This is a genomic window from Pseudomonas onubensis (genome assembly GCF_965653655.1).
Lineage (GTDB): Bacteria > Pseudomonadota > Gammaproteobacteria > Pseudomonadales > Pseudomonadaceae > Aquipseudomonas.
Genome location: NZ_CBFHAZ010000029.1, coordinates 1 through 56,523 on the forward strand (window position 1 = coordinate 1; position 56,523 = coordinate 56,523).

The following is a 56,523-nucleotide window of genomic DNA, read 5'->3' on the forward strand; positions in this document are numbered from 1 at the left end:
CGAATGCGGTGGGTCAGTTACAGATTAATTGACTGACACACCGCATTCGCGAGCAAGCCCGCTCCCACACTTAGACTGCGTTGCATCTTCTAGATAGGTTTTTGCTTCAACCACCCTGGTCGGCTTTCAGGTCGCCCCCGCCGTAAGGGCGGAAGGCTAAGCCCCCGTTACCGCAGCAACGGATATGTACTCAGCAGCCCACCAACCCACAAAAAATCCGCAGACACCTCAAAAAGGCACCTTCCCCAAAATCATGTCGCGATACATCACAAAATCCCCCAGCAAACTGTAGAAGGGATGTTGAAACGTCGCCGGCCGGTTCTTTTCGAAGAAGAAGTGCCCGATCCAGGCAAAGGTGTAGCCGGCGACCGGCAGGGCCAGCAGCAGGCCCACGGAGCCACGGCCGATGGCATAGGCCAGAATCCCAATCACCAGGGTGGTGCCGATAAAGTGCAGGCGCCGACAGGTGCTGTTGGCATGCTCACTCAGGTAGTAAGGGTAAAACTCAGCGAAGCTGTTGAATTGTTTGACGTTTTCCACAGTGATCGGCCCTTGGCTGGTGATGCCGCCCAACAGATGTTCGGCGGGGAGCTTATTTGAGTCTAGAGTGATCAGTGGTAACAGCCAGTGACAATAGATGCCACTTTAGTATCCTTGGCTTCCTGGCTGCCGTTTAAGCCTGCTTTTTTCAAGAAGACGCCATGAGCGAACGAACAACTTCTGCAAGCTGGGCAATGGGCATCGTCAAGGCATTGGAAATGGACGGCCTAGATTGCCGCGTCTTGTTCAAACAACTGGGCCTGGACTACGCCGCCCTCAGCGACCCCGACGCACGTTTTGCGCAAGACTCCATGACCCGGCTGTGGCAGCGCGCGGTAGAGCTGTCAGGCAACCCCGCAATCGGCCTGAACATGGGCAAGGTCGTGCGCCCGGCGTCGTTTCATGTGGCCGGTTACGCGCTGATGTCCAGCAACACCCTGGCCGAAGGTTTTATGCGCCTGGTGCGTTACCAACGCATCATCGCCGAAAGCGCCGACCTGAGCTTTCGCCTGTTACCTGAAGGCTATGCGCTGATTCTGACAGTGCATGGCGACCACCTGCCGCCGACCCGCCAAAGCGCCGAAGCCTCGTTGGCCAGTGCCCTGGCCTTGTGCGGCTGGCTGACCGGCCGCACCCTGCAGCCGCGCAAGGTGGTGCTGCAAGGCGATCAACCGGCCGACCTGGCGCCTTATAAGCAGGCCTTCCACGCGCCGATGGAGTTCAATGGGCCCTACGATGCGCTGATTTTCGAGCAGGCCGACATGGATGCGCCGCTGCCGACTGCCAACGAGGCCATGGCGCTGCTGCATGATCGGTTTGCCGGCGAATACCTGGCGCGGTTTTCCGAGAGCCGCGTGACCCACAAGGCGCGTCAGGTGCTGTGCCGATTGCTGCCCCAAGGCGAGCCCAAGCGCGAAGTGGTGGCGCAAACCCTGCACTTGTCCCAGCGCACATTGCAGCGGCGTTTGCAGGAGGAGGGCACCAGTTTCCAGACGTTGCTCGACGACACGCGCCGCGAACTTGCCGAACAATACCTGGCGCAGCCGAGCATGACCTTACTGGAAATCGCCTACCTGTTGGGCTTTGCCGACCCGAGTAATTTCTTCCGCGCGTTTCGCCGCTGGTTCGATGCCACGCCCGGTGAATACCGAGCGCGGTTATTGCAAACCTCGACGGTCAGTGGCGCCAAAACGCCGGAATGCACAGCACAAACACTGTAATAATCTCCAGTCGCCCCAGCAGCATGCCGAACGACAAGATCCACTTGGCCGCATCCGGCAGGCTGGCGAAGTTACCGGCCGGGCCGATGGTTTCGCCAAGGCCCGGGCCGACGCCGGACACAGTGCTGGCAGCGCCGGTCAGCGCGGTCATCCAGTCCAGCCCCAGCAACGACAGGGCCAGTGCGATGGCGCAGATGGTGATAGCGAAGAAAAACGAAAAGGTCAGGATCGAACGCACGATTTCTTCGTCGAGGCGATGGCCGTTGTACTTCTGCTTGATCACCGCGCGCGGGTGGATCAACTGGTTCAAGTTGGCCTTGAGCAGGATATAGGCGACCTGGAAGCGGAAGATCTTGATCCCGCCCGCCGTCGAGCCCGAACAGCCGCCAATAAAACCCAGGTAAAAGAACAGCATCAGCGAGAAGTTACCCCACAGGCTGTAGTCCCCCAGCGCAAAGCCGGTGGTGGTCACCACCGAGGTAACGTTCAGCGCTACATGGCGCAGGGCATCCAGCCAGTGCAGGTTGGTCGTCCACCAGTACCAGGTGCCGAGAACCAGCCACGTCACGACCAGCAAACCGAGCAAGCCTTGCACTTGCTGATCCTTGATCAGCGCCCGGCGGTTGCCGCGCAAGGTGGCCACATACAGGGTGAACGGCAAGCTGCCGAGGATCATCACCACCACCGCTACCCAGTGCACCGCCGGTTGTTTCCAGTGGGCCAGGGATTCATCCGAGGTGGAGAACCCGCCGGTGGAAATCGCTGACATCGCATGGTTGATCGCATCAAACAAGCCCATGCCGGCCCACCAGAACGCCAGGCTGCCCAGGATGGTGATGCCCACATAAGCGGCCACGATCAGGCGCGCCACCATGTGCGAGCGCGGCATGACTTTTTCTGAGCGGTCCGAGGATTCGGTCTGGAACAGGCGCATGCCACCAATGCGCAGCAGCGGCAGGATCGCCACCGCCATACCGATAAAGCCGATGCCGCCCAGCCAGTGCAGCAGCGAGCGCCACATCAGGATGCCGGGGGACATGCTGTCCAGCCCGCTCAGCACCGTGGAGCCGGTGGCAGTGATGCCCGACATGCTTTCAAAGAACGAGTCGGTGTAGCTGATGTGCTGGGTGAGCAGAAACGGCAGCGCAGCGAAGATGCACACCACCAGCCAACTCGTCACTGTAAGGAGGTACATATCCCGGGGCCGCAGGTGCACGTGTTCAGGGCGGCCCGGGATGACCAGCGCCAGGCCGGCCAGGAAGGTGATCATGCTGGCCCACAGGAACGAGGGCAGGTCGCTGGTGCGTTCGAAGATCACCAGGGTGGCCATCGGGACGACCATGGCGATCGCGAGTGTGATCAGGAAGATGCCGATGATGAAACCGATGATGCGTAAGGTCGGCAACGCCATGAAGAAAACTCGGGTTTGAGAGAGTGGCGCCATTCTACCTGCGGTGCAGGTCTTGTAAACCGGGGCGTCCGAGGCGATGCAGTTCCACTGTGGGAGCTGGCTTGCCTGCGATGGCGGCCTGTCATCCAGCCGCTTTGTTGCTGACCCACCGCTATCGCAGGCGAGCCAGCTCCCATAGAGGTTTTGAAAACGGGCGCGCGCGCACAAAAAAGGCGACCCGAAGGTCGCCTTATTCAGCGCAGGATCAATCAGAACTCGTGGTCAGCGTTATCCGGGTTCAAATCACTGATGCCCAGCTTGCCCGCAGCGGTTTCAATCGCGCCGGTCTGCTTGACCAGTGCCGCAATCGCGTCACGCACGATCTGGTTGCCCTTGTCGTTACCGGCAGCAATCAGCTGGTCGTAGTGCTCACCGGCGTTGGCCTGGTCAACCATGACCTGGATCTTCGCTTCGGTGGACGCCAGGTCGGCCTTGAGCGCCGAGTCGGCGGCCGGGTCGGCCTTGGCCACCAGCGACGACAGGCTGGCGCCGGTCATCTTGGTGCCGTCGGTGCGGGTGTATTCGCCCAGGTAGACGTTGCGGATGCCCTTGGCGTCGTAGAAGTGCGAGTTGTGGGTGTTGTCGCTGAAGCAATCCTGTTCGTCTTCCGGCGAGTTGGCTTCCAGGGAAACCTTCATGCGCTCACCGGCCAGTTCGCCCAAGGACAGGCTGCCCATGCCGAACAACATTTTACGCAGGCCGTCGGTGGCAGGTTCTGCCTCCAGGGTGGCGCGGTAGTTGTCGTCGACCTTGGGTTTCCAGTTGCCGACCATTTCTTCCAGGTCGCTGACCAGCAGCTGAGTCACGGCGCGCAGGTAAGTGCGACGGCGCTCGTTGTTGCCGCCGGTGGCACCGTCGCCGGTCATGTAGTCGGATGCCGGGCGGTTGCCTGCACCTGGGCCGGTGCCGTTGAGGTCCTGGCCCCAGAGCAGGAATTCGATGGCGTGGTAGCCGGTGGCGACGTTGGCTTCGGAACCGCCCAGCTCATTGAGGCTGGCGAGTTTTTCCGGGGTGATTTCCTTGACGTCGACCTTGTCTTCGCCCACCTGGATCTCGGTGTTGGCGATGATGTTGGCATTCGCGCCTGGGTTACCCAGCGCGTGCTCGTAGGATTTGTCTACGTAGTCGATCAGGCCTTCGTCCAGGGGCCAGGCGTTCACCTGGCCTTCCCAGTCGTCGATGATGGTGTTGCCGAAACGGAACACTTCGCTCTGCAGGTACGGCACACGGGCGGCGACCCAGGCGGTGCGGGCGGCTTTGAGGGTGTCGTCGCTCGGGTTGGCGAGGAAGGTGTCGATTGCGGTTTGCAGGGTCTTCGCGGTGGATTCGGCGTCGCTGTACACCGCGAACACCATGTCGGCGTAATGCGCGACAACGGCCTTGGCGGCGGCCTCGTCGACCTGGCCGGCAGGCGTGGCAGCCGCTGGAGCGGTGGTGCTGGCAGCCGGGGTCGGCGCTTGAGGCGCGGCAGCCTTGTCTTTACCTTCGCCGCAACCGGCGAGAGAAATGGCAATGGCCAGCAGACTGGCGGTGGCCAGGGGCATACGAATCATGGCGAACATCCTGCTTCGGTTGTTGATAGGGCGCGCGGGGGAGCGCAAAAACTGCGACATAATGCGAAAGATTTGCATTTTGTGTAAAGGTTTATGCGAGGGAAATATTTGGTATCGATTTGTCGGTTCAGAGAATCGCCGCGTTGTTACGCTCGGCTTGTTTTAAAAACGCCGCCAGCTCACGGGCCTGCAGCGGTTTGCTGTAGTGGTAACCCTGGCCCTCATGGCAACCTTCGGAAATGATATAGGCCTCCTGCTCGGCGGTTTCCACGCCTTCGGCAATCACCTGCATGCCCAGGCTTTTGCCCAATTGGATGATGGCGCGCACGATGGTTGCGTCGTCATCGTCATCCAGCAGGTCCTGAACGAAGCTCTTGTCGATCTTGATTTTGTCCAGCGGCAGGCTTTTGAGGTAGCTCAGGGATGAATAGCCGGTACCGAAGTCATCAATCGCGATCAATGCACCGGAACGGCGCAGGCTCAGCAAGTGCTGGGCGGCGGTGCTGATGTCTTCCATCAGGCCGGTCTCGGTCACTTCCAGCTCCAGGCTGCGCGGCGGCAGGCGGTAGATCTGCATCAGGTTGTTGACCACTCGCGGCAGTTCGGTGTGGTGCAACTGCACGGTGGACAGGTTGACCGCCATACGCAGTTCGGTGAAACCCATGTCATGCCACTCGCGCAACTGCCGGCAAGCCTGGTCCAGCACCCATTCGCCAATCGGGATAATGGTGCCGTTCTGTTCCGCCAGCGGGATGAACAGGTCCGGCGGCACCAGGCCGTGTTCCGGGTGCTGCCAGCGAATCAGCGCCTCTACGCCCACCACGCGGTGGTCGCGGTAGCTGATCTGCGGCTGGTAGACCAAGTGGAACTGGTCGCGGCTCAGGGCATCGCGCAGGTCTTTTTCGAGTTCGCGGCGGCGGCGCATTTCGCTGTCGACGCTGGCGATATAGAACTGATAGCGGTTGCGCGAGCGGCTCTTGGCCAGGGTCATGGTCTGTTCGGCTTTTTGCAGCAGCTTCTCGGTGCTGTCGCCGTCTTCCGGGAACAGGGTGATGCCGATGGTGGCACGCAGGCGGATCTGGTCCTGGTCGAGGGCGAATTCGGCTTCCAGGTCATCGAGGATGCTTTGCGCCAGTTCGGCGGCCTCGTAAGGCTGGTCGATATCGGCCTGCACCAGTGCAAACTGGTCGCCGCCCAAGCGGGCGAGGGCGCCGAGGCGGCCGCTGTGGGCGCGCAGGCGGTCCGCCAGGGCCAGCAACAATTTGTCGCCAGCCTGATAGGTGAACTGTTCGTTGACGCTTTTGAAGTCGTCCAGCCCTACGCACAGCACCGCCACCCGGCGCTGCCGACGGCCGGCGTCGGTGAGGATCTTGTCCAGTTGCTCCTGCAGCTTCTGACGGTTCGGCAGGCCGGTAAGAAAGTCGTACTGGGCCATGCGCAAGAGGCTCGATTCCGCCTCATGCCGCAAATGCGTATTGCGTTCGATGGACTCGAGCAACTGGTTGGCGGTGTTGATCCACAGCCCCAGTTCGTTGCGTTCATGGCCTTTGAGCTGGGGGATCTTGTGTTCGCTGGGGCGGTCGGGGTTGATTGAGGTCAAGTGCTCGATAATCCGCGACAATGGCTTGGTCAGCAGCCAGTGATACACCAGGTACAGCACCAGGCCCATGGCCAGGGCGCGCAGTACGCCGGAAATAAAGATGATCACCGAGCTGACAATAAAACCTTTGCCGTAGGTGGCGGTGTCGAGGGTAATGCTCAGGTCGCCGTAATACTCGCTGTACGGCCCTTTGCCGACCAGAGCGGTGGTGAAGGTGCGTTCCTGACCAAGAATCAGATCGGTCAGCCAGCGAGTTGGGGAGTGCTGCAAGGCGCGGCTTTTTTCCGCCAGCATGGTTTCATTGGGGTGGCCGATGGAGGCCATGCGCACGGCGTCGTCCTGAAACAGGCCTTCGATCACCTGCATGCCCATCTCGCGGTCCAGGCTGTAGACCGCCTGGGTCGAGGGGTCGCGAAACATGTCGAGGATTCGCTGCGCGTCACCGGCCACGGCCTGACGCGTCTTATAGGCATCAAACACGATCTGCGCCACGCTCAGCGCCACGCCCACGATCAATGCCGAGAGCAGCACAACCCGTAGCAACTTCACCGACAAGCTGTTTTTGAGTTCCAGCTTCAAAGGGTCATTCCTTGTTCCATGCGGGCGGCCTCAATATGCCATGAGTATTGGCAATCTCGTGATGGCAGTCAAAGGGACATTGCGGCTAAGGCGCCTGGAGGCTGTAGAGGGAATGCCTGGAAGGAAGAGGGCGATGATATTCATCGCCCTCGGGTACCGCGCAGGAAAGGAAGGGAACGCCTTCGATATCCCGACATCATGTGTTGCGGGCTTAAGATATTTTGATTGAGTTTTGGTTTACGTTGTTGAACGTGATCTGATGCTCGTTCTTCTGGTGGGCATCACCGCCGATTTTGCCTTGAGCCCTACCGGCGGCCTGAGTGGCTGAATTGACCAGCTTGCCCACCAGGTCCAAGCCCTTGCCCAGCAGGTCCATGCCTTTGCCGACGATTGGCAACGCTGAAGACACGGCTGACATACCCATCGATAACGGATCCATTGCGAACTCTCCTACAGGATGAAATGAGAGAGTTATTTCTCTCGCTTGCTGGGTGGCCTGTCCCTCTCGGTGAGTTCCACATTTCCTGCATTACTTTTATTTTTCATCGGCCATGAAAAAGCCCGGCAATGGCCGGGCTCTTTCTACTGCAAGCCGTACTTAAGCAGTAAAGGCCTTGCCTTCAAACTGCTCAGCCACGAACTTCCAGTTGACCAGGTTCCAGAACGCTTCCACATACTTTGGACGCACGTTGCGGTAGTCGATGTAGTAAGCGTGTTCCCACACGTCGCAGGTCAGCAGCGGGGTGTCGCCGCTGGTCAGCGGGTTGCCGGCGCCGATGGTGCTGGCCAGGGCCAGGGAACCGTCAGCTTTTTTCACCAGCCAGCCCCAACCGGAACCGAAGGTGCCGACGGAGGTCTTGGTGAACTCTTCCTTGAACTTGTCGAACGAACCGAAGGCTGCGTTGATGGCTTCAGCCAGCGCGCCGGTCGGTTGGCCGCCGGCGTTTGGCGCCAGGCAGTTCCAGTAGAAAGTGTGGTTCCAAACCTGAGCGGCGTTGTTGAAGATGCCGCCCGAGGAAGACTTGACGATTTCTTCCAGGGTCTTGCCTTCGAACTCGGTGCCAGGCACCAGGTTGTTCAGGTTCACGACGTAGGTGTTGTGGTGCTTGTCGTGGTGGTACTCCAAGGTTTCCTTGGAAATGTGCGGCTGCAGGGCATCGTGTGCGTAGGGCAGCGGCGGCAATTCGAAAGCCATGATGATTCTCCTAATCAGGTCAGTTGCGGTGAGCGCAAGGCCGATCACGGGCGGCCAAACAAGCGCCGGGGAGTTTGTACTCTTTGCGGCGCAGGGTCCGGATCATAGCACCGGGGGTGCGGCAAAACCACGCAACAACTGTGTGGGATAGAGGTTCCAGAGCGTTTTGGAATATTCACCCGGCACTGATCAACTGGTAGGCCACGCTGAACATCATCACCGCCACCAGAAGGTCGAGCAGACGCCAGGTCGCCGGGCGTGCCAACCAAGGCGCCAGCCACGCTGCGCCGAGTGCCAGGGTGGCGAACCACAGGAACGAAGCGCTGGCAGCACCGGCGACATACGCACCGGGCTCGGTCTGTTGTGCGCCCAGTGAGCCGATCAGCAGCACGGTGTCCAGGTACACATGGGGGTTGAGCAGCGTCACGGCCAAGGCACTGAGTAACACTGCGCGCAATGAGCGCACCTTGAGGTTTGCGCCTTGTTCCAGGCTTTGCCGGGAACACGCCCTACGCAACGCCAAAGTGCCGTACCACAACAGGAACGCCGCGCCGCCCCAGCGGGCAATGGCCAGCAGCAGCGGGTTTTGTGCCAGCACGGTAGCCAGGCCAAAGACCCCGAGCGCCACCAGAATTGCATCACATACGATGCACAGCGCCGCCACCGGCAAGTGATGCTCACGGCGCAGGCTTTGTGCCAATACAAACGCGTTCTGGGTGCCAATCGCCATGATCAGGCCGAGAGCCACCAGCAGCCCGTTTACATAACTTTGCCACATAGCCATTACTCCGCGTTGGTTGCCAGTTGGCGCAATACATCCATGGCCCGCTCGGCATCGGCGCGGCCGACGAACAGGTGGTCGTGATAAAACCCGGCAATCACGTTGCAACTGATACCGGCGCTGCCCAGCGCACTGGCAAACGCCGCCGTCAGGCCCACGGCTTCAAGGGCCGAATGCACATTCAGGGTGATCCACGCGGCCACATACTCGAAGGCCAGCCCGGCTTGTTCCGCCTGCTGACGCTCCACAATCAGGGTCAAACCTTCCTGCTCGCGAAAGCTGCCGATGATCTCGCAACCTGCTGGGATGCGTTGGTCGGGCAGGGTGCAGAACACGTAGTCGCCCTCATTCAGATGAGGGCTCATGCTGCGCAGCAGGGTTGCCAGGGCGGTTTCGCCAGCCATGTGTGAATTCCTTAAATAAAGAGGAGCGATGCTGGTCATTCTCATATCTGGCGCTGTATAAGAAAAACCAATATTACTGATCGCTCATTAGAGAAACTGATGTTCGACTATAAATTGCTTTCCGCCCTGGCGGCGGTGGTGGAACAGGCCGGCTTCGAACGTGGCGCCCAGGTGCTGGGGTTGTCGCAGTCGGCGATTTCCCAGCGCATCAAGTTACTGGAGGCACGTATTGGCCAACCGGTGCTGGTGCGGGCCACGCCGCCCACGCCCACCGATATCGGCCGGCGCTTGCTCAACCATGTGCAGCAGGTGCGCTTGCTTGAGCGCGACCTGCAAAGCCAGGTGCCTGCACTGGACGAGGAGGGCATGCCCGAGCGTCTGCGCATCGCCTTGAATGCCGACAGCCTCGCCACCTGGTGGGCCGAGGCCGTCAGTGACTTTTGCGCCGAACAGCATTTGTTGCTCGACCTGGTGGTGGAAGACCAGACCGTGGGCCTCAAGCGCATGCGCGCCGGTGAGGTGGCGGCCTGTATCTGCGCCAGCGAACGCCCGGTGGCCGGGGCGCGCAGTCTGCTGCTCGGTGCCATGCGCTATCGTGCGTTGGCGAGCCCTGCCTTTATTGCGCGGCATTTTCCCGAGGGCGTGCGTGCCGATCAGTTGGCACGCACGCCGGCGTTGGTGTTCGGCCCGGATGATTTCCTGCAGCACCGCTACCTGGCATCGCTGGGCGTGGACGGCGGTTTCGAGCACCATTTGTGTCCGTCTTCCGAAGGTTTTATTCGCCTGACCGAAGCCGGGCTGGGCTGGGGCCTGGTCCCGGAACTCCAGGTGCGCGATCAGATGGAAACCGGCGAATTAATCGAGTTGTTGCCAGATAAGCCCATCGACGTGCCGCTGTACTGGCATCATTGGCGCAGTGGTGGACAATTGTTGGGCCTGCTCACCGATCATTTGGCCCAGGCCTGTGGCCAATGGTTGGTGCCCTATCAGCAGTAACAAGCGTCAAGCTGCAAGCTGCAAGATAAACGCTTGCAGACCGTATTTAACTTGCAGCTTGTAGCTTGGCGCTCGCAGCTGTATCCGTAGGAGACACCATGAAAATTCTGGTCACCGGCGCAAGCGGCTTCATCGGCGGGCGTTTTGCGCGTTTCGCCCTGGAGCAAGGCCTGGACGTGCGGGTCAACGGGCGTCGCGCCGAAGGTGTGGAGCACCTGGTAAGGCGCGGCGCCGAGTTTATCCAGGGTGATCTCAATGATGCCGAGCTGGTGCGCGAGCTGTGTCGCGATGTCGAAGCCGTGGTGCACTGTGCCGGCGCCGTCGGGCTGTGGGGCAAGTACCAGGACTTCCATCAGGGCAATGTGCTGGTCACTGAAAACGTCGTCGAAGCCTGTCTCAAGGAGCGCGTTGGGCGCCTGGTGCACTTGTCGTCGCCGTCGATCTACTTTGATGGCCGCGACCACCTGGGGCTGACCGAGGAACAAGTGCCCAAGCGCTTCAAGCATCCTTATGCCGCCACCAAGTACCTGGCGGAACAGAAGGTGTTCGGCGCCCAGGAGTTCGGCCTCGAAGTACTGGCCCTGCGCCCGCGTTTCGTGACCGGTGCCGGCGACATGAGCATCTTCCCGCGCTTGCTTAAAATGCAGCGCAAGAACCGCCTGGCTATCGTCGGCGACGGTTTGAACAAGGTCGATTTCACCAGCGTACACAACCTCAATGAGGCGCTGCTCAGCAGCTTGCTCGCCACCGGCTCGGCGTTGGGCAAGGCCTACAACATCAGTAATGGCGCGCCGGTGCCGGTGTGGGATGTGGTCAATTACGTGATGCGCCAGATGGACATGCCCCAGGTCACGCGGTATCGGCCTTACGGTTTGTCCTACAGCGTGGCGGCGCTGAACGAGGCATTCTGCGCGATGTGGCCGGGGCGCCCGGAGCCTTCGCTGTCGCGCCTGGGCATGCAGGTCATGAACAAAGATTTCACATTGGACATCAGCCGCGCCAGGCATTATCTCGACTACGAGCCCAAGGTCAGCCTGTGGACGGCGCTCGATGAGTTCTGCAGCTGGTGGAAAGCTCAGGATCCGGGGCTGAGATAAGCTCACAACCAGCAACACATCGGGAACCGAATTCAGGCTTGCGGGTCGATCAATGCGGCGCCAACGGGGTTTATAATCCGCTCGCTCGGCTTTTCCGGTCGCCATCTCACCGATTCAGGGTTGATTCATGCGTAACGATGCCAAAGACGATTTCGACAACGTTCCCAGCCTTCGGGCTGACATCGGGGACGATGATGATTTCGAGCCGACTCCCGCCACCTCCGTGCGCTCGCGCACAACCAAGGTGGTCAAGGTCAAGAGCGCCAGTACCGGCCCACTGTGGGCCTTGGTCGGCGCGCTGCTGATCGCCTTCGCCGGGCTTGCCTGGTGGAGCTTCCAGCAGATCTCCCTGATGGGCCAGCAGTTGGTCGCCACCCAGGAAAGTTTTGCACGCATCAGCGAAGAAGCGGCGGGGCGCCTGCAGGACATTTCCGGCAAGGTGGTGGCCAGCGAAGCCAATGTGAACAACGGCAGCGAAGCCCTCAAGGTGCAGATCAAGCAGTTGGAAACCCAATTGCTGGAGCAAGGCAAACAGCAAGTCGGCGTGGCCGGGCAAGCGACCGAACTCGACCAGCGCCTGGCACAGATGAGCGCCAGTACCACCGAACTGTCGAGCGCGAACGCCAGGCTGCAAGGCCAGGTGCAGGCGCTGACCGAGGCCGTGGCCACGCTCAAGGCCGCGCAGGGTGAGGTCAAGGATTTGTCCGCCGATGTGGCGGCCCTTAAAAAGCAAGGCAACCCGAGCGCGGCCATCGCCCGCCTGGAACAAGACCTGGTAGTGCTTAAAAGCGCGCAGGAAAACCAGCCCGCCAATAGCGATGCGCCGACCAATAAAGAGTTCGACGTGTTCCGTATCCAGACCACACGCAACATCACTACCTTGCAGAGCCAGGTGCAGAACCTGAACCAAAAGCTCAACGCGCCCGCGCGGATCACCCCACTGGGCCAATGATCGTTCCCGCCATATTGATCGTTCCCACGCTCTGCGTGGGAATGCCGCCACGGACGCTCTGGGGCGGTGCGCGGGTGGCGCAGAGCGCCACAGGCTGCGTTACCACGCGGAGCGTGGGGACGATCGAATGTCACCAGCTGGTGACATTTCACCTCCCCTTCGTTACTTGCCCATCCCTCGCCCTTGTTTAGACTCCGGTCATCCCACAAATAATAAAAAGGGCTACCCATGACCACGCAACCACTGCCTGCCAGCAGTTGGCTGAACGCACCTGCCCATCACGCCTGGCTCGCCAGCGAAGGCCAACGCCTGCTGGAGTTCGCCAAAGCCTCACGCCTGCCGGACGGCTTCGGCAACCTTGACGACAAAGGCCAACTGCCGGCCGATGCTCACGCCGAAACCATGAACACGGCGCGCATGACCCACAGCTTTGCCATGGCCCACGCCATGGGCTTGCCGGGTTATGCCGACCTGGTCGCCCATGGCGTTGCCGCCCTCAGTGGCCCACTACGTGATAACGAGCACGGCGGCTGGTTCGCCGCGCCCAACGCCCTGGATGGCAACCGTGGCAAAGCCGCTTACCTGCATGCTTTTGTCGCCCTGGCTGCCAGCTCTGCGGTGGTGGCCGGCGCGCCCGGCGCGCAAAACCTGCTCAACGACGCCGTGCATATCATCGACCAGTTTTTCTGGAGCGAGGAGGAGGGCGTGATGCTTGAGTCCTTCGCCCAGGACTGGAGCGGCGTCGAAGCGTATCGCGGCGCCAACAGCAATATGCACGCCACCGAGGCCTTCCTGGCATTGGCCGATGTCACCGGTGAAACACGCTGGCTGGACCGCGCGCTGCGCATTGTCGAGCGCGTTATCCATACTCATGCTGCCGGCAACCAGTTCATGGTGATCGAGCATTTCGACACACACTGGCAACCCTTGCTCGGTTACAACGAAGACAACCCTGCCGATGGCTTCCGCCCCTATGGCATCACCCCCGGCCACGGTTTTGAATGGGCGCGGTTGGTGCTGCACCTGGAAGCCGCACGCCTGCAAGCCGGGCTGGCCACGCCGGACTGGCTGGTGACCGATGCCCGCGGCCTGTTCGCCAGTGCCTGCGAATACGCGTGGGCCGTGGACGGCGCTCCCGGCATCGTCTACACCCTGGACTGGAAGCACCAGCCAGTGGTGCGCGAGCGCCTGCACTGGACTCACGCCGAAGCCAGCGCGGCGGCTCAGGCCTTGCTCAAGCGCACCGGCGAGTTGCATTACGAAACCTGGTATCGGCGCTTCTGGGAGTTCTGCGAAAGCCACTTTATCGACCGTATCAACGGCAGCTGGCACCACGAACTCAGCCCGCACAACCAGCCCAGCAGCAAGATCTGGGGGGGCAAGCCGGACCTGTACCATGCCTGGCAAGCGGTCGTACTGCCTGTACTACCCTTGTCACCGAGTATGACCAGCGCGTTGGGCCAAGGGTGTTATGTCACCAAGTGGTGACATTTGTGCGTCCCTTTGTTACCTGCGCGCTAAATATCCATGTTTAAACTCCGTGCAGCGCAAGCTCTAGACTTGCATGCATAACAACAAGAAAAGGTATTCAGATGAACGCGATTAATCGCCTCGCCGTTGCTATTTCCATTGCCTCGTTGTTTCCCCTCAGTGCATTTGCCGCCGACTCGAAAGGGACGGTTGAAGTTGTGCATTGGTGGACCTCCGGCGGTGAAAAAGCAGCAGTAGACGTACTGAAGGCTCAAGTTGAGAAAGATGGCTTCGTCTGGAAAGACGGTGCCGTAGCCGGTGGCGGTGGCGCCACTGCAATGACTGTGCTGAAAAGCCGCGCAGTTGCCGGTAATCCACCGGGCGTGGCCCAGATCAAAGGCCCGGACATCCAGGAATGGGCCTCGACTGGCTTGCTCGACACCGACGTTCTGAAACAAGTGTCCAAGGACGAGAAGTGGGACTCCCTGCTCGACAAGAAAGTCTCCGACACCGTGAAGTACGAAGGTGACTACGTTGCCGTACCGGTCAACATCCACCGCGTAAACTGGCTGTGGATCAACCCGGAAGTCTTCAAGAAAGCCGGTATCACCAAAAACCCGACCACCCTCGAAGAATTCTACGCAGCCGGCGACAAGCTCAAAGCCGCTGGCTTTATCCCGCTCGCCCACGGTGGCCAGCCTTGGCAGGACAGCACGGTATTCGAAGCCGTCGTTCTGTCGGTGATGGGTGCTGATGGCTACAAGAAAGCCCTGGTTGACCTGGATAACGACGCGCTGACCGGCCCGCAAATGGTCAAGGCCCTGACTGAGCTGAAAAAAGTCGCGACCTACATGGACGTCGACGGCAAAGGCCAGGACTGGAACCTGGAAGCCGGCAAAGTCATCAACGGCAAGGCCGGTATGCAGATCATGGGTGACTGGGCCAAGTCCGAGTGGACTGCTGCCAAGAAAGTCGCCGGCAAAGACTATGAGTGCGTAGCCTTCCCGGGCACCGACAAAGCCTTTACCTACAACATCGACTCCCTGGCGGTGTTCAAGGTTAAAGACGAAGGCACCAAGGAAGGTCAGAAAGACATAGCCAAAGTTGTACTGGGTGAAAACTTCCAGAAAGTCTTCAGCATCAACAAAGGCTCGATCCCGGTTCGTACCGACATGCTCAATGAAATGGACAAGCTCGGTTTCGACTCCTGCGCCCAGACCGCTGCCAAAGACTTCCTGGCAGATGCCAAGACCGGTGGCCTGCAGCCAAGTATGGCCCACAACATGGCCACTACCCTGGCGGTGCAAGGCGCGTTCTTTGATGTCGTGACCAACTACATCAACGACCCGAAAGCCGACCCGGCCGACACCGCCAAGAAACTTGGCGCTGCGATCAAGTCTGCCAAGTAACGGTTAGCACTGCGTGTCCTTGTGAGGGGAAACCCCCTGACCCCTCACAAGGCTTGCTCCTGTAGTCCTTTTTCCCTGTACTGGATTTTCCCATGAGTTCTGTTGCTGTGTTCAGCAAGGCCTCGCCGTTCGATGCGCTGCAACGCTGGCTGCCTAAACTGGTGCTGGCGCCGAGCATGTTCATCGTGCTGGTGGGCTTCTACGGCTACATCCTGTGGACATTCGTGCTGTCGTTCACCACGTCCACGTTCCTGCCCAGCTACAAATGGGCCGGCCTTGCGCAATACGCGCGGTTGTTCGACAACGACCGTTGGTGGGTGGCGAGCAAGAACCTGGCGGTGTTTGGCGGCATGTTTATCGGCATCACCTTGGTGATCGGCGTGACGCTGGCGATTTTCCTCGACCAGAAGATCCGCCGCGAAGGCTTTATCCGCACCATTTACCTGTACCCGATGGCGCTCTCTATGATCGTGACCGGTACGGCCTGGAAATGGCTGCTCAACCCGGGCATGGGCCTGGACAAACTTCTGCGTGACTGGGGCTGGGAAGGCTTCCGTCTCGACTGGCTGATCGACCCCGACCGCGTCGTGTACTGCCTTGTGATTGCTGCCGTGTGGCAAGCCTCGGGGTTCATCATGGCGATGTTCCTGGCCGGCCTGCGTGGTGTTGATCAGTCGATTGTGCGCGCCGCGCAAATCGATGGCGCCAGCCTGCCGCGTATCTACTGGAGCGTGGTGCTGCCAAGCCTGCGTCCGGTGTTCTTCAGTGCCGTGATGATCCTCGCGCACATCGCGATCAAGAGCTTCGACCTGGTAGCGGCCATGACAGCTGGTGGCCCGGGCTACTCGTCCGACCTGCCGGCGATGTTCATGTACTCGTTCACCTTCAGCCGTGGCCAGATGGGCATGGGCTCGGCCAGTGCAATCCTGATGCTCGGCGCGATCCTCGCGATCATCGTGCCTTACCTGTATTCCGAGCTGAGGACCAAGCGCAATGACTAGTCTCGCCTCCAAACCTGCCATCAGCCTGAGTCGCATCGCGATCTACGCGGTGTTGATCCTCGCCGTGCTGCTGTACCTGGTGCCGCTGGTGGTGATGCTGCTGACCAGCTTCAAAACCCCGGAAGACATCAGCACCGGCAACCTGCTGAGCTGGCCGACCGTGGTCACCGGCATTGGCTGGGTCAAGGCCTGGGCCACTGTTGACGGTTACTTCTGGAACTCGATCAAGATCACTGTTCCGGCAGTATTGATCTCCACCGCCATTGGCGCGTTGAACGGCTACGTGCTGTCGTTCTGGCGCTTCAAAGGCTCGCAGCTGTTCTTCGGCCTGCTGTTGTTCGGCTGCTTCCTGCCGTTCCAGACCGTGTTGCTGCCGGCGTCGTTCACCCTTGGCAAGATGGGCCTGGCCAGTACCACCACAGGCCTGGTGTTTGTACACGTGGTCTACGGGTTGGCGTTTACTACACTGTTCTTCCGTAATTACTACGTGAGCATTCCTGACGCGCTGATCAAGGCGGCACGACTGGACGGTGCAGGTTTCTTCACCATCTTCCGTCAGATCATTCTGCCGATGTCGACGCCCATCATCATGGTCTGCCTGATCTGGCAGTTCACCCAGATCTGGAATGACTTCCTGTTCGGTGTGGTGTTCTCCAGCGGCGACTCGCAGCCCATTACGGTGGCGCTGAACAACCTGGTCAACACCAGCACCGGGGCCAAGGAATATAACGTGGATATGGCGGCGGCGATGATCGCCGGGCTGCCGACCCTGCTGGTCTATGTGATCGCAGGCAAGTATTTCGTGCGCGGCCTCACGGCCGGCGCGGTCAAGGGGTAATCATGGCTACGCTTGAACTTCGCAATGTAAACAAGACCTATGGCGCCGGCCTGCCCGACACCTTGAAGAACATCGAACTGTCGATCAAAGAGGGTGAGTTCCTGATTCTGGTTGGCCCTTCGGGTTGCGGTAAATCGACCTTGATGAACTGCATCGCCGGCCTGGAGACCATCACCGGCGGCGCCATCATGATCGGCGACCAGGACGTGAGCGGCATGAGCCCCAAGGACCGTGACATCGCCATGGTGTTCCAGTCCTACGCCCTGTACCCGACCATGAGCGTGCGCGAGAACATCGAGTTCGGCCTCAAGATCCGCAAGATGCCACAGGCCGACATCGACGCCGAAGTGGCGCGTGTGGCCAAGCTGCTGCAGATCGAACACCTGCTTAACCGTAAGCCAGGCCAGCTTTCCGGTGGCCAGCAACAGCGTGTGGCCATGGGCCGCGCCCTGGCACGTCGGCCGAAGATCTACCTGTTCGACGAACCGCTGTCCAACCTCGACGCCAAGCTGCGCGTCGAGATGCGCACCGAAATGAAGCTGATGCACCAGCGCCTGAAAACCACCACCGTGTACGTCACCCACGACCAGATCGAAGCGATGACCCTGGGTGACAAAGTGGCGGTGATGAAGGACGGCATTATCCAGCAGTTCGGCACGCCCAAAGACATCTACACCAACCCGGCCAACCAGTTCGTGGCGAGCTTTATCGGTTCGCCGCCGATGAACTTCGTGCCGCTGCGCCTGCAGCGCAAGGACGGCCGCCTGGTGGCGCTGCTCGACAGTGGCCAGGCGCGTTGCGAACTGGCACTTAACGTCAGCGATGCCGGCCTGGAAGACCGCGACGTGATCCTGGGCCTGCGCCCGGAGCAGATCATGTTGGCGAACGGCGAGGGCGACACTGCATCGAGCATTCGTGCCGAAGTCCAGGTTACCGAACCAACCGGCCCGGACACCTTGGTATTCGTGCAGCTCAATGACACCAAAGTCTGCTGCCGCCTGGCCCCCGACGTAGCACCGCAGGTCGGCGAGACCCTGACTCTGCAGTTCGACCCGGCCAAAGTATTGCTGTTCGACGCCAAAACCGGCGAGCGTTTGGGCACTGCTGCCTCATTGCCTGCACACGGGCATGCCGACAACGTGGCCCAATTCAAAGGCCGCTAAAGCAGGTAAATTGTTGTTTTTGTTAAAAAAAGTAAACCGCGTTAGATAAAAACAGTTTAATAACAATAAAGACGAGGATGTAGGGATGAAAAAGCAACACAACAACACTCGGCTGATCTGCCAACTGTCAGCAGCAGCAGCCCTGGTATTGTCCGCCAATGCGATGGCAGACGATGCGTTCAGTGCCGATTCCAAGTGGATGACCGGCGATTGGGGCGGCGAGCGTACCAAGCTGATCGAGCAAGGTATCGACATCAAGGCTGACTACGTTGGGGAAGTCGGTGGCAACCTGCACGGTGGCTACAACAACGACAAAACTGCCCGTTACGCTGACCAGTTTGGTCTGGGCGTAGCACTGGATCTGCAAAAGCTGTGGGGCTGGGATAACACCCAGGCCAAGATCCAACTGACCAATCGTAATGGCGCGAACATCTCCAATGACCGTATTGGTGACCCGCGTGCCGGCACCTTGAGTTCGTCTCAAGAAGTCGATGGCCGTGGCCACATGGTGCGTCTGACCCAGTTCTGGATTCAGCACCAGATGTTCGACAACAAGTTGGACGTGAAACTCGGTTACTTCGGCGAAGGCGAAGACTTCAACACCTTCCCATGCGACTTCCAGAACCTGTCGTTCTGCGGCTCGCAAGTCGGTAACTACGTAAACACCTGGTACAACTGGCCAGTCAGCCAGGCGGCGATCCGCGTGAAGTACAACATCACGCCTGAGCTGTATGCGCAAATCGGCGCGTACAACCAGAACCCGTCGCAGCTGGAACACGGCAACGGCTTCAAACTCAGCGGCAGCGGCACCAAGGGCACCGTGTTGCCGGTGGAATTGGTCTGGTCGCCGAAGGTCAATGGCCTGCCGGGCGAATACCGTGTGGGTTACTACAAGAGCACCGCCGACGCTACCGATGTGCGTGAAGACGTCAACGGTAACGATGCGGGCACCACTGGCGCAGGCTTCCGCGTTCGCAGCAGCAAAAGCGGTTACTGGGGCGTGCTGCAACAGCAACTCACCACCCACAATGGCGACGCTTCGCGCGGCTTGAACATCGCGGCCAACGTGACCTTCCACGACAAAGACACCAACCTGGTCGACAACTACCAGTCGTTGATGCTTGTGTATAAAGGGCCATTTGACGCGCGTGCCAAAGATGACGTGGGTATCGGTGTTTCGCGTATCCATGCCAACAGCGACGTAAAGAAAACTGCTGAACTGCTCAATGCTTCAGGCGGTTTCACCGATTACGACCAGGCGGGTTTCTCCCCGCTGCGTAACACCGAATACAACGTCGAACTCAACTATGGCTTCCACGTCACCAACTGGCTGACCGTACGCCCGAACCTGCAATACATCAAAAACCCGGGCGGTGTGAAAGAAGTCGACAACGCGCTGGTAGCGGGCCTGAAAATTCAGTCTACGTTCTAACGCTGTTGCGATAAGCTCCTTCTCTCTGTGCGCATTTTGCGGGTAGCCATGGCTACCCGCTTTTTTTGGGGCGCGCTGTGACGATATTCAGGACCGTGGCACATGCATGAGCATCCGCTGCAACGCTTTTTCAAATCCCTGCGTGAACAACCAGTGTTCGCCTGGGAGCGCTTTCAGATGCGCGACGTGTTGGTGATTGACCACCCGCTGTGTCAGGCGGTGTTCAGTCGCCAGGGTGCGCAATTGCTGCACTTTCAGCCCACAGGCCAGAAACCCTGGCTGTGGTGCGCGGCCAAGTGGCCGCAGGTCGGCGCCATCCGTGGCGGCGTGCCGGTGTGCTGGCCTTGGTATGGCCGCCATCCGAGCGAAAACGCCTGGCCGTCCCATGGTTGGGCGCGGTTGATCGACTGGAAACTGCTCGACAGCAGCACCGACGATGACGGCGTGCGCCTGCACTGGCAATTGCAGCTGTGCGACTGGCAGGTCGACCTGCACGCGCACCTGGGCGAAACCCTTGAATTACGCCTGAGCACCGAGCATCAGGACGAGTTGCCGTGCCAGTTGAGCCATGCTTTGCACGCCTATTGGCGTATTGGTCACGTCGACGAGATAGCGCTGTCTGGGCTTGAGGGTGCCCAGGGGTATGACCAGCTCAGCCGCCAGGCTTGCCAGCAGGAAGGTGAGCTACGGGTGGATGGTGGGTGCCAGCGGGTGTTCCAGCATGACGGTGAATTGCAGCTCAAGGACCACGCCTGGCAACGCGAACTGTGCATCGACACCGGCGACAGCGCCGACACCGTAGTATGGCATCCGGGCAGCCGGCCGTTGTTGGGCGTGAGCTTTAACGAGGCGTCGGGGTTTGTGTGTGTGGAGTCGGCAATGGCCGGGGCCAGTCTGGCGCCGGGGGAGCGGGCGCATTTGAGTTTGCAGGCGCGGGCCGGAGTCTGAGGGCCCTTGTGGCGAGGGAGCTTGCTCCCGCTGGGGCGCGAAGCGGCCCCAAAACAGGCCGCCGAGTTCTTTCTGAAGGAGTGCGATGACCTTGTTGGGGCCGCTGCGCAGCCCAGCGGGAGCAAGCTCCCTCGCCACAGGAGGCCGGTGTGGCCTTAGTTAAACTCATCCCCAACCGGATACCGGCTGTCATTCAAGCTCTCTTTGATCTTGCGCAGATGCGGCTGGAAATCCACGCCACGGCGCAGGGTCATGCCGGTGGCCAGCACGTCCAGCACCGTCAACTGAATGATCCGCGACGTCATTGGCATGTAGATGTCGGTGTCTTCCGGCAGTGGAATGTTCAGGCTCACGGTGCTGGCCTTGGCCAACGGCGAGTTCTCGGCGGTTACGCCCAGCACCGACGCACCGTTTTCCCGGGCGATACGCGCCACTTCCACCAGCTCGCGGGTACGCCCGGTGTAGGAAATGATCACAAACAGCTCGCCCGTATGCGCCACAGACGCGATCATGCGCTGCATCAGCACGTCGGCATGGGCGGTCACGGCCAGGTTGAAACGGAAGAACTTGTGCAGCGCATCCATGGCCACCGGTGCCGAAGCGCCGAGGCCGAAGAAGTGGATCTGCCGTGCCTGGATCAACAAATCCACGGCCTTGCTGATCAGTGCCGGGTCCAGGGCCTGGCAGGCGCTGTCCAGGGAGGCAATGGCGCTGCCAAAGATCTTCTGGGTGTAGGCCTCAGGGTTATCATCGGCCTCCACGGCGCGGCTTACATACGCCGCACCACTGGCCAAACTTTGCGCCAGCTGCAATTTAAGTTCAGGGTAACCGCTGACGCCGAACGAACGGCAGAAACGGTTGACCGTCGGTTCACTGACCGAAGCGGCTTGGGCGAGGGCAGCGATAGAGAAGCGGGTCGCCTGCTGAGGGTTTTGCAGGATGACCTCGGCGACTTTTTTCTCGGCCTTGTTCAATTCTTCGAGGCGGTTCCGGATCTGTTCCAGAAGATTTCGCACGCGGTCCATTCAGTCTTTCCTTCGGGCGACGATGCAAATAAAGGGCGGCAACCAATCGACGAGTGGCCCTTTGCGGTGGCCTATCCTACTGAGGGTAGCTGAACACCACCACTCGGAATGCGTATTTCGGGAAAATGTTGTGGTTATTACTACATTTTTCCTTGAGTGATGCCTTGAAAAAAGGTATTTGTAGCTTAACTTGATAAAAGAACAAACATCATGCCTTCGATAACCGTAGAACCCTGCACCTTTGCCCTGTTTGGCGCCTTGGGTGATCTGGCGCTGCGCAAGTTATTTCCTGCCCTCTATCAACTCGATGGCGCCGGGCTGCTGCACGAGGATACGCGCATCCTGGGCCTGGCCCGTGAAGCCGGTTCCGAGCAGGAACACCTGGCCCATATCGAAAAAGAACTGCGTAAATACGTCGGCAAGGAACTCGATGAAGCCGTGGCCGCGCGCTTCCTGGCGCGCCTGGCGTATGTGCACGTCGACTTCATGAACGCCGCCGATTATGTCGCCCTGGCCGAAAAGGTCGGTGCCGAACAACGCCTGATCGCCTACTTCGCCACCCCGGCGGCGGTGTATGGCGCGATCTGCGAGAACCTCGCCAAGGTCGGCCTGGCGGACAACACCCGCGTGGTGCTGGAAAAACCTATTGGCTCGGACCTGGAGTCCTCGCGCAAGGTCAACGACGCCGTGGCGCAGTTTTTCCCGGAAAACCGCACCTACCGCATCGACCACTACCTGGGCAAAGAAACCGTACAGAACCTGATCGCGCTGCGTTTCGCCAACAGCCTGTTCGAAACCCAGTGGAACCAGCACTACATTTCCCACGTGGAAATCACCGTGGCCGAGCAGGTCGGTATCGAAGGCCGTTGGGGTTATTTCGACAAGGCCGGCCAGCTGCGCGACATGATCCAGAACCACCTGTTGCAGCTGCTGTGCCTGATCGCCATGGACCCACCGGCCGACCTGTCCGCCGACAGCATCCGTGACGAGAAGGTCAAGGTGCTCAAGGCACTGGCGCCGATCAGTCCGGAAGGCCTGACCACCCAGGTGGTGCGCGGCCAGTACATCGCCGGCTACAGCGCCGGCAAGCCGGTGCCGGGTTACCTCGAAGAAGAAAATTCCAACACCCAGAGCGACACCGAGACGTTTGTCGCCCTGCGTGCCGATATCCGCAACTGGCGTTGGGCCGGCGTGCCGTTCTACCTGCGTACCGGCAAACGCATGCCGCAAAAACTGTCGCAGATCGTCATCCACTTCAAGGAACCGTCCCACTACATCTTCGCCCCCGAGCAGCGCCTGCAGATCAGCAACAAACTGATCATCCGCCTGCAGCCGGACGAAGGTATTTCCTTGCGTGTGATGACCAAAGAGCAAGGCCTGGACAAGGGCATGCAACTGCGCAGCGGCCCGCTGCAACTGAATTTTTCCGACACCTATCGCAGCGCGCGGATTCCCGATGCCTACGAGCGGTTGTTGCTGGAAGTAATGCGCGGCAATCAGAACCTGTTTGTTCGCAAAGATGAAATCGAAGCCGCGTGGAAGTGGTGTGACCAGTTGATCGCCGGGTGGAAAAAATCCGGTGATGCGCCCAAGCCGTATGCGGCGGGGTCCTGGGGGCCGATGAGCTCGATTGCACTGATCACGCGGGATGGGAGGTCGTGGTATGGCGATATCTGAATTGAAACTGCCTCAGGGCGTGACAGCCCATGAGTACCGCACGCCGGTGTTGCTGGCCGATGGGCTGGCCAATGACGTTGCCGAGCAACTGCGTGCGGCCATCAGTGCGCGTGGCGAAGCGACCCTGGTCGTGTCCGGCGGCCGCAGCCCCGTGGCGTTTTTCCAGAACCTGGCCAAGCAAGGCCTGGACTGGTCCAAGGTGACTATCACCCTGGCCGACGAGCGCTGGGTGCCGGTGGAACACGCCGACAGCAATGCCGGCCTGTTGAAGAAGTATTTGCTCCAGGGCCCGGCGGCCAAGGCCAGGTTCCTCAGCCTGTACAACGTTGCCGCGAACCTTGAAGACGCCGCCGAACTGGCCGATCGCCAGTTGGCAGAGCTGCCCGCTATCGATGTGCTGGTACTCGGCATGGGCGATGACGGCCACACCGCATCGCTGTTCCCCAACAGCCCGAACCTGGGCGAGGCGCTCAAGCCCGACGGCACCCGCCGTTGCTGGCCGATGCTGGCGCCGACCGTGCCGCACCAGCGCCTGACCATGAGTCGTGCGCTGCTGGCCACGGCCCATTACACCGTGCTGTCGATTTCCGGCAGTTCGAAATTGACCACCTTGAGCGCCGCGCTGGCCAGTGATGACGTTGCTGCCATGCCGATTCGCGCGTTTTTGCAACCTACTTTAGAGATTTACTGGTGCCCATGAGCCAAGGATCAGCCGCTATGAAAAGCCCTCAACCGACCGTGTCCATGGCGGATAAAGTTGCCTTGATCGACAGCCTCTGCGCCAAGGCGCGGATCCTGCCGGTGATCACCATCGCCCGCGAACAGGACATCCTGCCGCTGGCTGATGCCCTGGCAGCCGGCGGTTTGACCGCATTGGAAGTGACCCTGCGTTCCGAGTTCGGCCTCAAGGCCATTCAGGTACTGCGCGAGCAACGCCCTGAACTGTGCACCGGTGCCGGCACCGTGCTCGACCGCCACATGCTCGAAGCGGCCGAGGTGGCGGGTTCGCAATTTATCGTCACGCCCGGTATTACCCGCGACCTGCTCGAAGCCTCGGTGCACAGCCCGATCCCGCTGCTGCCCGGCATCAGCAATGCCTCCGGCATCATGGAAGGCTATGGCCTGGGTTATCGCCGCTTCAAGCTGTTCCCGGCGGAAGTCAGCGGCGGCGTTGCAGCGATCAAGGCCCTGGGCGGCCCGTTTGGCGAAGTTAAATTCTGCCCGACTGGCGGCGTTGGCCCGGCCAACATCAAAAACTACATGGCGTTGAAAAACGTGATGTGCGTGGGCGGTAGCTGGATGCTGGACCCTGAATGGGTCAAGAACGGCGACTGGGCCCGTATCCAGGAAGTCACCGCACAGGCGCTGGCGCTGCTGGACTGAGCTGATTTACCGAATCGTTGTTGCTGTGCTTAACGGCATTTTTGCGGTGCACTTGGTCGGTGTACCGCTTTTTTTTGCCTGCAAAAAACTCACATTCAACGCCGATCAACTGTGGGAGCGGGTTTGCTCGCGAATGCGGTGGTTCAGTTGCATATTCATCGACTGACACACCGTGTTCGCGAGCAAGCCCGCTCCCACACAAGCCAGCTCCCACAGGTTTAATCTGCGTTTAGTTCGGCGATGGCATTAACCAACACATCCATGTCCGCAGCCGACGTCACCAACCCCGGTGTCACACGAATACAGCTGCCAAACGCCGCGCCCGAGCGAGTGGTAGTAAACAAGCCATAGTCCTTGAGCAACCGATCTGCCATCTCCTGCTGTTCCCGCCCAGTAAACTTGAACGCCGTAATCGCGCAATACAGCCGCGGATCATCCGGCGTCAGCACTTCAATCCCCTGCAACCCGCGTACCTGGCTGACCCAGCGATCACGCAGGTAATTGACCCGCGCGCCCTTGGCCGCCGAGCCGCCCAGGTTGCGATGCTCCTCCAGCACCAGCGGCAAGGTCATCAACGCCGGAAAATTCGGCGTGCTGTAGGACGTGCGCGCACGCACGTCGCTGGCCGGGTAGTGAAATTCACCCATGTCCGGGTCGATATCGGCCAGGCGCTCCGGGGCGATATACAGAAAGCCCAGGGTCAGCGGCGCACCGATCCATTTATGCAGGTTGAACCCGGCGAATTGAATGCCCAGCTCAGCGAGGTTGAATTCAATCTGGCCCAACGCATGGGCGCCATCCAGAATTACGTCCACGCCATGCTCACGGGCCGCCTTGGCGATGGCTGCCACGGGCATCACCAGGCCGGTGCGGTGGGTGACATGGGTCAGCGCCATCAACTTGAGGCGCGGGTACTGCGCGAATGCATCGCGATAGGTCTGCACCAGGCTGTCGAAACTGGCCGGGTGAGTGTGGGCAAGTTCGACGACTTCCACGCCGCGAACACCGGCCAGCCAGCGCATGGCGCCTTTGACCGTGTCGTACTCCAGATCACTGATCAGCACCTGATCGCCCGGCCGCAGGCCGTTGTAGTTACGGATCAACGACTGCAAAGCCTCGGTGGCGTTGCGGGTGAAGGCGATTGCCTCCGGGTCTGCATCGATCAACCCGGCCAGTTGCCGACGGATCTCGACGTTGTCACCTTGCTCGAAGCGCTGGCGCACATACAGCGAGTTGCTGCGGTTGATAAAGGCCACATGCTCCAGATACTGCGCGCGTACAGCACGGCTCATGCGCCCGAAGTAGCCGTTTTCCAGATTGATCGGGCCGGGCTCCAGCTCATAGCGCTGGGCGATGGCGTGCCAGTGACGTTCGTTGTCCGCATTCCTTGGCATAGCAGGCGCTCTTTAATGACGGGGGGCAGGTTTGCCGTGTTTTACGCGCAGCGGCTCCAGCAGTTCGGACAGGCCGTTGTGGTCGATTTCCTGCATCAAGGCGAGCAAACCGCCCAGCTCGCCGTGTGGAAAACCTTCACGGGCGAACCAATTCAGGTAAGGGCCGGGCAGGTCGGCGATGATCCGGCCCTTGTACTTGCCGAAGGGCATTTCGCGGGTGATCAGCAATTCGAGTTTTTCGGGGTTCATGGTCTTCAGGGGCTGGAGTCGAGACCTTGGAAAATACAGGCATTCTGCATGAAGGCCAAATGACAGATCATGCAAATAACGTACATACAGATGGTTCAATATTTCGTAAGTCTTTGAAAAATATCAATAAAATAGTTTTTCAAAAGCTGGCACGGGCGCTGCAATCATTAAGACAACCTTCTTAACCCGCACAAGGAATTGAAAAATGACTGACATCAATAAAGAATCGATCTCCGTACTCAACGACCTGATCGAGACCAGCAAAGACGGCCAGAAAGGCTTCGCGACTTGTGCTGAAGACATCAAGCATCCGGAGCTGAAAGCGCTGTTCCAGAAACGCTCCGCCGATTGCGCCACTGCCGCAGCCGAGTTGCAAACAGCTGTGCGTGCCCTGGGTGGCGATCCGGAAGAATCCGGTTCGGTTGCCGGCGCTCTGCACCGTGGTTGGGTCGACGTGAAGTCGATGGTCACCGGTAAAGATGAAGAGGCAGTACTGAACGAAGCCGAGCGCGGTGAAGACCACGCCCTGAAGGCTTACAAGGAAGCGATCGAGAAGATCAACAAGCACAACCTGCTGGGTATTCGTGACTTGGTTGAGCGTCAGTTCCACGGCGCACAACGCAACCACGACCAGGTGAAAGCCCTGCGTAACCAGGCTCGCGCTAACTCTTAAGCCCAGTGCTGTAACCCAATAATGTGGGAGCGGGCTTGCTCGCGAATACGGAGTGTCAGTCAACATCTAAGGTGACTGATCCACCGCTTTCGCGAGCAAGCCCGCTCCCACATTTGTTTTGTATTAACGTTGAAACTGCTCTCAGCCAATGCTGATCGGCGGCAGCTCAGTCAACGTAACAACCTGCTGCTTGCGCGGCGCAAGAATTTCCGCCTCACCGTCCACCACCAGCTCATCGCGCTGGTTGAATACACGGGTGGCGATGCGCACACGAAACTTGGGCAATTTCTCCAGAATTTCCAGGCGCACGGTCAAGGTGTCGCCGATTTTTACCGGCTTCTGGAAGCTCATCTGCTGGCCGATATAGATGGTGCCCGGCCCAGGCAGCTCGCAGGCAACGGCTGCACTGATCAGCGCGCCGCTGAACATGCCATGGGCGATACGCTCCTTGAAAATGGTCGCCTTGGCGTACTCGGCATCCAGGTGCACCGGGTTGTGGTCGCCGGACATCGCCGCGAACAACTGGATATCGCGCTCTTCGACGGTCTTGCTGTAGCTGGCGGTCTGGCCGACTTCGAGGGCTTCGTATGGGGTGTTGGTAACCTGGGTCATCTAAAGGTGCATCCTGTGGCTAATCGGTAATTTAATAGGTTGATTTTAAAGGAAAAAATTATTCGCAGCGCGCCGGCCTGCGTAATGTCAGGGCGTGGTCGAGCCACTGCAGCACATCCGCTGTCACTTCATCGCGGTTGGTTTCGTTGAACACTTCATGACGCGCCTGCGGGTAGATAGTCAATTGCAGGTTCTGGCAGCCGGCCTCACGCAGCGCATGGGCCAGGCTTTTGAGACGCTTGCCTTCACTCACCGGATCACATTCGCCGCCCATCACCATAATCGGCAGGCCCGGATCGATCTGTGCGAGGTTGGACGCTTTGCTGATTTGCTGCAAGCCGCCGAGCAGGTCGACCCACAGTTGGTTGGTGCAGCGAAAGCCGCACAACGGGTCATTGATGTACTTGTCCACCTCCAGCGGGTCGCGGCTGAGCCAGTCAAACGCGGTACGGTTGGGTTTGAACGCCTTGTTGAATGAGCCGAACGACAGAAAGTCGATCAATGCACTGCGCCCGCGCAGGCCTTGGCGCGCGCGCTCCAGTCGGGCAATGACGCCGGCGGCGCGGTACAGCGCCACCGGTTGGAAATTCGAGCCGCTGAGAATCGCCCCATTCAGGCTCGCGCTATGGTGCAGCAGGTACGCCTGGGCGATATAGCTGCCCATGCTGTGCCCCAGCAGGATGATCGGCAGGCCCGAATGCTGCTGGCCGATGTGCTGGTTGAGGCTGGCCAGGTCGCCCACCACTTTATTCCAGCCATCCTTTTCGGCGTACAGCCCCAGCGTGCCCTCGTCGGCTGTGCGGCCATGGCCGCGTTGGTCCGGCGCGTACAGGCCGTAGCCGGCTGCGCACAAAGACTCGGCCAGGCGTGCATAGCGCGCGCTGTGCTCGGCCATGCCGTGGGACAGCATGATCATGGCCTTGGCGGGCCCGTCCGGCAGCCATTGATTGACGTACAGGCGGCTGCGGTCATTCGCGGTCAGCCAGAAGGTGCTGTGGTTCATAGCGCTTCCTTTGCTCAGGGTCGTTGCAGTGTATAGCTCATCTGGCCGGGTCTGGTGTATCTGCCTACACGTTAGGGGCAAGATTCATACAATAAATGACACAGTTGCGCGTATTTGCCTGTTTGGCCATAGCTGCTAACGTCCCCAAAGCTCCGCTTTTTATACCAATGAGAAAGCGGCCGGACACACTCAGGTACGAGGACAAGAATAATGCAACCTGATTTCTGGAATGACAAACGCGCGGCGGGCGTTCCCAATGACATCGACCTCACTACCTACAAATCGGTGATTGAGGTCTTTGAACGCTCCTGCAAGGCCTTTGCCGACCGTCCGGCATTCAGCAACATGGGCATCACCCTGACCTACGCCGAGCTTGAGCGCCAAAGTGCCGCGTTCGCCGGCTACCTGCAAAACCACACCGACCTCAAGCCCGGCGAGCGCATCGCGGTGCAGATGCCCAACGTGTTGCATTACCCGATTGCGGTGTTCGGCGCGCTGCGCGCCGGGTTGATCGTGGTCAACACCAACCCGCTGTACACCCCGCGTGAGATGCGCCATCAGTTCAAGGACGCCGGCGTGCGCGCGCTGGTCTACCTCAACCTGTTCGGTTCGCGGGTGCAGGACGTGTGCACCGACACCGAGATCGACTACCTGATCGAAGCCAGGATGGGCGACTTCATGCCCGCCGCCAAAGGCTGGCTGGTCAACACCGTGGTCGACAAGGTCAAGAAAATGGTCCCGGCCTACAGCCTGCCACGCGCGGTGTCGTTCAAGCGCGCCTTGCGCATGGGCGCGGGCCAGGCGGTGGTTCGCCATCCGGTGACCCTGGATGATATCGCCGTGCTGCAATACACCGGCGGCACCACTGGCCTGGCCAAGGGCGCGATGCTCACCCACGGCAACCTGGTAGCGAACATGCAGCAGGCACGGGCGTGTATGTCCCAGGTCACCGATGACGGCCAGCCGCTGGTGAAAGAAGGCCAGGAGGTGATGATCGCGCCGCTGCCGCTGTACCACATCTATGCCTTCACAGCGAACTGCATGTGCATGATGGTGACCGGTAACCACAACGTGCTGATCACCAACCCACGTGACATCGGCGGGTTTATCAAGGAGCTGAAAAAGTGGCGGTTCTCCTGCCTGCTCGGGCTGAACACGCTGTTCGTGGCGCTCATGGATCACCCCGATTTCAAGACCCTGGATTTCTCCCATCTGAAGATCACCAACTCGGGTGGCACTGCGCTGGTCAAGGCCACGGCCGAGCGCTGGAAGGCACTCACCGGTTGCTCCATCGGCGAAGGCTACGGCCTCACCGAAACCTCGCCGGTGGCCAGCACCAACCCTTATGGAAGCCAGTCGCGGCTGGGTACCGTGGGCATTCCAGTGCCGGGTACGGCCATGAAGGTGATTGATGATGAAGGCCGCGAGTTGCCCTTGGGCGAGCGCGGCGAGCTGTGCATCAAAGGCCCGCAGGTGATGAAGGGCTATTGGCAGCAACCCGTGGCCACCGCCGAGACCCTCGACGCCGAAGGCTGGCTCAAAACCGGCGATATCGCGGTGATCGGCGCCGATGGTTTTGTCAGCATCGTCGATCGCAAGAAAGACCTGATCATCGTCTCGGGCTTCAATGTGTACCCCAACGAGATCGAAGACGTGGTGATGGCGCATCCGGCAGTGGCCAACTGCGCGGTGATCGGCGTACCGGACGAGCGCACCGGCGAGGCGGTGAAGCTGTTTGTAGTGGCGCGCGCCCAGGGCGTGAGCGTTGATGAGTTGAAGGCGTACTGCAAGACCAACTTCACCGGGTACAAGGTGCCCAAGCACATTGTGTTGCGTGAGTCGTTGCCGATGACGCCGGTGGGCAAGATTCTGCGCAGGGAGCTGCGCGACATCGCCTGAGCTTGAATTGAAATGCAATCAAACATGTGGGAGCGGGCTTGCTCGCGAATGCGGTGTATCAGTCACTAGAGGTATCGACTGAACCACCGCATTCGCGAGCAAGCCCGCTCCCACATTTGGGCCGCGTTTATCCTGGGAAGGCCCATTCCAGAGCCGTTTCCTGGCTTATAGAATCTTTGCTCTAAAAATGACTATTAGATATTCTTGAGTCATGTTTATGACTGTAGGGCCTTCTTTTGGCTCTAGGCGGCCCTTGGCAAAGCTGCTACTCTCGGCGCGCTTTGTGACTTCTCGGCCTGCTTGAAAGCGCCAGACTCACCTAAAAAAACATACACCAATAATAATCGCATCAAATGCGATGATGAATTCGCGTCGCTGAGGAGTGGGCTTCCATGAACGAAGACTTTTGGAAGGATAAGTACCCCGCCGGGATTGCTGCAGACATCAATCCAGACGAGTATCAGAATATTCAGGCGGTACTGAAACAGTCCTGCCAGCGCTTCGCTGACAAACCGGCTTTCAGCAACCTGGGCAAGACCATCACCTACGGTGAACTGTACGAATTGTCCGGCGCCTTCGCCGCCTACCTGCAACAGCATACCGACTTGAAGCCCGGCGATCGAATCGCCGTGCAACTGCCCAACGTCCTGCAATACCCGGTTGCCGTGTTTGGCGCCATCCGTGCTGGCCTGATCGTGGTCAACACCAACCCGCTGTACACCGCGCGGGAAATGGAACACCAATTCAATGATTCCGGGGCCAAGGCCCTGGTTTGCCTGGCGAACATGGCGCACCTGGCTGAAAAAGTCGTGCCCAAGACCGCCGTCAAGCACGTGATCGTCACCGAAGTCGCTGACCTGTTGTCGCCGTTCAAGCGCCTGCTGATCAACAGCGTCATCAAGTACGTAAAGAAAATGGTCCCGGCCTATCACTTGCCCAAGGCGATCAAGTTCAACGACGTGCTGGCCAAGGGGCACGGCCAACCGGTTAACGACGCCAGCCCGGCCAGCAGCGATGTGGCCGTGCTGCAATACACCGGTGGCACCACCGGCGTGGCCAAGGGCGCGATGCTCACCCACCGCAACCTTGTCGCCAACATGTTGCAGTGCAAGGCGCTGATGGGCTCCAACCTCAACGAAGGCTGCGAGATCCTGATCACGCCGCTGCCGCTGTACCACATCTATGCGTTCACCTTTCATTGCATGGCGATGATGCTGATCGGCAACCACAACATCCTGATCAGCAACCCGCGCGACCTGCCGGCGATGGTCAAGGAACTGTCGAAGTGGAAGTTCAGCGGCTTTGTCGGCTTGAACACGCTGTTCGTGGCGCTGTGCAATAACGAGGCGTTCCGCAAGCTGGACTTCTCCGCACTCAAAGTGACCTTGTCGGGCGGCATGGCCCTGCAACTGGCGGCTGCCGAGCGCTGGAAAGCCGTGACCGGCTGTGGCATCTGCGAAGGTTACGGCATGACCGAAACCAGCCCGGTGGCCACCGTCAACCCGATCCAGCATATCCAGATCGGCACCATCGGCATTCCGGTGCCATCCACGGTGTGCAAAGTCATCGCCGACGACGGCACCGAGTTGGCACTGGGTGAAACCGGCGAGCTGTGTGTGAAAGGCCCGCAGGTGATGAAGGGCTATTGGTTGCGCGACGACTCCACCGCCGAAATGCTCGACAGCGAAGGCTGGTTGAAGACCGGTGACATCGCTATCATCCAGCAAGACGGCTACATCCGCATTGTCGACCGCAAGAAAGACATGATTCTGGTCTCCGGTTTCAACGTCTACCCCAATGAGCTGGAAGACGTGCTGACAAGCCTGCCGGGCGTGCTGCAATGTGCGGCCATCGGTGTACCGGATGAAAAGTCCGGTGAGCACATCAAGATTTTTATCGTGGTCAAGCCAGGGGCGACCCTGACCAAGGACCAGGTGATGGAACACATGCGCGCCAATGTCACCGGCTACAAGGTGCCCAAGGCCGTGGAGTTCCGCGATGTATTGCCGACCACCAACGTGGGCAAGATCCTGCGCCGAGAGTTGCGTGATGAAGAGCTGAAGAAGCTCGGTCTTAAAAAGTAACCGATAAAAAACCCCGCTGATGCGGGTTTTTTTATGGCTGCTGATCTTTCAGCATTGAAATACATTCCAAATGTGGGAGCGGGCTTGCTCGCGAATGCGGTGAGTCAGCGACACATCCGGTGACTGACACTCTGCATTCGCGAGCAAGCCCGCTCCCACATTTTGCTCCGTTTTCCTACAAGGCGAACTGCGCAAAGCCCACGCCAGCACCCGCCGGGCGCACATCCTTCAAGAACGAATCCTTATCCGCGCTCAGCTCCAGGGTAATCTCCGGCTTGCGCTTGCCCGCATTGCGCACCACCAGCCCTTCGATGTGTTCGCGCAGGAACGCCGTTGGCACCTTCAGGTGCAGCAACTGGTCCGTCTCGGCGTTGTGCATCAACAAGTGAACCCACTCGTACTGGCCCACACCAATGCGCACCAGCGGCAGGTCGAACCACCAGATGTTGCGTTTGCTGTCCAGGTCGGTGAAGTGGCAGTTGTTGACGCCGAGTACGGCACCGCCCAGTTCCTGGTTTCTGCGGGCGATGGCCTGTGCTTTATTGAGTTTCATAACCTTCCTACGGGATCTGTTATTCAGCGTTATAGCCTGAATGTGCCGGGCATTCTCGTGGGTTGGCGGCAAAACATAAAGCCAAACCTGTCGCCGGCGATGAAATGCGTGATGAAAATAATTGAAACTCTGCCGAACGGCCGCCGGTCAATCTTTAGGTAGTGACCAAAACCCTTGATTGTTCTTTCGGAGAAATACCATGAGCAGCACATCGGATAAGGCAAAAGGTTTGGCCAATGAAGCCGTTGGTAACATCAAGCAAGGCGTTGGCAAAGTGACTGGCAACGACAAACTGCGCGCTGAAGGCGTGGTTCAGGAAAAGAAAGGCGAAGTGCAGAAAGCTGTCGGCGACACCAAAGATGCGGTAAAAAAAGCCGTCAAGTAAGACTGAATCGCCGGCTGGATTCATGCAGCCCGACGGCCATCCACGGATGGCCGTTTTTGTGTAAAACGTGCAACTAAAGTTTGGAAATTGTTTCAAAGTCGCCAAATGGGCTACTTTGATGTAGAAAACGGCCCCTGAGTCGCCCACGACCTCACCCTTTTGCGGCGAAAGGAGACGCTATGATTTTTCCGGTACTAGACGGCCTCAAGCTCCACAAAGTGCTGGTGCGCACCGTCAAGGAATTCGTCGATGACGAAATGCCCACCTACGCCTCGGCACTGGCCTACCAGATGCTGTTCTCGCTGTTTCCCTTCCTGCTGTTCCTGATTGCCCTGATCGGTTTCCTGCACCTGCCGGACTTTTTCACCTGGCTGCGCATGCAGTCGGAACTGGTGTTGCCGCCCCAGGCGCTGGAGCAGGTCAACCCGGTGATCGACCAGTTGCAGCAGTCCAAGGGCGGTTTGCTCTCGGTGGGTATCGTCATCGCGCTGTGGACCGCCTCGGCCGGCGTGCGCCTGATGATGAGTGCGATGAACGCCGCCTATGACGTGGTTGAAGGCCGGCCGATCTGGAAGCGCTTCCCGCTGTCGATTTTCTACACCGTCGGCATCGCCGGCATGCTGCTCGCTGCTGCCGCACTGATGGTGCTCGGGCCGCAGGTGATGGAATGGCTCGCCGGGCAGATCGGCATGCAGGAATTCGTGGTCACCTTATGGACCATCCTGCGCTGGCCCTTGATCGTGATTCTGCTGATGTTCGCCGTGGCCCTCATGTACTACGTGATGCCCGATGTGGAGCAGAAATTCCGCTTTATCACCCCAGGCTCAGTGTTGGCCGTGGTGGTGTGGATCATCGCCTCACTGGGCTTTGGTTATTACGTCAAAACCTTTGCCGACTACAACGCCATGTATGGCAGTATCGGTGCGATCATCGTCCTGCTCCTGTACTTCTATATTTCCGCCGCCGTGTTGTTGCTCGGCGCGGAGATGAATGCCGTCATCGAACACATGTCGGCAGAAGGCAAGGACCCAGGGGAAAAGGAATTCGATGAAGACAACCACACGGATGAAAAACAGCACGTCTCAGGCCTAGGCCGGGACCACTCCAAGCCCACTACCGATGAAGTCTGATCGATGATCCGTGAAATCCTGAAAATGGGCGACGAGCGCCTGCTGCGTATCGCGCCACCGGTTCCGCCCGAAATGTTCGACAGCCCTGAGCTGTGGCAATTGATTGATGACATGTTCCAGACCATGGAACACGTCGGCGGTGTCGGCCTCGCCGCTCCGCAAATCGGTGTGGACCTGCAGCTTGTTATCTTTGGTTTCGAGGCCAGCGAACGCTACCCGGATGCGCCGCCGGTGCCGCAGACCATCCTGATCAACCCGCTGATCACGCCGCTCAGCCCGGTGCTGGAAGAAGGTTACGAAGGTTGCCTGTCGGTGCCCGGCCTGCGTGGCGCGGTCGACCGTTACCAGCAGATTCGCTACGAGGGTTTCGACCCCAAGGGCGAGCCGATCGTGCGCGTTGCCGATGGCTTCCATGCACGGGTGGTGCAGCATGAATGCGATCACCTGATCGGCCGGTTGTACCCCTCGCGGATTACCGACTTCAGCAAGTTCGGGTTTATCGAAGTGATGTTCCCGGATATGGATCCCACCGCTGACGAGTAATTATCAGACGGGACGCGATTAAAAAATGTGGGAGCGGGCTTGCTCGCGAATGCGGTGGGTCAGTCAGTAAATACATCAACTGACACACCGTATTCGCGAGCAAGCCCGCTCCCACATTTGGAATGCATTCCAAACAGAGTTATCGGGCGGGTTTGATAAACCGCAACGTCATCCGATCCGACTCCCCAATCGCCAGATACCTGGCCTTATCCTGCTCCCCATAGCGCAACGACGGCGGCAACGTCCACACGCCGCCCGGGTAATCCTTGGTGTCCTTGGGGTTGGCATTCACCTCGCTCTGCCCAGCCAGCTTGAACCCGGCATCCGTCGCCAGCTTCACCACCTGCGCGGTGGTCAGGTAGCCACTGTCCTTGATCGCTTCCAGGTCCGCGCCGTCTTTGGCCCGGTGATCTTCCACGCCCAGCACACCGCCGGGTTTGAGCACCGTGTAGAACGCACTGAAGGTCGCCGGAGCGGTGCCCGCGTCTACCCAGTTATGCACATTGCGAAAGGTCAGCACGGCGTCCACCGAAGCCGGTTTGCCGAACACCGGGGCCTTGGGGTTGAACTCGACGACTTGGGCCTTGGCATAGCGCGCAGGGTCGGCGGCGAATTTGTTTTTCAGGTTCTGTTCGGACGTCGCTGCATAAGCGCTAGTGCTGGCGGCTTGCACGGCGGCGATGTAATGCCCGTGATCCTTAAGCAGTGGCGCGAGAATTTCGCTGAACCAACCGCCGCCCGGGGTGATCTCGATCACGCTCTGTTTGGCGCTCAGGCCAAAGAACTCCAGGGTTTGCTGCGGGTGGCGATAACCGTCACGCGCGCTGTTGGCCGGGTCGCGCCAACTGCCGGCCAACACGCTGGCGTATTGCTCGGTGGTAATCGGCGCGTCCGCTGCGTGGCTGAATGCCGGAAAGAGCAGGGCGGTGAGGGACAAAGCTGCAAGCGTGTTTTTCATGATCATCCTGTAAGGGGCCACTGTGCTGTCGAGGCTAGCACGGGCCTTGCACGGGTCGATCACACATTATCCGCAGTGGTCCTTCCTAAAGGTTCTAAGCCCATGGCGATCATTGGCTTGTTGCGTTTGTAGCGCACCAAACGCTCGCTTAAAGATTGAGGCAGGGTAGTTTCCTGGGTGAAACCCATGCGCTGATACAACCCTTCCAGGTCTGGATGGCACAGCAACCACACCGTGCCTTCCACATCGGCCGCTGCCGCAGCAATCAACCGCGCTGCCAACCCTTGGCCGCGATACGCCGGGTCGACAAACACGCCGGTCAACCATTGCCCACCCACCACCGGCGTCAGGCACAGCCCTGCGACAATCTCGCTGTCGCGCGCCACCCACAAGCGGCCGCCCTTGAGCGCCTTCATCGACGAATTATGGCTGCGGTAAAACTTGTTCAGCAGTGGCCACAATGGCTCTGCCAGCAATTGGAGGTGCAGTTCGGGCATGGTGTGTGGGCAACGTAATCAAGGGCCGCCGATTATAAGCGCCTTCTGCCGAGCAATAGGTGGTATACCCAGTGTTACATCCCCTTCACGTGGAGCATGCATCATGGCCAAAGGTATGGATTCAAAGAAAGCCGCGAAGAAAAAACCGGCAAAGACCGCCGATGAAAAACGCGCCGATAAAAAAACCAAGAAGTCCGAAGCCGGCCTGTTCGGCCACTGAGTTACAAGCTTAGAACCAAACGATCTGCAAGATTTTTGCGTCTCGCTGCACAGAGCAGGAAACACCTGCTCTGAGCTGCCGATGGCCAACTATCTTGATCTGACCCAACGCCGGGAAATCGAAGCCCTGGCACGCAGTTTTACTGCAATCACCGAATGGCCGACCTGGCTGTTGCTGATCGGCGTATACGCCGGCTGGTTCGCCGTGATCCTCGCCAGCCACTGGCTGGGCCTGTGGCTGAGCACTGTGTTGCTGATCCCGCTGGTGACGCTCTGGCTGTCGGTGCAACACGAATTGCTGCATGGCCATCCCACCCGTTCGCTTCTGATCAACAAACTGCTCGGCTACGCGCCTTTTGCCGTGTGGTATCCCTACACGTTGTACCGCGACAGTCACCTGTTGCATCACAACGATGAAGACCTGACCCTGCCGGGCATCGACCCGGAAAGCCGCTACCTCAATCAACACCAGTGGGATAACAGCTCGTTGCTCCAGCGCGGCGTGCACTGGCTGACCAAAACCGTACTCGGCCGTTTTCTGCTGGCAGCGCCGCTGGCCATCGCCCGATTGGCGCGTCATCAATTCCAGCGCCTGCCCCAGGTGTGGCCGATGTGGCTGGCCCACGGCGGCGTGACCATCCTGATGCTGAGCTTTATCGCCCACTACAGCACACTTCCGGTATGGCATTACTTGCTGCTGGTGACCGCGCCAGCCTTGTCCCTGGCGTCGATCCGTTCCTACTATGAACACCGCCCGCACCTGCAGCCGGAACAGCGTACGGTGCTCAACGAAGCGTCCTGGCCGTGGACCTGGCTGTTCCTCAATAACAACCTGCACCTGGTGCACCACGACTTGCCCAAGTTGCCCTGGTATCTGTTGCCCACGGTCTACCGGGCGCGACGTGAACAATGGGTGGCGCGCAGCGGCGGTTTTCTGGTGCAGGGTTATGGTCAGTTGATCAGCCGCCACGGCCTCAAGGCCATCGACAGCCCAAGGCACCCTTTTGCGTGAGAGACGACCATGAGTGACCACTACGCCGAGTTGTTGATGTACGTCGCGCCCGCAGCGGTGCAACAGGCCAACCAACAATGGCTCGCGCGCATTTTCGAGCGCCTGAACCTGACGCGCCGCAACGCTGACCACCTCGACCTGCACGGCCTGTGGCTGGCGCCCGAGCTGCTGGTGACCCAAACCTGCGGCTACCCGCTGATGACCCAACTGCGCGGCAAAGTGCGCGTGATCGGCCGCCCGCGCTACGAGCTGGCCCACAGCAGCCAGGGCGAACATTGCAGCCTGCTGCTGACCCGCGAGGACAACCCGCTTAACGAACTGGCGGACTTCTGCGACAGTCGCGGCGTGATCAACGGCCACGACTCCAACAGCGGTATGAACCTGCTGCGTGAACGCCTTGCACCGCTGCAACGCGACGGTCGTTTCTTCGCCAGCGTCGGCATCAGCGGTGCCCATCGTGAAAGCCTGCGCTGGCTGCGCGAAGGCCGCGCCGACCTCGCCGCCATCGACAGCGTGACCTACGACTACCTCGCCCGTTTCGCCCCCGAAGAAGTGGCGGGGCTGCGCATCGTCACGCACAGCGCACCGAGCCCGACGTTGCCCTTCATCGGCCCGCTGCACTTGAGCGATGAGCAAGCGGCGCACATTCGTGAGGTGATGAATCAGGCGTTGCAGGATTTACCGCACGTGGTCGCAACCCTGGGCATCCAGGCAGTTCTGCCTGCCAGCGAAGACGACTACCACGTCCTGCTGAACTATCAACAAGCCGCCGCCACCGCCGGTTACCCGCACCTGCGCTGATCGCTGATCGTTCCCACGCTCCGCGTTACGCGTTCAGGAGCAGACGCAGAGCGTCCAGGGATGCATTCCCACGCAGAGCGTGGGAACGATCAGCGTGCGAACAATCGGTTATATAAGAATGCCTTTTAAATATTATTAAAGAATAAGAAGCCTTGCTAGGATCGCTCCACCGGAACACCGGACATAACGTGCAACCAACTCAGATGGAGCCACTATGTCCGGCGCCGACACTTCTCACAGCGATTACGTGGGCGGATTGTTCCGCAGTCATTACGACTGGCTGTGCAGCCGTTTGCACCGCCACCTCGATTCTCGCGCACATGCCGAAGACATCGCCGCCGACACCTTTGTCCAGTTGCTGAGTTCGCCCGGCGTGCTGCCGATCCGTCAGCCTCGCGCCTTGCTTACCACCATCGCCCAGCGCTTGATGTACCAACTGTGGCGTCGCCGTGACCTGGAACGTGCCTACCTCGACGCCCTGGACAACGACGAAACGTGCAACGCACCGTCGCCCGAAGACCTTGCGCAAATGCTCGAAGCCCTGCAGGCCATCGACCAACTGCTCGACGGCTTGCCCGCCAAGGTCAAGGCGACCTTTTTGCTCTCGCAACTCAATGGCCTGACCTATCCCGAGATCGCCGCCGAGCTGGGTATTTCCCAACGTTCGGTCAGCGACTACATGGCCCGCGCCCTCAACCGTTGCCTGCGGCTGTGCCTGGAATGAACGACGCCCTGATCGACAGCGCCACGCGCTGGTACGTGCTGTTGCGTTCGGGCCAGGCCACGGCGGCCGACTGGCAGCGCTATCACCAGTGGCGCGCAGCCGACCCGCGCCATGATGCGTTGTGCCAGCAACTGGAAGCGCGCCTGGGCGTGTTTCAGATTCCCCAGGCTCAGGGCATCAGCGGCAAGGTCTTGCAGCAGGCGCTGGATGCGCCTTCCAGCCGTCGCCAGGTGTTGCAGATCGCGTTGGCGGGCGCAGGCGTGGCCATCGGCGCCGTGCTGCTGGCCAAACCCGTAGGCCTGTCGGAACTGACCGCCGACATCCGCACCGGCACCGGTGAGCGTCGCACCGTCACCTTGGCCGATGGCAGCGAGTTGCTGCTCAATGCGCAGAGCGCGGCGGATATCCAGTTCAACCCGCAGCAGCGCCTGGTGAGTCTGCGCGAAGGCGAGTTACTGGCCAAGGTTGCCAGCGACCGCAACCGCCCATTTTTGCTTCAGACCGACCAGGCGCGCCTGCACGCCTATGGCAACCGTTTTTTGGTGCGTGAGCGCGACGGGCAGGGCCAAGTCGTGGCGCTCAATGGCGCGGTACATATCGACAGCCAGAGCGGCGAGCGCCTGCAACTCGCCGCCGGCCATGCCGTGCATTACGACCGTGGCGGTTTCGGCCCGGTGCAGGCCAGTTCCTCCGGCGCCACCGCGTGGGTCGATGGCTTCCTGCAAGTGCGCGACCGCCCGCTGGCGGAAGTCATCGAGGCGTTGCGGCCGTATCACAACGGCGTGCTGCGCCTGGCCCCTGGCGTGGCCGGGCTGCGCGTCAGTGGTCTTTATCGGCTCGACAATCCACAGCAAATCCTCGACACCCTGGCGCGCACCTTGCCGATCCACATCACCCGTCGCACCGACCTGTGGGTGACCATCAATGCCGCCTGACGGATTCACTCAGTCCGTGTGGGAGCTGGCTTGCCTGCGATGGCATCGACTCGGTTCAACGGTCAGACCGAGTCGCCTGCATCGCAGGCAAGCCAGCTCCCACATTGACCGGGTTTTCATTTCTAAACCGGGTTCTAAGGACATAACCAAACGGTCTGCAAGTTTTGCCCCCGCCAACCCACATCACTCCCGTAAGCGCTGCGGGGAGCAGCGTTCTCGAGTTTCCTTGGGGGGAGCCAAAGTGAGTCAGTTCAACCGTGTGCCGCTTCGAACCTTTGCCCTGGTGCCGTTGGCCAGCCTGTTTTTGTCCTTTGCCGCCAGCGCCGAAGACGCGCGTCAGGTCTACCACATCGCCCCTGGCCCGCTGGATGAAGTGCTGCTGAACATCAGTCGCCAGAGCGGTCAGGTGATCTCTTTCACGCCGCAACTGGGGCACTATTCTTCGGCTCAGGTTGACGGCTCATTGTCGGCGCAACAGGCAGTGGACGCCGCACTCAAAGGCACCGGCCTGCAAGTGCAAGTCAGCCCGGACGGCGCATTTATCATCAAGGAAGGCGTGCCGGCCAGCAGCAGTGTGAAGGCCCAAACCAGCGCGGCCCAGGCACCGACCCTCGACCGCGTGGTCGCCATCGGCACCCGGCGCAGCGACGCCACGGCCCTGACCAGCAGCGCCCCGGTGGATGTGATCAACGCCGAAGAACTCAAGCAAACCGGCGCCACCAGCCTCAACCAGGCGCTGTTCCAGTTGCTGCCGTCGTTCAACTTCCCGCAGAACAACAGCGCCACCCGTGGGCAAGACCCCAAGGGTGCGTCGCTGCGTGGCCTGTCGCCCGACCAGACCCTGGTGCTGATCAACGGCAAGCGCCGTCACACCTCGGCAGTGGTGAATATTTCCGGTGGCGTACCGTTTATTGGCGCGCAGCCGGTGGACCTGGACATGATCCCCATCAGCGCCATCGACCACGTCGAAGTGCTGCGCGACGGGGCCTCGGCGCAGTACGGCTCCGACGCAGTGGCCGGCGTGGTCAACATTGTGCTCAAGGAGCGCGACAGCGGTGGCGGCATCAACACCCAACTGGGCAAATACGCCCAGGGCGACGGCTTCAGCAAGACCACCGACGGCTGGTACGGCATTGGCCTGCCGGGCGATGGTTTCCTGACCCTGAGCTTCAACACCCTGAACAACAAGCCCGATGATATCGGCGACAAATACGTCGCCGACGGCCAGGTACAAGACCCACGCTGGGGCGGTGCCGGGCGCGATAAATACAACCTGGCCGCCAACGCCGAAATCGGCCTCAACGACCAATGGCGCCTCTACAGCTTCGCCACGTTCGGCCAGGACACCTCGGTCAACAACACGCCGCCGTTACTGGCGAGCAGCCCGAACAATGTGTCGGCGATCTACCCCGGCGGCACCATTCCCAAGTACCGCTATCGCTATGAAGACGGCGCCATCACCGTGGGCACGCGCTATGAAGACGAGTCCATCGGCCGCTTCGACCTGAGCGCCACCTATGGCCGCGACGAGCACGACGAACTGGCCTTCAACACCGTCAACCCGAGCTACGGCGCCAACAGCCCGACCAAATTCAATGTGGCGACCCTGGTCAATGACCAGACCAACATCACCCTCGACTACGCCAAGGACTTGGACGTGAACTGGTCCAGCCGCCCGCTGACGGTCTCGGCTGGTGTGGCGTATCGGCACGAGCAATATCGCCTCGAAGCGGGCGATTATGACTCCTACTCATTTGGCGGCATCGACGGTGTGCAGGTCGGCGCCGTACAAGCCTCTGGCCTGACCCCGGACGATGCCGACACCTTCAAGCGCGATGTGGCCGGCGTGTATTTCGGCCTCGAAAACCAGGTCACCGACAAGCTGCAAGTCGGCGTCGCCGGGCGCACCGAGCACTACTCGGACTTCGGTTCGGCCACCACCGGCAAGCTGTCGGCGCGGTATGACTTCACCCCGCAAGTGGGCCTGCGCGCCACGGTCAACAATGCCTATCACGCACCCAGCCTGGGGCAGATCGGCACGTCATGGACCACCACCACCAACCTCGACGCCAACGGCAACCCGGTGTTGACGCGCATGTTGCCCGCCGACAACCCGGCCGCCCGTGCCCTTGGCGCGCAACCGCTCAAGCCGGAGAAATCGACCAACTACTCGTTGGGCCTGGTGCTGCGACCTGCCGACAACGCCTCGCTGACCATCGACGCCTACCAGATCTCGATTCGCGACCGCCTGCTGTTCAGCGGCGGTATTTCCGGGCCTTTGGCTGAGCAGATTCTCACCAATGCCGGCTACGGCCAGTACTCCTGGGCGCAGTTCATGACCAACGCCGCCGACACCCGCACCCGAGGTGTCGACATTGTCGGCAAGTACAACCTGGACCTTGCGCAGTTCGGCAACCTGGCCCTGTCGGCCGGCTACACCAAAGCGCGCACCACGATTGAGAAGGTCCACGAAAACCCCAACGGTTTCGAAGTGCTGACCCGTGAAGCGCGTGGTTTTGTCGAGCATGGTTACCCCGAAGACAAACTGGTGTTCGGCGCGGTGCACAAAATCAGCCAATGGACCATCGCCCTTAACCAAACCCGCTACGGCAAATACCGCAAATACGCGGCCAGCGAGACCAACGCCCAGTACGACCAGGTCTTCAGCGCGCAATGGACCACCGACCTCGACGTGAACTACGCGTTCACCAAGCAACTGCGCGTGTCAGTGGGCGTGAACAACCTGTTCGACAGCAAACCCGACGACTTCAACAGCCGCCTGCGCCAGACGCCAGGCCAGCAATACAGCTACCTGTCACCGACCGCGCCGGAAGGGGCGTTCTACTACACGCGGCTCAGTTATGACTTTTAAACCGCTCACCGATCGTTCCCACGCTCTGCGTGGGAATGCCTCTTGTGACGCTCTGCGTCACCGGTTGGACGCAGAGCGTCCGGGGCTGCATTCCCACGCGGAGCGTGGGAACGATCATCACCATGAGGTTCTGCATGAAAAAAATTAGAAACCTGCTCGGTGGCTCGCTGCTGGCACTCGCTGTCCTGACGCAGCCTACCCAGGCCGCCGAGGCCATCAATCCCATCCACTTCGGCGACATCACCTGGGAAAGCGGCAGCCTGATCACCGAAGTGCTGCGCCTGATCGTCGAGAAAGGCTACGGCCTGCCCACCGACACCTTGCCCGGCAGCACCGTGAGCCTGGAAGCCGCCCTGGCCAAGGACGACATCCAGGTGATCGGCGAAGAATGGGCCGGGCGCAGTCCTGCGTGGGTCAAGGCCGAGGCTGAAGGCAAAGTGTTCGGCCTGGGCGACACGGTCAAAGGCGCCACTGAAGGCTGGTGGGTGCCCGAATACGTGATCAAGGGTGATGCTGAACGCGGCATCAAACCGCTGGCGCCGGAGCTTAAGTCGGTGGCCGACCTGGCGCGCTACAAGGACGTGTTCCGCGACCCGGAAGACCCGAGCAAAGGCCGCTTCCTCAACAGCCCCACCGGCTGGACCTCGGAAATCGTCAACAGCCAGAAACTCAGGGCCTATGGCTTGACCGACACCTTCGTCAACTTCCGCACCGGCTCCGGCGCGGCGCTGGATGCTGAAGTGGCCTCCTCGATCCGACGTGGCAAACCGGTGCTGTTTTACTACTGGTCGCCAACGCCACTGCTGGGCCGCTTCAAGCTGATCAAACTCGAAGAACCACCGTTTAACGCCGAAGCCTGGAAAACCCTGGCCGACGCCAACAACCCGCACCCCATCGGCACCCGCTCAATGCCTGCACACTTGGCGATTGGCGTGTCGGCGCCGTTCAAGGCGCAGTACCCGCAACTGGTGACGTTGTTTGAAAAAGTCGACCTGCCGATCGACCTGCTCAACGGCATCCTCGCGCAGATGAGCGAGAAACGTGAACAGCCGCGCCAGGTCGCGCTGGCGTTCCTCAAAGAGCAGCCGCAGGTGTGGCAGCAATGGGTGCCTGCGGATGTCGCGGCCAAGGTCAAAGCTGGCCTGTAGCTGATCGTTCCCACCCTGCGCGTGGGAAATGCATCCCGTGACGCTCTGCGTCACGATTTTAGAGCGGGACGCGGAGCGTCCCTGGCGGCATTCCCACGCAGAGCGTGGGAATGATCGGAGGTAACAATGATGGTTAAGTTTTTCAGTGTGGTTCTGGCTTCACTTGTGTTTTCGGCAGCGGTGTCTGCGGCCGAACCGTCCACCTTGCGCATCGGCTACCAGAAAAGCTCGGTGAGCATGGTGCTGGCCCGTGAGCACAAGCTGTTCGAAGAAGCGCTGCCCGGCACCCAGGTGCAATGGACCGAGTTTCTCGGTGGCCCGCCGCTGATCGAGGCGCTGAATGCCGGCAGCCTGGACATCGGCAACATCGGCGACATCCCGCCGATCTTCGCCCAGGCCGCCGGCATTGATTTGCAGTACTTCGCCGTCGAGCCCAATGAAGGCAAGACCGAAGCGGTGCTGGTGCCCACAGCCAGCAGCATCCAAAGCGTGGCCGAACTCAAAGGCAAGCGCGTGGCGCTGCTCAAGGGCTCCAGCGCACACAACCTGTTCCTCAAAAGCCTGCTGCGCGCGGGCTTGCAGTGGAAGGATGTAAACGTGGTGTACCTGTCGCCGTCCGACGGCCGCGCCGCATTTGAGCAAGGCAAAGTCGACGCCTGGGTCGTGTGGGACCCGTACTACTCGGCCGCTGTGGTCGATGGTTCCGCCCGCGTGCTGGGCGACGGCCAGGGCCTTAACCCGGCCGGCAGTTTTTTTGTGGTCAACAGCCCGTTTGCCAAACAGTACCCGCACGCCGTCGCCACCATCATCAAGACGCTCGGCAAGGCCCAGCGCCTGTCCCTGGACCAGCCCGCAGAAAGCATCGCCTTGATGGCCAAGACCTTGGGCCTGCAATCGGCGGTGGTCAGAAGCTACTTCGAACACCGCTCGCCGGAGCCGATTCGCCCGCTGCAAGCCATCGACATCGCCAACCAGCAACGCACTGCCGACCTGTTCTTCGCCAACGGCCTGATCCCGAAAAAGGTCGATGTGCAGCAAATCGTGTTCAAAGCGCCATAAGCACCTATTTCCTGTGGCGAGGGAGCTTGCTCACGCTGGGTTGCGCAGCAGCCCCAGAACCATTCACCGCGTACCGCCTGCAAGAATGCGGTGGTCATGACTGGGGCCGCTTCGCAGCCCAGCGGGAGCAAGCTCCCTCGCCACAAAAGCTACCAGTGAGCAGACTATGCAACCGATCTACATCGACTTTCTCAACGGCCTGGACATCGACGAACTGGGTCTCACCAATGACGAAATCCTCAGCGCCATCGAAGCCAGCCTGGGTATCCAGGGGCGCGGTGAGGCCGTCATCGAGCCGCGTACGCACCTGATTCCCGGCGGTGATATCAACGGCCACTTCAACGTATTACGCGGTGTGCTGGGTGGCGATATCGGCTATGCCGGCGTCAAGGTGGTGGGCGATTTTGTCGACAACTACCGCAAGGGGCTGCCATCGGAATTGGCCATCCTCAACCTGCTGGACCCGGCCACCGGCATTCCCCAAGCCATCCTCGACGCCTCGGTCATTACCGACATGCGCACCGGCGCCGTCACCGCCATCGGCGCCAAATACCTGGCCCGGCCGGGCAGCAAAGTGCTGGCGCATATCGGCGCGCGCGGCACGGCCTATTGGAATGTGCGCCTGCTCGATCACCTGTTCGACTTCGAGGAAATCCGTGTGCATTCGCGCCGCAGCGAAAGCCGCGAAGCCTTTGCCGAACGTCTGCGCCAGGACCTGGGCAAACCGGTAATTGTCACCGACGATTGGGAAAGCACCGTGCGCGGCGCCGACATCGTGGTCGAGGCCTCGCGCCTGGACCAGCCCGAGCCGCTGTTGCGCACCGACTGGATCAAACCCGGCGCCTTTGTGGTGCCGTACGGCACCATGAGCGCGGTGCAATTGTCGCTGACCGACATCATGAGCAAGCTGGTGGTCGACGATTGGGGCCAGTGCAAAGGCGGCATGTTTGGCGCCTTGCGTGCCCACGTGGACGCCGGAAAACTCAGCGCCGAAACCCTGCACGCCGAGCTTGGGCAGATCGTTGCCGGTTTGAAAAGCGGCCGCGACAACCCTGAAGAAACCATTCTGTTCTGGCACCGTGGCCTGAGCCTCAGCGACATCGCCCTGGGCCATGCGCTGCTGGAAAAAGCCAAGCGTCTAGGCATCGGGCAGCGGTTGCGCTGGGCATGATTCACTTCGACCCCCAAGGTTTGACGCTGGATGATTTGCTGGCCATTGCGGGCCAAGATGCACCGGCAAACTTCACCGCGCAGGCGCGCCAACGCATCGACGCAGGCCACCGGTTGCTGCTGAAACTGGCCGCGCAAGGCACACCGATTTATGGCCTGACCACCGGCCTGGGGGCGGCGGTGGATACGTCGGTGGCGCCAGTTCAGGCGAGTATTCCATTGGGCCGTGCGGTCGGGGTTGGGCGGTTGGCCAATCGCCAGGAACTGCGCGCGATCACCGCTGCACGCCTGTCTGGGTTAGCACAGGGCCGCTCGGGTATTTCGCCGGTGGCGGCCGATGCACTGTTGGATTTGCTTAATTCAGGCGCCGAACCCCAAGTGCCATTGCTCGGCTCATTGGGTGAGAGTGATCTGGCGCCGCTGGCGCACCTGAGCCTGGTGCTGAATGTGCCGCTGACCGGCAAGGATGGCTTGGCGCTGGTGTCGGCGAATGCTGCGAGTGTGGGCCTTGGCGCGCTGTTGGTGGCCGAGGCGCAGCAGGTATTGGGCGCTTTGCTGGCCGCGTTGGCTTTGTCGTGCGAAGGCTATCGCGCCAACCTCAGCCCCTTTCAGCCGTGGGCTTCACGCTTGCGCCCGGCGCCTGGGCAAACCGAACAGTCGGCGGCGTTGTTGCAACTGTTGGACGGTGGCGAGTTGGCGCAGAGCCCACGGCGCTTGCAAGACCCGCTGAGCTTTCGCTGCGCCACCGTTGTGCAAGGCGCGGCGCAACAGGCGTTGCAGCAATTGCACGCGCTGGTCGAGTTGGAGTTGCGCAGCGGCGCGGATAACCCGGCGTTGATCAGCGAAGAATCGATGGTACTGGCCACGGCCAATTTCGACAGCACGCACTTGGCGCTGGCCGCTGAAGGGTTGGGCTTGGCCCTCAGTCGAGTCGCCGCATGCAGTGCCGAACGTATTGCCAAATTGCTGTCGCCTGCCTCCAGTGACTTGCCACGTTTTCTGATCACGCAACCGGGACATGTCGGCCTGGCGGCCCTGCAGCGCACCAGTTCGGCGTTGGTGGCAGAGATCGGGCATCTGGCCAACCCATTGCCCGCCGTGAGCGTGCCCGTGGCGGATCGGGTGGAAGACTATGCCGGGCAGGCGCTTGCCGTGGTCGACAAGACCCGGCGCTTGACCGAGCGGGTGTTGTGGTTGGCCAGCATTGAACTGATCGTGGCGGCGCAGGCGGTGGACCTGCGTGGTGTGTTGCGGCTGGGGCAGGGCGCTCGGCAGATTCATGCGGCGGTGCGCGGTCGGGTGGCGCATTTGGATGAGGATCGTTCAGGTTCGGTGGATGTGTTGGCACTGAGCAATTTCATCCTCGATGGCCACCTGAAACCCTTTCTTTAAAGCGAAGCAGATCAAATGTGGGAGCGGGCTTGCTCGCGAATACGGTGTATCTGTTAATGCATGTGCTGGCTGACACACCGCATTCGCGAGCAAGCCCGCTCCCACATTTTTAATTGCATTTCAGGTCATGCAGATTCGGCAGCCAGTGCCGCAGTCACCGCAGGCCGTGCGCCCACGCGTTGCACAAACGCCGCCAGCGCCGGCCACTGCTGCAGATCAATATCGTGCAAACCCGCCCAACGCAGCACCACAAACAAATACGCATCCGCCACCGAATACTGCTCGCCCAGCAAATAATCCTGGCGCTCCAGCGTCTGCACCAGCACCGCAAAACGCTTGTACAGCGTGGCCACAAACATCGCCCGCACATCGCCTTGAATCGCCGGGTTGAAGAAAATCGCCAGCCCGCCATGAATCTCGCTGGCGATAAAATTCAGCCATTCCTGCAAGCGCACACGCTCCCAACTGCCATTGGCCGGGGCCAAATGGGCGGCGGGTTGCAGGTCGGCCAGGTATTGCAGGATCGCACTGGCTTCGGTCAGCACCTGGCCGTTATCCAGTTGCAGCGCGGCCACGTAGCCCTTGGGGTTGATCTGCAGGAAGTCTTCGCCATTGGCGGTGGTTTTGGCCTGGTTGTCGACCAGCACCAGATCGAAGGGCAAGGCCAATTCGCGCAACACGATATGCGGGGCGAGAGAACAGGCATTCGGGAAAAAATACAGTTTCATGTTGGGGCGCTCGGTTGAATTTGCGCCAGTCTCACGGGCATGGCACCGTGGGTAAAATTAAACCTTCAGACCCCATCCATAAGGACAGCTACTGCCATGATGAACCTGATGCACTGGCGCTTGCTGGTGGCCGTGGCCGATCACGGCAGCATCACGGCGGCGGCCGAACAGGTGGGCATGACCCAGTCCGCCGCCAGCCAGGCCATGGCGTCTATGGAGGCTACGCTGGGTGCGCAACTGTTCACCCGTGAGCCGCGCAAGACCTTGCCCACAGCCCTCGGGTTGAGTGTGATCGCGCAGGCGCGGGTGATGATGGCGGCATTACAGACCATTCGTACCACGGTCGACGAAGCCCGCCCGTTGTTGCGCGGCAGCATTCGCATCGCCAGTTTCCCTATGGTGCTGGCAACCTTTCTGACGCCGTTGCTGCAACGTTTCCGTCAGTTGAACCCCGGTATCGAGGTGACCACCCTGGATGTCACCGACAGCGAGGTGCTCACCTTGCTCGACGCCGACCTGATCGACCTGGGCGTCGTCCTCAACCCCAAGCCCGAGCGCAATGCCACGGTGTTGGGGCGTGATTACTGGATGGCGGTGCTGCCGGCTGATCATCCCATCGCGCAGCGCCCGGCCGATGCCAGCGTGTCGCTGCAAGAACTGCTCGAACAACCCTTCGTACTCGCCACCGGCGGTTGCACCGCCAATGCCCGTAGCCTGGGCGCGGCTGCCGGCTTGAGCTTGCGCGATATCCGCGTAGAAGTACGCGAATGGAACAGCGCCTACAGCCTGGTGCGTGAGGGCGTCGGTGTGACGCTGGTGCCGGAAATGGCCTTGCCAGCCCAGCGCAATGGCCTGCGCGTGATGCCGCTGACGGTGGCGCTGCACCGAGAGTTTGCTTTGGTCGGCTCCACCACCCGGGCGCCTTCTGCCGCAGCCTGCGCATTGTTAAAAATGCTGGCTGACTAGTGGCCTTGCATAGCGCCAAGCCCTGTCTATGCTCACCCATAACCGTTGATGACGTTTGGCATATAAAGCGTTTCGGATGGTTATTTCCCCATGAAGGCAAGCCAGTACTATCCAAAAAATGAATGGAATGCGCCTTTCGGGCGCCGGGAATCAAGGGTGATCTGACCATGTTCAACCGCCATCACAAATCCGACCTGCAAGAAATCGAACGTTTCTCCTGTGCCCTCACCGAGTCCAACGCCAAACTCGCTGCCATCAGCCGGTCTATGGCGATGATCGAGTTCGACCGCAACGGCGTCATCCTCGATGCCAACAACAACTTCTGCAAAGCCATGGGCTACAACGTGGAGGAAATTCGCGGCAAACATCACCGTATTTTCTGCGAAGAGGCCTACACCCACACCGAGGCCTACACCAAGCTATGGCGTGACCTGGCGCGCGGCGAAGCCCTCAGCGGCACCTTCATGCGCCTGAACAAGCGTGGCGAAGAAGTATGGCTGGAAGCCAGTTATATGCCGGTGCTCGACAGCCACAACCAGGTGCAGAGCGTAATCAAAGTGGCCTCGGATATTTCGGCGCGGGTCCACCACGAACACGAGAACCAGAGCCTGATCGATGCCATCAGCCGTTCCATGGCGGTGATCGAGTTCACGCCCCAGGGCCAGATCCTCAACGCCAATGACAATTTTTTGCGCACCGTGCAGTACTCGCGCGAAGAAATCATCGGCCAGCACCACAGCATGTTCTGCCATCGCGCCGAGGTTGAATCGCCGGCGTACAAGGCCTTTTGGGCCTCGCTCAACCGTGGCGAATACCACTCCCATCGCTTCGAGCGTAAGAACAAGTACGGCAAGACCCTGTTTCTGGAAGCGTCCTACAACCCGATTTTCGACACCAGCGGGCGCCTGTACAAAGTGGTGAAGTTCGCCAGCGACATCACCGACCAGGTCACCACCCTGCGCACCGCTGCCGATTCGGCGCATGCCACCTCGGTGCAGAACGACGCCTGTGCGCGCAAAGGCTCGGAGGTGGTGCAGCAAACCGTGCAGATCATCGAGGCGATCTCCAACGACCTGAACCAGGCGGCCCAGAGTATCGATGCGGTGAGCAAGCAATCGGACATCATCGGTTCCATCGTGCAGACCATCCGCAGCATTGCCGAACAGACCAATATGCTCGCGCTTAACGCAGCCATTGAAGCGGCGCGGGCGGGTGAGCATGGGCGTGGTTTTGCGGTGGTGGCCGACGAAGTGCGCAGCCTTGCCGCACGTACCAGCCAGGCGACGGTGGAGATTGTGGATGTGGTGCGCAAGAACCACGACCTGTCGCTGAGCGCGGTGTCGAGCATGCAGTCGAGCCTGAGCCGTACCGGGCTGGGTGTGGAATTGGCGAATGAGGCGGGGCAGGTGATCCTGGAGATTCAGGAAGGCTCGCGGCATGTGGTGGATGCCATCAGCCAGTTCAACTCGACGTTGCAACTGCAATAGACATCATCGCGCTTGTTGTCGAGACAGGTTCGGCAGCGAGCGCAGATTTGCCCTACAGAGCAGCTTCAACGGCGTCGGTATAAGAGCGCAGGTTATTCAATGCGTGAGATGAACTATGAAGTTGCAAGGCGCCTTATTCCTGTCGTTATGCATGCTGTCGGCCAGCGCGCTGGCAAACGATGCCGTTCTGGAAAAAATCCGCGATAAGAAGCAAATGGTCATTGGGTATCCGGCGGAAGCGCTGCCTTTTTCCTATCAGACCGGCGCGGGTGAACCGGTGGGTTACTCCATCGACCTGTGTCGGCGCATTGCCGATGACGTGAAGAAAAACCTCAAGCTTGATCAACTGGCCTTGAGCTTCAAACCCTTGAGTTTCAAAGACCGTCTCACTGCCGTCAGCAGCGGTGCGGTAGACCTCGAATGTGGCTCTACCACCAACACGCTGGAGCGCCAGGAGCAGGTTGATTTCAGCGTTTCAACCTTCGCGGCCTCGATTAAAGTGGTTTCCAGGGTCGGTGAAAAGTTGGATAGCTTGAAGGACCTCAATGGTCGATCCGTGGTGATCGTTGATGGCACCACCGTTGGCGAGGTGGTTCAACAACTTGAAAAGCGCGAAGGGTGGACCCTTAAAAAGGTACATGCCAAAAACCTGACTGAGGGCTTCAAAATGTTGGTTGATAGCCAAGCCGACAGTCTCGTTTTCGATGAAGTGGTAGTGGCGCCGCTGATGGCAAGCGCCGCCGAACCTGCGCGTTATCAGTTTTTGAAAGATGTGCTGGTTGTGGAACACCTAGGGTTGATCATGCCGAAAAATAACCCCGCGTTAAAACGTACCGTGGACACGACTCTGGCTGCGTTAATGGCATCCGGGGACGCCAGGACGCTGTATGCCAAATGGTTTGAATCGCCGATTGTGGTCAAGACGCTTAATCTCGAAGTGCCCTTTTCCACGCAGATGGAGCAGATCTTCAGCGCCCCGACGGATCAGCCGGGCAAAGCGCTGTAGCGCAGTGAGCACGATCCATGTGGGAGCTGGCTCCCACATTTATTCAGCGATGTCTGTTAGATCGCCGCCAGTGTTTCTTTAACCGCCTGTGCCGGATCAGTGGCTTTAGCCGCTACCTGCTGCTCTTGCTGCTGCTTCACACGGTCTGCCACTTCTTTGGCAATCGCGTCCTGTTTTTCCTTCGGCATCGCCTGCACTTGCGCCTCGGTCAAACCCTGTTCCTTGAGCAACTGCTCGCGGATGCGTTCGGCCGATCGTTCCCACGCTCCGCGTGGGAATGCCTCACTGGACGCTCCGCGTCCGCTCTTGGGACGCAGAGCGTCCTTGGCTGCATTCCCACGCGGAGCGTCGGAACGATCATAAGGGGGGGGCGGTTAGATCGCCGCCAGGGTTTCTTTCACTGACTGCGCCGGGTCAGTGGCTTTCGCCGCTACCTGCTGCTCTTGCTGCTGCTTCACCCGCTCAGCCACTTGCTTGGCAATCGCGTCCTGTTTTTCCTGCGGCATCGCCTGCACTTGCGCCTCGGTCAGACCCTGCTCCTTGAGCAACTGCTCGCGGATGCGTTCGGCCGGGGATTTGTTCATGTAGTCGGTGAAATCAGCACGCGCAGTGCTGGTGCCCGAACCGGCTGCCGGTACATCCGTCGATGCCGTAGGGGCGGCGGTGGTGGCCTGCAACTGCACGCGGGTCTTGGCGAAGGCTTCGTCGATGCGGTCGTTGGCCTTGTCCAAATCCTTTTGCGCGGCCGGTACGGTCACGCTCTGCTGCGCCGCTTGCAGGGCGCCGCTGTACAGCGTGCTGGCGGCCGCATTGGCCGGGTCCATGTCGGGACGCTTGAGCTGTTGCACGGTCGATACGGCTTGGGCGTTGTTATTAACCAGCATGATCGGTCACCTGTGGAAATGTTCGGTGCCACAGCTGGAGCAAATAGCATGCCGAGTGCACCACCCCCGATTTTGTTGGGGATGGCGCGATCGTCGCGGCAATTATTGTCCCGCAGGCGGCCAACTGTTGCCGTCAGTGCGCGATATTCTCCAGCGCTAAATTGCGTGTGCGTGGCCCGAACCAGCTAATGGTGATCATCACAATCAACATGCTGCTGGCAATAAACGCCAATACGCCCGGCGTGCCCAGGTGCTCCAGAATAAAACCGATCAACAAGCTGCTGAACACCGTGGACAAGCGGCTGAACGAATAACAGAACCCCACCGCCCGCGCGCGGATGTTGGTCGGGAACAGTTCGCTTTGGTACGAGTGGTAACTGAAACTCAGCCAAGCGTTGCAGAAGGTGATCATCACCCCGCAGATCACCAGCCCCACCGCCGTGGTTTGCAGGGCAAACAGGCTGCCGAAGATCATTGCGCCCATGGCTGAGCCGACGATTTGCCATTTGTTTTCAAAGCGATTGGCCACTTTTACAAACAGCAACGGCCCCAGCGGATAGGCGAGGGTGATGATAAAGGCGTACATCAGGCTGTGGGTCACGCTCACGCCCTGGCCCGACAGCAACGCAGGCAACCAATTGCCGAAGCCGAAAAAGCCGATAGCCTGAAACACATGGAACACGATCAGCATCAACGCACGGCGCCGGTACGGCGGTTGCCAGATATCGGCAAAACGGCCGCTGCCTTGCACGCTGACGGCCTGCGGTTCAGGTTCATCCAGCGGTTTGCCGTGATCCTTCTGGCAGTGCGCCTCCAGGTTGTCCATGATCTTCCCGGCCTCATCAAAGCGACCTTTTTGCGCCAGCCAGCGCGGTGATTCCGGCAAGCGTTTGCGCAGTTGCCAGATAAACAGCGCAAACACTGCACTGCTGAGCACCACCCAGCGCCAGCCGGACACCCCGAACGGCGCCTGGGGCACCAGCCACCATGACATCAACGCCACCGCCGGCACCGACAGAAACTGGATAAAAAACGCGAAGGCGAACGCCGAACTGCGCATGCGCTTGGGCACCAGTTCCGACAGGTAGGCGTCGATGGTTACCAGCTCGATCCCCAGGCCAATGCCCACCAGAAAACGCATGCCGATAATGCCCAGCGCCGAGGTTTGAATGCCCATCAACACCGTGGCGACCGTGTACCAGATCAACGCAAAGGTAAAGATCGCCCGGCGCCCGAAACGGTCGGCGATAGGGCTAAGCAGGCTGGCGCCGAGGAACAGGCCCAGAAAGGTCGCCGAGGCGAACGCGGCCTGGTCCGAGAAGCCGAACACGCCTTCACTGCCGGTGTGGAAGATCCCGTCGCTGATCAAGCCGGGGCTGATATAGGCGGTCTGGAACAGGTCATACAGCTCGAAAAAACCACCGATCGACAGCAGCGCCACCAGGCGCCAGACAGTGGCGACGGCGGGCAAGCGGTCAATGCGCGCGCTGATATGGGCGGCGCGGATCGGGTCGATGCCGTCGGCGGTGGAGAGTGCGGGCATGGGCAGAACTCAATAAGTAATCGGGATTTCAAATTCTTGGAACGCATCGTCGACCGGATGGTAACCCAACACGCGCGTGGTTTCGCTCAGGTCCAGACGCTTGAAACGGTTATTGGAAATGCCATGGGCGATCAGGTGCTTTACACCTTCGGCCTCCACTGAGCGTTGCAGCAGTTGCACCACATCCCGTGGGCTGAGCCAGGCGCTGAGGTCGCGGGCGTTGTTGAGGTCGTGGGTTTCGGGGAACTCAAAGGCGCCGATGCGCAGGGCGATGGTCGACAGCGGCGTCTTGGCTGCGTAGTAGCCGCACAGCGCCTCGCCGTAGCATTTGCTCACGCCGTACAGGTTGGCGGGCATCACCGGCATGCCGGGCGTGATCTGCCGGTCCACCGGGTAGCCTTCGATGGTCTGTGCGCTGCTGGCGAACACCAAACGTTTCACGCCGGCGGCTACGGCGGCTTCGAACAGGTAAGTCGTGGCGAGGATATTGTTCGGCAGCAATTCGTCGAACGAAGCGCTGGCGTCGGGAATGCCCGACAGGTGCACCACCACGTCGATGCCGTCGAGCAGCGCGGCCAGGCTGGCTTTGTCGCTGAGGTCAGCGTGGACGAAACGGTGCTCGCCCAAGTCAAACGCCGGCGCGATGCGGTCAGTGAGGGTGAAGCGGTAGCGGTCTTTCGAGGCTTCGAAAAACGTCTTGCCAATTCTGCCGCAGGCGCCGGTAAGCAGTACGTTGAGTCCGTTCACGGTGAAGTCCTTGTTTTAGTTATGGCCGTCGAGGGCGAAGGTCTTGAAGCCTGGGCGTTGGCTCAGGCGTTGGTAGAGGCCGACAAGGTAGCGGCAGATGGTGTTGGATTCCCACAGCACGCCGTGGTCGTCGATCAGCACCGGCACCTGGGCGTTGGGGTTCAAGGCGAGGAATTCGGCTGACTGGGTGGGCTTGAAGCCGATGCCCCAGTCTTCACGCACGTATTCGATGCCCATTTCCTGGCAGGTCCAGAGCACTTTGCGCACATTGATGGAGGACGTGCGGCCGAGGATTTTCAGTGAGTGTCCCATGGTGCTTCCCTGACGATGGAGAGCGGTTAATCTAGCAGGGGCAGGACTTTACGGCGATATCTTAAGTGGGCACGGACAACATGTGGGAGCGGCGGTGCGACGATTCGACTTGCTCGCGAAGGCGGTGGGTCAGTTAGCCCATTTGTGGCTGATACGCCGCTTTCGCGAGCAAGCCCGCTCCCACATTTTTAACCGAGTAAGGCTTTAGGTGCGTGGTGTTTGCTGGTCCATGGCTTTGCCTACCATCAGCACTGACAACTCGCTCAGTTGATTAATGGCGAGTGCCACGTCGCGGTGTTTGCCGGTGAGGTCATTGGACAGGTCGAGCAACAAGGTGCTGACGGAACACACGGTTTCGTAGCTGTTGATCAGTAGGGATTCGATGGGTATGTCGGGGGTGAGGGTGAAGAGCGTATTCGGGGGATTGACGCTTTGCATGGTTGAAGTACCTGGTGAGTGCCAACACCCGCATCGCTACTAAACAAATTGGGTGGCAACTGTGCGCAGGTTAGTAGACCGGTAATCCCACACAAACCCGGCGCGCCCGAAGGCGCCCTACGCACAGCCGCCATAATTGGCTTGTGCATATTGTGTTGGGAAGTTCGGGCTACTAAACCCGATCGCCGAGAAATTCAGCGACCAACCAACCTTAAAGACCACCCCCCAAGCGCACAAGCCGGCGGATTCTGACGTAAGCGTAGGCAACCGGGCAAGGCGCTTACGGCAATGTCAGCCGCGTCCTACAGGCGTCCCACACCACTCCGATCGTTCCCACGCTCCCGCGTGGGAATGCAGCCCAGGACGCTCTGCGTCCAAAGCGTGACG

General features: G+C 60.1%; 53 protein-coding genes and 3 pseudogenes. 33 read left to right on the forward strand and 23 right to left on the reverse strand.

Annotated features, from left to right (window positions below; genetic code table 11):
- Positions 1-228: 228 nt before the first annotated feature.
- On the reverse strand, positions 229-540 hold the full coding sequence (locus ACTD9P_RS12290) for an Mpo1-like protein (RefSeq protein ID WP_138815351.1): 312 nt from the start codon (positions 538-540) through the stop codon (positions 229-231).
- A gap of 161 nt (positions 541-701) precedes the next feature.
- Between ACTD9P_RS12290 and ACTD9P_RS12295 the strand changes: the two genes are divergently transcribed.
- Positions 702-1,760, forward strand: a complete 1,059-nt coding sequence (locus ACTD9P_RS12295; protein ID WP_219266931.1) for an AraC family transcriptional regulator — start codon at positions 702-704, stop codon at positions 1,758-1,760.
- Here the strand turns inward: ACTD9P_RS12295 and ACTD9P_RS12300 are convergent.
- The 7 genes from ACTD9P_RS12300 to ACTD9P_RS12330 all read right to left on the reverse strand — a co-directional run bounded on the left by ACTD9P_RS12300 (position 1,717) and on the right by ACTD9P_RS12330 (position 9,322).
- Complete coding sequence (locus ACTD9P_RS12300) at positions 1,717-3,171, reverse strand: TrkH family potassium uptake protein (RefSeq protein WP_219266932.1); 1,455 nt, start codon at positions 3,169-3,171, stop codon at positions 1,717-1,719. The two genes, ACTD9P_RS12295 and ACTD9P_RS12300, sit on opposite strands and share 44 nt — an antisense overlap.
- A gap of 248 nt (positions 3,172-3,419) precedes the next feature.
- A complete protein-coding gene (locus ACTD9P_RS12305; RefSeq protein WP_138814093.1) occupies positions 3,420-4,763 on the reverse strand; it encodes an imelysin family protein in 1,344 nt (447 codons plus the stop codon).
- 127 nt (positions 4,764-4,890) lie between these two features.
- A complete protein-coding gene (locus ACTD9P_RS12310) occupies positions 4,891-6,942 on the reverse strand; it encodes a putative bifunctional diguanylate cyclase/phosphodiesterase (RefSeq protein WP_438867916.1) in 2,052 nt (683 codons plus the stop codon).
- Between the two features lie 211 nt (positions 6,943-7,153).
- Positions 7,154-7,381, reverse strand: a complete 228-nt coding sequence (locus ACTD9P_RS12315) for a hypothetical protein (RefSeq protein ID WP_438867917.1) — start codon at positions 7,379-7,381, stop codon at positions 7,154-7,156.
- Positions 7,382-7,540: 159 nt separating this feature from the next.
- The gene (locus tag ACTD9P_RS12320) at positions 7,541-8,137 is read right to left on the reverse strand and encodes a superoxide dismutase (RefSeq protein ID WP_043049045.1); all 597 of its coding nucleotides are present in this window, start codon (positions 8,135-8,137) and stop codon (positions 7,541-7,543) included.
- 175 nt (positions 8,138-8,312) lie between these two features.
- A complete protein-coding gene (locus ACTD9P_RS12325) occupies positions 8,313-8,915 on the reverse strand; it encodes a LysE/ArgO family amino acid transporter (RefSeq protein WP_056858652.1) in 603 nt (200 codons plus the stop codon).
- A gap of 5 nt (positions 8,916-8,920) precedes the next feature.
- A complete protein-coding gene (locus ACTD9P_RS12330; protein WP_285678827.1) occupies positions 8,921-9,322 on the reverse strand; it encodes an ACT domain-containing protein in 402 nt (133 codons plus the stop codon).
- 99 nt (positions 9,323-9,421) lie between these two features.
- Between ACTD9P_RS12330 and ACTD9P_RS12335 the strand changes: the two genes are divergently transcribed.
- The 10 genes from ACTD9P_RS12335 (at position 9,422) to ACTD9P_RS12380 (ending at position 20,628) form a co-directional block, all read left to right on the forward strand.
- Entirely contained in the window at positions 9,422-10,318 is an 897-nt protein-coding gene (locus ACTD9P_RS12335; RefSeq protein ID WP_438867918.1) for a LysR family transcriptional regulator ArgP, read from the forward strand.
- A gap of 98 nt (positions 10,319-10,416) precedes the next feature.
- Positions 10,417-11,415 (forward strand): NAD-dependent epimerase/dehydratase family protein, encoded by a 999-nt coding sequence (locus ACTD9P_RS12340; protein ID WP_438867920.1) that lies wholly within the window; start codon positions 10,417-10,419, stop codon positions 11,413-11,415.
- A gap of 127 nt (positions 11,416-11,542) precedes the next feature.
- Entirely contained in the window at positions 11,543-12,367 is an 825-nt protein-coding gene (locus ACTD9P_RS12345) for an ATPase (protein ID WP_438867921.1), read from the forward strand.
- A 228-nt stretch (positions 12,368-12,595) separates the two neighbouring features.
- Positions 12,596-13,855, forward strand: coding sequence for a D-mannose isomerase (locus ACTD9P_RS12350; protein WP_438867922.1), 1,260 nt, complete (start codon positions 12,596-12,598; stop codon positions 13,853-13,855).
- A gap of 104 nt (positions 13,856-13,959) precedes the next feature.
- Positions 13,960-15,246 carry an ABC transporter substrate-binding protein gene (locus tag ACTD9P_RS12355; protein WP_438867923.1) on the forward strand — a complete coding sequence of 429 codons (1,287 nt, stop codon included), beginning with the start codon at positions 13,960-13,962 and terminating at the stop codon, positions 15,244-15,246.
- A 92-nt stretch (positions 15,247-15,338) separates the two neighbouring features.
- Complete coding sequence (locus tag ACTD9P_RS12360; RefSeq protein WP_138814103.1) at positions 15,339-16,247, forward strand: carbohydrate ABC transporter permease; 909 nt, start codon at positions 15,339-15,341, stop codon at positions 16,245-16,247.
- A complete protein-coding gene (locus tag ACTD9P_RS12365) occupies positions 16,240-17,085 on the forward strand; it encodes a carbohydrate ABC transporter permease (protein ID WP_058421424.1) in 846 nt (281 codons plus the stop codon). Before ACTD9P_RS12360 ends, ACTD9P_RS12365 begins: the two co-directional genes overlap by 8 nt.
- 2 nt (positions 17,086-17,087) lie before the next feature.
- Positions 17,088-18,248: an ABC transporter ATP-binding protein gene (locus ACTD9P_RS12370; RefSeq protein ID WP_438867924.1), complete on the forward strand. Its 1,161-nt coding sequence runs from the start codon at positions 17,088-17,090 to the stop codon at positions 18,246-18,248.
- A gap of 85 nt (positions 18,249-18,333) precedes the next feature.
- Entirely contained in the window at positions 18,334-19,680 is a 1,347-nt protein-coding gene (locus ACTD9P_RS12375; protein WP_438867925.1) for a carbohydrate porin, read from the forward strand.
- Between the two features lie 102 nt (positions 19,681-19,782).
- Complete coding sequence (locus ACTD9P_RS12380) at positions 19,783-20,628, forward strand: D-hexose-6-phosphate mutarotase (protein WP_438867926.1); 846 nt, start codon at positions 19,783-19,785, stop codon at positions 20,626-20,628.
- 155 nt (positions 20,629-20,783) lie between these two features.
- On the opposite strand, the gene ACTD9P_RS12385 is transcribed toward ACTD9P_RS12380, so the two are convergent.
- Entirely contained in the window at positions 20,784-21,644 is an 861-nt protein-coding gene (locus ACTD9P_RS12385; protein ID WP_169985276.1) for a MurR/RpiR family transcriptional regulator, read from the reverse strand.
- Positions 21,645-21,863: 219 nt separating this feature from the next.
- Here ACTD9P_RS12385 and zwf point away from each other — a divergent pair, with 219 nt between their 5' ends.
- From zwf to ACTD9P_RS12400, 3 genes are read left to right on the forward strand one after another with little or no spacing between them, the layout of a single operon-like run.
- The gene (gene zwf, locus ACTD9P_RS12390) at positions 21,864-23,330 is read left to right on the forward strand and encodes a glucose-6-phosphate dehydrogenase (RefSeq protein ID WP_138814107.1); all 1,467 of its coding nucleotides are present in this window, start codon (positions 21,864-21,866) and stop codon (positions 23,328-23,330) included.
- Positions 23,317-24,030, forward strand: a complete 714-nt coding sequence (gene pgl / locus ACTD9P_RS12395) for a 6-phosphogluconolactonase (RefSeq protein WP_065930483.1) — start codon at positions 23,317-23,319, stop codon at positions 24,028-24,030. Before zwf ends, pgl begins: the two co-directional genes overlap by 14 nt.
- Positions 24,031-24,047: 17 nt before the next feature.
- Positions 24,048-24,713: a bifunctional 4-hydroxy-2-oxoglutarate aldolase/2-dehydro-3-deoxy-phosphogluconate aldolase gene (locus ACTD9P_RS12400; RefSeq protein ID WP_026013852.1), complete on the forward strand. Its 666-nt coding sequence runs from the start codon at positions 24,048-24,050 to the stop codon at positions 24,711-24,713.
- A 218-nt stretch (positions 24,714-24,931) separates the two neighbouring features.
- Here ACTD9P_RS12400 and ACTD9P_RS12405 read toward each other — a convergent pair whose 3' ends face one another.
- Together ACTD9P_RS12405 and ACTD9P_RS12410 are read right to left on the reverse strand one after the other, a co-directional pair.
- Complete coding sequence (locus ACTD9P_RS12405) at positions 24,932-26,107, reverse strand: aminotransferase class V-fold PLP-dependent enzyme (protein ID WP_438867927.1); 1,176 nt, start codon at positions 26,105-26,107, stop codon at positions 24,932-24,934.
- A gap of 12 nt (positions 26,108-26,119) precedes the next feature.
- Positions 26,120-26,356 (reverse strand): DUF3820 family protein, encoded by a 237-nt coding sequence (locus ACTD9P_RS12410; protein ID WP_017139191.1) that lies wholly within the window; start codon positions 26,354-26,356, stop codon positions 26,120-26,122.
- A 205-nt stretch (positions 26,357-26,561) separates the two neighbouring features.
- Between ACTD9P_RS12410 and ACTD9P_RS12415 the strand changes: the two genes are divergently transcribed.
- Positions 26,562-27,029 (forward strand): ferritin-like domain-containing protein, encoded by a 468-nt coding sequence (locus ACTD9P_RS12415; RefSeq protein WP_438867928.1) that lies wholly within the window; start codon positions 26,562-26,564, stop codon positions 27,027-27,029.
- A 141-nt stretch (positions 27,030-27,170) separates the two neighbouring features.
- Here ACTD9P_RS12415 and ACTD9P_RS12420 read toward each other — a convergent pair whose 3' ends face one another.
- Positions 27,171-27,641 carry a MaoC family dehydratase gene (locus ACTD9P_RS12420; protein WP_438867929.1) on the reverse strand — a complete coding sequence of 157 codons (471 nt, stop codon included), beginning with the start codon at positions 27,639-27,641 and terminating at the stop codon, positions 27,171-27,173.
- A 58-nt stretch (positions 27,642-27,699) separates the two neighbouring features.
- Positions 27,700-28,644: an alpha/beta hydrolase gene (locus ACTD9P_RS12425; RefSeq protein WP_438867930.1), complete on the reverse strand. Its 945-nt coding sequence runs from the start codon at positions 28,642-28,644 to the stop codon at positions 27,700-27,702.
- A gap of 210 nt (positions 28,645-28,854) precedes the next feature.
- On the opposite strand from ACTD9P_RS12425, the gene fadD2 reads away from it, so the two are divergent.
- Positions 28,855-30,543 (forward strand): long-chain-fatty-acid--CoA ligase FadD2, encoded by a 1,689-nt coding sequence (fadD2, locus tag ACTD9P_RS12430; protein ID WP_438867931.1) that lies wholly within the window; start codon positions 28,855-28,857, stop codon positions 30,541-30,543.
- 392 nt (positions 30,544-30,935) lie between these two features.
- Positions 30,936-32,627, forward strand: a complete 1,692-nt coding sequence (gene fadD1 / locus ACTD9P_RS12435) for a long-chain-fatty-acid--CoA ligase FadD1 (RefSeq protein WP_438867932.1) — start codon at positions 30,936-30,938, stop codon at positions 32,625-32,627.
- Positions 32,628-32,802: 175 nt separating this feature from the next.
- On the opposite strand, the gene ACTD9P_RS12440 is transcribed toward fadD1, so the two are convergent.
- Positions 32,803-33,180 carry a hypothetical protein gene (locus ACTD9P_RS12440; protein WP_017139196.1) on the reverse strand — a complete coding sequence of 126 codons (378 nt, stop codon included), beginning with the start codon at positions 33,178-33,180 and terminating at the stop codon, positions 32,803-32,805.
- A gap of 199 nt (positions 33,181-33,379) precedes the next feature.
- Between ACTD9P_RS12440 and ACTD9P_RS12445 the strand changes: the two genes are divergently transcribed.
- The 3 genes from ACTD9P_RS12445 to def all read left to right on the forward strand — a co-directional run bounded on the left by ACTD9P_RS12445 (position 33,380) and on the right by def (position 35,238).
- Positions 33,380-33,565 (forward strand): CsbD family protein, encoded by a 186-nt coding sequence (locus ACTD9P_RS12445; RefSeq protein ID WP_003213044.1) that lies wholly within the window; start codon positions 33,380-33,382, stop codon positions 33,563-33,565.
- Positions 33,566-33,744: 179 nt separating this feature from the next.
- A complete protein-coding gene (locus ACTD9P_RS12450) occupies positions 33,745-34,695 on the forward strand; it encodes a YihY/virulence factor BrkB family protein (protein WP_438867933.1) in 951 nt (316 codons plus the stop codon).
- Between the two features lie 3 nt (positions 34,696-34,698).
- On the forward strand, positions 34,699-35,238 hold the full coding sequence (def, locus tag ACTD9P_RS12455; protein ID WP_286839396.1) for a peptide deformylase: 540 nt from the start codon (positions 34,699-34,701) through the stop codon (positions 35,236-35,238).
- Positions 35,239-35,377: 139 nt separating this feature from the next.
- On the opposite strand, the gene ACTD9P_RS12460 is transcribed toward def, so the two are convergent.
- Positions 35,378-36,196 (reverse strand): class I SAM-dependent methyltransferase, encoded by an 819-nt coding sequence (locus ACTD9P_RS12460; RefSeq protein ID WP_438867934.1) that lies wholly within the window; start codon positions 36,194-36,196, stop codon positions 35,378-35,380.
- A 59-nt stretch (positions 36,197-36,255) separates the two neighbouring features.
- Entirely contained in the window at positions 36,256-36,693 is a 438-nt protein-coding gene (locus tag ACTD9P_RS12465; RefSeq protein ID WP_438867935.1) for a GNAT family N-acetyltransferase, read from the reverse strand.
- 301 nt (positions 36,694-36,994) lie between these two features.
- On the opposite strand from ACTD9P_RS12465, the gene ACTD9P_RS12470 reads away from it, so the two are divergent.
- The 9 genes from ACTD9P_RS12470 to ACTD9P_RS12510 all read left to right on the forward strand — a co-directional run bounded on the left by ACTD9P_RS12470 (position 36,995) and on the right by ACTD9P_RS12510 (position 48,025).
- Positions 36,995-37,924 carry a fatty acid desaturase gene (locus ACTD9P_RS12470; protein WP_438867936.1) on the forward strand — a complete coding sequence of 310 codons (930 nt, stop codon included), beginning with the start codon at positions 36,995-36,997 and terminating at the stop codon, positions 37,922-37,924.
- 9 nt (positions 37,925-37,933) lie between these two features.
- Positions 37,934-38,725, forward strand: a complete 792-nt coding sequence (locus ACTD9P_RS12475) for a phosphate/phosphite/phosphonate ABC transporter substrate-binding protein (protein WP_438867937.1) — start codon at positions 37,934-37,936, stop codon at positions 38,723-38,725.
- Between the two features lie 214 nt (positions 38,726-38,939).
- Positions 38,940-39,449 carry a sigma-70 family RNA polymerase sigma factor gene (locus ACTD9P_RS12480; protein WP_200433431.1) on the forward strand — a complete coding sequence of 170 codons (510 nt, stop codon included), beginning with the start codon at positions 38,940-38,942 and terminating at the stop codon, positions 39,447-39,449.
- Positions 39,446-40,384 (forward strand): FecR domain-containing protein, encoded by a 939-nt coding sequence (locus ACTD9P_RS12485; RefSeq protein ID WP_438867939.1) that lies wholly within the window; start codon positions 39,446-39,448, stop codon positions 40,382-40,384. Before ACTD9P_RS12480 ends, ACTD9P_RS12485 begins: the two co-directional genes overlap by 4 nt.
- A 241-nt stretch (positions 40,385-40,625) precedes the next feature.
- Positions 40,626-43,256, forward strand: coding sequence for a TonB-dependent receptor domain-containing protein (locus tag ACTD9P_RS12490; RefSeq protein WP_438867940.1), 2,631 nt, complete (start codon positions 40,626-40,628; stop codon positions 43,254-43,256).
- Between the two features lie 134 nt (positions 43,257-43,390).
- Positions 43,391-44,404 carry an ABC transporter substrate-binding protein gene (locus ACTD9P_RS12495; RefSeq protein ID WP_438867941.1) on the forward strand — a complete coding sequence of 338 codons (1,014 nt, stop codon included), beginning with the start codon at positions 43,391-43,393 and terminating at the stop codon, positions 44,402-44,404.
- Positions 44,405-44,533: 129 nt separating this feature from the next.
- Complete coding sequence (locus ACTD9P_RS12500; RefSeq protein ID WP_438867952.1) at positions 44,534-45,463, forward strand: aliphatic sulfonate ABC transporter substrate-binding protein; 930 nt, start codon at positions 44,534-44,536, stop codon at positions 45,461-45,463.
- A gap of 166 nt (positions 45,464-45,629) precedes the next feature.
- The gene (locus ACTD9P_RS12505; RefSeq protein ID WP_438867942.1) at positions 45,630-46,634 is read left to right on the forward strand and encodes an ornithine cyclodeaminase family protein; all 1,005 of its coding nucleotides are present in this window, start codon (positions 45,630-45,632) and stop codon (positions 46,632-46,634) included.
- Positions 46,631-48,025: an aromatic amino acid lyase gene (locus ACTD9P_RS12510; protein ID WP_438867943.1), complete on the forward strand. Its 1,395-nt coding sequence runs from the start codon at positions 46,631-46,633 to the stop codon at positions 48,023-48,025. The genes ACTD9P_RS12505 and ACTD9P_RS12510 overlap by 4 nt, the downstream gene beginning before the upstream one ends.
- Positions 48,026-48,150: 125 nt before the next feature.
- Here ACTD9P_RS12510 and gstA read toward each other — a convergent pair whose 3' ends face one another.
- The gene (gene gstA, locus ACTD9P_RS12515) at positions 48,151-48,753 is read right to left on the reverse strand and encodes a glutathione transferase GstA (RefSeq protein ID WP_438867944.1); all 603 of its coding nucleotides are present in this window, start codon (positions 48,751-48,753) and stop codon (positions 48,151-48,153) included.
- 96 nt (positions 48,754-48,849) lie between these two features.
- On the opposite strand from gstA, the gene ACTD9P_RS12520 reads away from it, so the two are divergent.
- From ACTD9P_RS12520 to ACTD9P_RS12535, 4 genes and pseudogenes are all read left to right on the forward strand, one after another.
- Positions 48,850-49,719, forward strand: coding sequence for a LysR family transcriptional regulator (locus ACTD9P_RS12520; RefSeq protein ID WP_438867945.1), 870 nt, complete (start codon positions 48,850-48,852; stop codon positions 49,717-49,719).
- A gap of 167 nt (positions 49,720-49,886) precedes the next feature.
- Positions 49,887-50,663: pseudogene (locus tag ACTD9P_RS12525) on the forward strand (PAS domain-containing protein); the annotation flags it as partial.
- A gap of 123 nt (positions 50,664-50,786) precedes the next feature.
- Positions 50,787-51,206, forward strand: a pseudogene (locus ACTD9P_RS12530) (methyl-accepting chemotaxis protein); the annotation flags it as partial.
- Between the two features lie 115 nt (positions 51,207-51,321).
- Complete coding sequence (locus tag ACTD9P_RS12535; RefSeq protein ID WP_438867946.1) at positions 51,322-52,212, forward strand: amino acid ABC transporter substrate-binding protein; 891 nt, start codon at positions 51,322-51,324, stop codon at positions 52,210-52,212.
- A gap of 56 nt (positions 52,213-52,268) precedes the next feature.
- Here ACTD9P_RS12535 and ACTD9P_RS12540 read toward each other — a convergent pair whose 3' ends face one another.
- From ACTD9P_RS12540 to ACTD9P_RS12565, 6 genes and pseudogenes are all read right to left on the reverse strand, one after another.
- Positions 52,269-52,424 carry a hypothetical protein gene (locus tag ACTD9P_RS12540; protein ID WP_438867947.1) on the reverse strand — a complete coding sequence of 52 codons (156 nt, stop codon included), beginning with the start codon at positions 52,422-52,424 and terminating at the stop codon, positions 52,269-52,271.
- Between the two features lie 162 nt (positions 52,425-52,586).
- Positions 52,587-53,096, reverse strand: coding sequence for a hypothetical protein (locus tag ACTD9P_RS12545; RefSeq protein ID WP_438867948.1), 510 nt, complete (start codon positions 53,094-53,096; stop codon positions 52,587-52,589).
- Positions 53,097-53,229: 133 nt separating this feature from the next.
- Positions 53,230-54,639 carry an MFS transporter gene (locus ACTD9P_RS12550; protein WP_438867949.1) on the reverse strand — a complete coding sequence of 470 codons (1,410 nt, stop codon included), beginning with the start codon at positions 54,637-54,639 and terminating at the stop codon, positions 53,230-53,232.
- 9 nt (positions 54,640-54,648) lie between these two features.
- Complete coding sequence (locus tag ACTD9P_RS12555; RefSeq protein ID WP_438867950.1) at positions 54,649-55,386, reverse strand: NAD-dependent epimerase/dehydratase family protein; 738 nt, start codon at positions 55,384-55,386, stop codon at positions 54,649-54,651.
- Between the two features lie 66 nt (positions 55,387-55,452).
- Positions 55,453-55,698 (reverse strand): annotated as a pseudogene (locus ACTD9P_RS12560) (glutathione S-transferase N-terminal domain-containing protein); the annotation flags it as partial.
- 204 nt (positions 55,699-55,902) lie between these two features.
- Positions 55,903-56,136 (reverse strand): DUF6124 family protein, encoded by a 234-nt coding sequence (locus ACTD9P_RS12565; RefSeq protein ID WP_438867951.1) that lies wholly within the window; start codon positions 56,134-56,136, stop codon positions 55,903-55,905.
- Between the last annotated feature and the right edge of the window lie 387 nt (positions 56,137-56,523).

Coding starts and splice junctions, on each gene's coding strand:
- ACTD9P_RS12405 (WP_438867927.1), bottom strand. CDS start 26,107: ATGCCAAGGAATGCGGACAACGAACGTCACTGGCACGCCATCGCCCAG.
- ACTD9P_RS12345 (WP_438867921.1), top strand. CDS start 11,543: ATGCGTAACGATGCCAAAGACGATTTCGACAACGTTCCCAGCCTTCGG.
- fadD2 (WP_438867931.1), top strand. CDS start 28,855: ATGCAACCTGATTTCTGGAATGACAAACGCGCGGCGGGCGTTCCCAAT.
- ACTD9P_RS12545 (WP_438867948.1), bottom strand. CDS start 53,096: ATGCTGGTTAATAACAACGCCCAAGCCGTATCGACCGTGCAACAGCTC.
- ACTD9P_RS12370 (WP_438867924.1), top strand. CDS start 17,088: ATGGCTACGCTTGAACTTCGCAATGTAAACAAGACCTATGGCGCCGGC.
- ACTD9P_RS12465 (WP_438867935.1), bottom strand. CDS start 36,693: ATGCCCGAACTGCACCTCCAATTGCTGGCAGAGCCATTGTGGCCACTG.
- ACTD9P_RS12510 (WP_438867943.1), top strand. CDS start 46,631: ATGATTCACTTCGACCCCCAAGGTTTGACGCTGGATGATTTGCTGGCC.
- ACTD9P_RS12380 (WP_438867926.1), top strand. CDS start 19,783: ATGCATGAGCATCCGCTGCAACGCTTTTTCAAATCCCTGCGTGAACAA.
- ACTD9P_RS12480 (WP_200433431.1), top strand. CDS start 38,940: ATGTCCGGCGCCGACACTTCTCACAGCGATTACGTGGGCGGATTGTTC.
- ACTD9P_RS12325 (WP_056858652.1), bottom strand. CDS start 8,915: ATGTGGCAAAGTTATGTAAACGGGCTGCTGGTGGCTCTCGGCCTGATC.
- ACTD9P_RS12475 (WP_438867937.1), top strand. CDS start 37,934: ATGAGTGACCACTACGCCGAGTTGTTGATGTACGTCGCGCCCGCAGCG.
- ACTD9P_RS12470 (WP_438867936.1), top strand. CDS start 36,995: ATGGCCAACTATCTTGATCTGACCCAACGCCGGGAAATCGAAGCCCTG.
- ACTD9P_RS12445 (WP_003213044.1), top strand. CDS start 33,380: ATGAGCAGCACATCGGATAAGGCAAAAGGTTTGGCCAATGAAGCCGTT.
- zwf (WP_138814107.1), top strand. CDS start 21,864: ATGCCTTCGATAACCGTAGAACCCTGCACCTTTGCCCTGTTTGGCGCC.
- ACTD9P_RS12355 (WP_438867923.1), top strand. CDS start 13,960: ATGAACGCGATTAATCGCCTCGCCGTTGCTATTTCCATTGCCTCGTTG.
- ACTD9P_RS12565 (WP_438867951.1), bottom strand. CDS start 56,136: ATGCAAAGCGTCAATCCCCCGAATACGCTCTTCACCCTCACCCCCGAC.
- ACTD9P_RS12460 (WP_438867934.1), bottom strand. CDS start 36,196: ATGAAAAACACGCTTGCAGCTTTGTCCCTCACCGCCCTGCTCTTTCCG.
- ACTD9P_RS12415 (WP_438867928.1), top strand. CDS start 26,562: ATGACTGACATCAATAAAGAATCGATCTCCGTACTCAACGACCTGATC.
- pgl (WP_065930483.1), top strand. CDS start 23,317: ATGGCGATATCTGAATTGAAACTGCCTCAGGGCGTGACAGCCCATGAG.
- ACTD9P_RS12360 (WP_138814103.1), top strand. CDS start 15,339: ATGAGTTCTGTTGCTGTGTTCAGCAAGGCCTCGCCGTTCGATGCGCTG.
- ACTD9P_RS12495 (WP_438867941.1), top strand. CDS start 43,391: ATGAAAAAAATTAGAAACCTGCTCGGTGGCTCGCTGCTGGCACTCGCT.
- ACTD9P_RS12375 (WP_438867925.1), top strand. CDS start 18,334: ATGAAAAAGCAACACAACAACACTCGGCTGATCTGCCAACTGTCAGCA.
- ACTD9P_RS12535 (WP_438867946.1), top strand. CDS start 51,322: ATGAAGTTGCAAGGCGCCTTATTCCTGTCGTTATGCATGCTGTCGGCC.
- def (WP_286839396.1), top strand. CDS start 34,699: ATGATCCGTGAAATCCTGAAAATGGGCGACGAGCGCCTGCTGCGTATC.
- ACTD9P_RS12300 (WP_219266932.1), bottom strand. CDS start 3,171: ATGGCGTTGCCGACCTTACGCATCATCGGTTTCATCATCGGCATCTTC.
- ACTD9P_RS12315 (WP_438867917.1), bottom strand. CDS start 7,381: ATGGATCCGTTATCGATGGGTATGTCAGCCGTGTCTTCAGCGTTGCCA.
- ACTD9P_RS12335 (WP_438867918.1), top strand. CDS start 9,422: ATGTTCGACTATAAATTGCTTTCCGCCCTGGCGGCGGTGGTGGAACAG.
- ACTD9P_RS12295 (WP_219266931.1), top strand. CDS start 702: ATGAGCGAACGAACAACTTCTGCAAGCTGGGCAATGGGCATCGTCAAG.
- ACTD9P_RS12365 (WP_058421424.1), top strand. CDS start 16,240: ATGACTAGTCTCGCCTCCAAACCTGCCATCAGCCTGAGTCGCATCGCG.
- ACTD9P_RS12520 (WP_438867945.1), top strand. CDS start 48,850: ATGATGAACCTGATGCACTGGCGCTTGCTGGTGGCCGTGGCCGATCAC.
- ACTD9P_RS12550 (WP_438867949.1), bottom strand. CDS start 54,639: ATGCCCGCACTCTCCACCGCCGACGGCATCGACCCGATCCGCGCCGCC.
- ACTD9P_RS12400 (WP_026013852.1), top strand. CDS start 24,048: ATGAAAAGCCCTCAACCGACCGTGTCCATGGCGGATAAAGTTGCCTTG.
- ACTD9P_RS12305 (WP_138814093.1), bottom strand. CDS start 4,763: ATGATTCGTATGCCCCTGGCCACCGCCAGTCTGCTGGCCATTGCCATT.
- fadD1 (WP_438867932.1), top strand. CDS start 30,936: ATGAACGAAGACTTTTGGAAGGATAAGTACCCCGCCGGGATTGCTGCA.
- ACTD9P_RS12440 (WP_017139196.1), bottom strand. CDS start 33,180: ATGAAACTCAATAAAGCACAGGCCATCGCCCGCAGAAACCAGGAACTG.
- ACTD9P_RS12320 (WP_043049045.1), bottom strand. CDS start 8,137: ATGGCTTTCGAATTGCCGCCGCTGCCCTACGCACACGATGCCCTGCAG.
- ACTD9P_RS12500 (WP_438867952.1), top strand. CDS start 44,534: ATGGTTAAGTTTTTCAGTGTGGTTCTGGCTTCACTTGTGTTTTCGGCA.
- ACTD9P_RS12420 (WP_438867929.1), bottom strand. CDS start 27,641: ATGACCCAGGTTACCAACACCCCATACGAAGCCCTCGAAGTCGGCCAG.
- ACTD9P_RS12330 (WP_285678827.1), bottom strand. CDS start 9,322: ATGGCTGGCGAAACCGCCCTGGCAACCCTGCTGCGCAGCATGAGCCCT.
- ACTD9P_RS12485 (WP_438867939.1), top strand. CDS start 39,446: ATGAACGACGCCCTGATCGACAGCGCCACGCGCTGGTACGTGCTGTTG.
- ACTD9P_RS12505 (WP_438867942.1), top strand. CDS start 45,630: ATGCAACCGATCTACATCGACTTTCTCAACGGCCTGGACATCGACGAA.
- ACTD9P_RS12340 (WP_438867920.1), top strand. CDS start 10,417: ATGAAAATTCTGGTCACCGGCGCAAGCGGCTTCATCGGCGGGCGTTTT.
- ACTD9P_RS12450 (WP_438867933.1), top strand. CDS start 33,745: ATGATTTTTCCGGTACTAGACGGCCTCAAGCTCCACAAAGTGCTGGTG.
- ACTD9P_RS12410 (WP_017139191.1), bottom strand. CDS start 26,356: ATGAACCCCGAAAAACTCGAATTGCTGATCACCCGCGAAATGCCCTTC.
- gstA (WP_438867944.1), bottom strand. CDS start 48,753: ATGAAACTGTATTTTTTCCCGAATGCCTGTTCTCTCGCCCCGCATATC.
- ACTD9P_RS12350 (WP_438867922.1), top strand. CDS start 12,596: ATGACCACGCAACCACTGCCTGCCAGCAGTTGGCTGAACGCACCTGCC.
- ACTD9P_RS12425 (WP_438867930.1), bottom strand. CDS start 28,644: ATGAACCACAGCACCTTCTGGCTGACCGCGAATGACCGCAGCCGCCTG.